The 48,116-nt window shown below is 73.1% G+C and carries 46 protein-coding genes (1 of these 46 only partly in view); 28 read left to right on the plus strand and 18 right to left on the minus strand.

The features are described 5' to 3' along the window. A protein-coding gene (locus DTL70_RS11245; RefSeq protein WP_245979268.1) for a hypothetical protein crosses the window boundary here: on the plus strand, positions 1-678 show its 3' portion. Its footprint begins 30 nt before the window's first position; 678 of the gene's 708 nt are visible here — the last part of the coding sequence; the start codon falls outside the window, past its left edge; its stop codon occupies positions 676-678. Between the two features lie 471 nt (positions 679-1,149). Here the strand turns inward: DTL70_RS11245 and DTL70_RS11250 are convergent, their stop codons facing one another. Genes DTL70_RS11250 through DTL70_RS11265 form a run of 4 tightly spaced genes read right to left on the minus strand, consistent with a single transcriptional unit; the run spans position 1,150 to position 5,634 of the window. Beyond that, the gene (locus DTL70_RS11250) at positions 1,150-2,217 is read right to left on the minus strand and encodes a tocopherol cyclase family protein (protein ID WP_114021734.1); all 1,068 of its coding nucleotides are present in this window, start codon (positions 2,215-2,217) and stop codon (positions 1,150-1,152) included. Then, the gene (locus DTL70_RS11255; protein WP_114021735.1) at positions 2,214-3,284 is read right to left on the minus strand and encodes a polyprenyl synthetase family protein; all 1,071 of its coding nucleotides are present in this window, start codon (positions 3,282-3,284) and stop codon (positions 2,214-2,216) included. The genes DTL70_RS11250 and DTL70_RS11255 overlap by 4 nt, the downstream gene beginning before the upstream one ends. Further along, positions 3,281-4,480, minus strand: a complete 1,200-nt coding sequence (locus DTL70_RS11260; protein WP_114021736.1) for a prenyltransferase — start codon at positions 4,478-4,480, stop codon at positions 3,281-3,283. Before DTL70_RS11260 ends, DTL70_RS11255 begins: the two co-directional genes overlap by 4 nt. Continuing rightward, positions 4,477-5,634, minus strand: a complete 1,158-nt coding sequence (locus tag DTL70_RS11265) for a methyltransferase (RefSeq protein WP_281278670.1) — start codon at positions 5,632-5,634, stop codon at positions 4,477-4,479. The genes DTL70_RS11260 and DTL70_RS11265 overlap by 4 nt, the downstream gene beginning before the upstream one ends. Before the next feature lie 162 nt (positions 5,635-5,796). On the opposite strand from DTL70_RS11265, the gene hppD reads away from it, so the two are divergent. From hppD to DTL70_RS11280, 3 genes are read left to right on the plus strand one after another with little or no spacing between them, the layout of a single operon-like run. After that, positions 5,797-6,966, plus strand: a complete 1,170-nt coding sequence (gene hppD, locus DTL70_RS11270) for a 4-hydroxyphenylpyruvate dioxygenase (protein ID WP_114021737.1) — start codon at positions 5,797-5,799, stop codon at positions 6,964-6,966. Between the two features lie 36 nt (positions 6,967-7,002). Next, entirely contained in the window at positions 7,003-7,737 is a 735-nt protein-coding gene (locus tag DTL70_RS11275; RefSeq protein ID WP_114021738.1) for a demethylmenaquinone methyltransferase, read from the plus strand. Then, positions 7,734-9,065 carry a geranylgeranyl reductase family protein gene (locus DTL70_RS11280; protein ID WP_114021739.1) on the plus strand — a complete coding sequence of 444 codons (1,332 nt, stop codon included), beginning with the start codon at positions 7,734-7,736 and terminating at the stop codon, positions 9,063-9,065. The genes DTL70_RS11275 and DTL70_RS11280 overlap by 4 nt, the downstream gene beginning before the upstream one ends. Positions 9,066-9,081: 16 nt before the next feature. Here DTL70_RS11280 and DTL70_RS11285 read toward each other — a convergent pair whose 3' ends face one another. Both DTL70_RS11285 and DTL70_RS11290 read right to left on the minus strand, forming a co-directional pair. Further along, a complete protein-coding gene (locus tag DTL70_RS11285; protein ID WP_114021740.1) occupies positions 9,082-9,906 on the minus strand; it encodes an NAD-dependent epimerase/dehydratase family protein in 825 nt (274 codons plus the stop codon). A gap of 96 nt (positions 9,907-10,002) precedes the next feature. Then, on the minus strand, positions 10,003-10,827 hold the full coding sequence (locus DTL70_RS11290; protein WP_114021741.1) for an IclR family transcriptional regulator: 825 nt from the start codon (positions 10,825-10,827) through the stop codon (positions 10,003-10,005). Positions 10,828-11,019: 192 nt separating this feature from the next. On the opposite strand from DTL70_RS11290, the gene DTL70_RS11295 reads away from it, so the two are divergent. The 4 genes from DTL70_RS11295 to DTL70_RS11310 all read left to right on the plus strand — a co-directional run bounded on the left by DTL70_RS11295 (position 11,020) and on the right by DTL70_RS11310 (position 16,199). Next, positions 11,020-12,534 carry a sodium:solute symporter family protein gene (locus DTL70_RS11295; protein ID WP_114021742.1) on the plus strand — a complete coding sequence of 505 codons (1,515 nt, stop codon included), beginning with the start codon at positions 11,020-11,022 and terminating at the stop codon, positions 12,532-12,534. Positions 12,535-12,653: 119 nt separating this feature from the next. Continuing rightward, entirely contained in the window at positions 12,654-13,586 is a 933-nt protein-coding gene (locus DTL70_RS11300) for a 5-dehydro-4-deoxyglucarate dehydratase (protein ID WP_114021743.1), read from the plus strand. A gap of 5 nt (positions 13,587-13,591) precedes the next feature. Next, the gene (locus DTL70_RS11305) at positions 13,592-14,860 is read left to right on the plus strand and encodes an enolase C-terminal domain-like protein (RefSeq protein WP_114021806.1); all 1,269 of its coding nucleotides are present in this window, start codon (positions 13,592-13,594) and stop codon (positions 14,858-14,860) included. Positions 14,861-14,936: 76 nt separating this feature from the next. After that, positions 14,937-16,199: a hypothetical protein gene (locus DTL70_RS11310; RefSeq protein ID WP_220183604.1), complete on the plus strand. Its 1,263-nt coding sequence runs from the start codon at positions 14,937-14,939 to the stop codon at positions 16,197-16,199. On the opposite strand, the gene DTL70_RS11315 is transcribed toward DTL70_RS11310, so the two are convergent. The 3 genes from DTL70_RS11315 to DTL70_RS11325 form a co-directional block, all read right to left on the minus strand. Then, positions 16,143-16,676 (minus strand): nitroreductase family protein, encoded by a 534-nt coding sequence (locus tag DTL70_RS11315; protein WP_245979270.1) that lies wholly within the window; start codon positions 16,674-16,676, stop codon positions 16,143-16,145. The genes DTL70_RS11310 and DTL70_RS11315 overlap by 57 nt on opposite strands. A 207-nt stretch (positions 16,677-16,883) precedes the next feature. Next, positions 16,884-17,567 (minus strand): ABC transporter ATP-binding protein, encoded by a 684-nt coding sequence (locus DTL70_RS11320; protein ID WP_114021744.1) that lies wholly within the window; start codon positions 17,565-17,567, stop codon positions 16,884-16,886. After that, complete coding sequence (locus DTL70_RS11325; RefSeq protein ID WP_114021745.1) at positions 17,564-18,655, minus strand: ABC transporter permease; 1,092 nt, start codon at positions 18,653-18,655, stop codon at positions 17,564-17,566. The genes DTL70_RS11320 and DTL70_RS11325 overlap by 4 nt, the downstream gene beginning before the upstream one ends. Before the next feature lie 170 nt (positions 18,656-18,825). Here DTL70_RS11325 and DTL70_RS11330 point away from each other — a divergent pair, with 170 nt between their 5' ends. Both DTL70_RS11330 and DTL70_RS11335 read left to right on the plus strand, forming a co-directional pair. After that, a complete protein-coding gene (locus DTL70_RS11330) occupies positions 18,826-20,034 on the plus strand; it encodes a sensor histidine kinase (RefSeq protein ID WP_114021746.1) in 1,209 nt (402 codons plus the stop codon). Further along, a complete protein-coding gene (locus tag DTL70_RS11335; protein ID WP_114021747.1) occupies positions 20,031-20,666 on the plus strand; it encodes a response regulator in 636 nt (211 codons plus the stop codon). Before DTL70_RS11330 ends, DTL70_RS11335 begins: the two co-directional genes overlap by 4 nt. 59 nt (positions 20,667-20,725) lie before the next feature. On the opposite strand, the gene DTL70_RS11340 is transcribed toward DTL70_RS11335, so the two are convergent. After that, the gene (locus DTL70_RS11340) at positions 20,726-21,235 is read right to left on the minus strand and encodes a hypothetical protein (protein ID WP_114021808.1); all 510 of its coding nucleotides are present in this window, start codon (positions 21,233-21,235) and stop codon (positions 20,726-20,728) included. Positions 21,236-21,433: 198 nt separating this feature from the next. On the opposite strand from DTL70_RS11340, the gene DTL70_RS11345 reads away from it, so the two are divergent. The 8 genes from DTL70_RS11345 (at position 21,434) to ureG (ending at position 28,445) form a co-directional block, all read left to right on the plus strand. Further along, the gene (locus tag DTL70_RS11345) at positions 21,434-22,852 is read left to right on the plus strand and encodes a serine hydrolase domain-containing protein (protein WP_114021748.1); all 1,419 of its coding nucleotides are present in this window, start codon (positions 21,434-21,436) and stop codon (positions 22,850-22,852) included. Positions 22,853-22,987: 135 nt separating this feature from the next. Further along, complete coding sequence (locus DTL70_RS11350; RefSeq protein ID WP_147266764.1) at positions 22,988-23,587, plus strand: hypothetical protein; 600 nt, start codon at positions 22,988-22,990, stop codon at positions 23,585-23,587. A 180-nt stretch (positions 23,588-23,767) separates the two neighbouring features. Next, the gene (locus DTL70_RS11355; protein WP_114021750.1) at positions 23,768-24,070 is read left to right on the plus strand and encodes an urease subunit gamma; all 303 of its coding nucleotides are present in this window, start codon (positions 23,768-23,770) and stop codon (positions 24,068-24,070) included. After that, entirely contained in the window at positions 24,067-24,492 is a 426-nt protein-coding gene (locus DTL70_RS11360) for an urease subunit beta (RefSeq protein WP_342776481.1), read from the plus strand. Before DTL70_RS11355 ends, DTL70_RS11360 begins: the two co-directional genes overlap by 4 nt. After that, positions 24,485-26,194 carry an urease subunit alpha gene (locus DTL70_RS11365; protein WP_114021751.1) on the plus strand — a complete coding sequence of 570 codons (1,710 nt, stop codon included), beginning with the start codon at positions 24,485-24,487 and terminating at the stop codon, positions 26,192-26,194. Before DTL70_RS11360 ends, DTL70_RS11365 begins: the two co-directional genes overlap by 8 nt. Before the next feature lie 13 nt (positions 26,195-26,207). Then, complete coding sequence (locus DTL70_RS11370; protein WP_114021752.1) at positions 26,208-26,882, plus strand: urease accessory protein UreF; 675 nt, start codon at positions 26,208-26,210, stop codon at positions 26,880-26,882. Positions 26,883-27,004: 122 nt separating this feature from the next. Continuing rightward, positions 27,005-27,730 carry an urease accessory protein UreD gene (locus DTL70_RS11375; protein ID WP_181860878.1) on the plus strand — a complete coding sequence of 242 codons (726 nt, stop codon included), beginning with the start codon at positions 27,005-27,007 and terminating at the stop codon, positions 27,728-27,730. A 10-nt stretch (positions 27,731-27,740) separates the two neighbouring features. Continuing rightward, entirely contained in the window at positions 27,741-28,445 is a 705-nt protein-coding gene (gene ureG / locus DTL70_RS11380; protein ID WP_114021754.1) for an urease accessory protein UreG, read from the plus strand. Between the two features lie 19 nt (positions 28,446-28,464). Here the strand turns inward: ureG and DTL70_RS11385 are convergent, their stop codons facing one another. Together DTL70_RS11385 and DTL70_RS11390 are read right to left on the minus strand one after the other, a co-directional pair. Next, positions 28,465-29,481 (minus strand): PHP domain-containing protein, encoded by a 1,017-nt coding sequence (locus DTL70_RS11385; RefSeq protein WP_114021755.1) that lies wholly within the window; start codon positions 29,479-29,481, stop codon positions 28,465-28,467. A gap of 120 nt (positions 29,482-29,601) precedes the next feature. Continuing rightward, positions 29,602-30,855 (minus strand): acyl-CoA dehydrogenase family protein, encoded by a 1,254-nt coding sequence (locus DTL70_RS11390; protein ID WP_114021756.1) that lies wholly within the window; start codon positions 30,853-30,855, stop codon positions 29,602-29,604. Positions 30,856-30,943: 88 nt separating this feature from the next. Between DTL70_RS11390 and DTL70_RS11395 the strand changes: the two genes are divergently transcribed. Together DTL70_RS11395 and DTL70_RS11400 are read left to right on the plus strand one after the other, a co-directional pair. Further along, complete coding sequence (locus DTL70_RS11395) at positions 30,944-32,056, plus strand: acyl-CoA dehydrogenase family protein (protein WP_114021757.1); 1,113 nt, start codon at positions 30,944-30,946, stop codon at positions 32,054-32,056. A gap of 101 nt (positions 32,057-32,157) precedes the next feature. Then, positions 32,158-32,604, plus strand: a complete 447-nt coding sequence (locus DTL70_RS11400; protein WP_114021758.1) for a DUF7144 family membrane protein — start codon at positions 32,158-32,160, stop codon at positions 32,602-32,604. A gap of 18 nt (positions 32,605-32,622) precedes the next feature. On the opposite strand, the gene DTL70_RS11405 is transcribed toward DTL70_RS11400, so the two are convergent. Then, a complete protein-coding gene (locus tag DTL70_RS11405; protein ID WP_114021759.1) occupies positions 32,623-33,489 on the minus strand; it encodes an IclR family transcriptional regulator in 867 nt (288 codons plus the stop codon). Positions 33,490-33,753: 264 nt separating this feature from the next. Between DTL70_RS11405 and DTL70_RS11410 the strand changes: the two genes are divergently transcribed. Genes DTL70_RS11410 through DTL70_RS11425 form a run of 4 tightly spaced genes read left to right on the plus strand, consistent with a single transcriptional unit; the run spans position 33,754 to position 38,615 of the window. Beyond that, positions 33,754-34,329, plus strand: coding sequence for a thioesterase family protein (locus tag DTL70_RS11410; RefSeq protein ID WP_114021760.1), 576 nt, complete (start codon positions 33,754-33,756; stop codon positions 34,327-34,329). A gap of 13 nt (positions 34,330-34,342) precedes the next feature. Next, positions 34,343-35,503, plus strand: coding sequence for an acyl-CoA dehydrogenase family protein (locus tag DTL70_RS11415; RefSeq protein WP_114021761.1), 1,161 nt, complete (start codon positions 34,343-34,345; stop codon positions 35,501-35,503). Then, complete coding sequence (locus tag DTL70_RS11420; protein WP_114021762.1) at positions 35,503-37,782, plus strand: acetate--CoA ligase family protein; 2,280 nt, start codon at positions 35,503-35,505, stop codon at positions 37,780-37,782. The genes DTL70_RS11415 and DTL70_RS11420 overlap by 1 nt, the downstream gene beginning before the upstream one ends. Further along, positions 37,779-38,615: an enoyl-CoA hydratase-related protein gene (locus tag DTL70_RS11425; RefSeq protein WP_342776482.1), complete on the plus strand. Its 837-nt coding sequence runs from the start codon at positions 37,779-37,781 to the stop codon at positions 38,613-38,615. Before DTL70_RS11420 ends, DTL70_RS11425 begins: the two co-directional genes overlap by 4 nt. Before the next feature lie 3 nt (positions 38,616-38,618). Here DTL70_RS11425 and DTL70_RS11430 read toward each other — a convergent pair whose 3' ends face one another. Beyond that, a complete protein-coding gene (locus DTL70_RS11430; RefSeq protein ID WP_114021763.1) occupies positions 38,619-39,215 on the minus strand; it encodes a TetR/AcrR family transcriptional regulator in 597 nt (198 codons plus the stop codon). A gap of 251 nt (positions 39,216-39,466) precedes the next feature. Here DTL70_RS11430 and DTL70_RS11435 point away from each other — a divergent pair, with 251 nt between their 5' ends. Genes DTL70_RS11435 through DTL70_RS11445 form a run of 3 tightly spaced genes read left to right on the plus strand, consistent with a single transcriptional unit; the run spans position 39,467 to position 43,154 of the window. Then, complete coding sequence (locus tag DTL70_RS11435; protein ID WP_114021764.1) at positions 39,467-40,048, plus strand: (2Fe-2S)-binding protein; 582 nt, start codon at positions 39,467-39,469, stop codon at positions 40,046-40,048. Further along, on the plus strand, positions 40,045-41,037 hold the full coding sequence (locus DTL70_RS11440) for an FAD binding domain-containing protein (RefSeq protein ID WP_114021765.1): 993 nt from the start codon (positions 40,045-40,047) through the stop codon (positions 41,035-41,037). Before DTL70_RS11435 ends, DTL70_RS11440 begins: the two co-directional genes overlap by 4 nt. Next, entirely contained in the window at positions 41,034-43,154 is a 2,121-nt protein-coding gene (locus tag DTL70_RS11445) for a xanthine dehydrogenase family protein molybdopterin-binding subunit (RefSeq protein ID WP_114021766.1), read from the plus strand. The genes DTL70_RS11440 and DTL70_RS11445 overlap by 4 nt, the downstream gene beginning before the upstream one ends. 108 nt (positions 43,155-43,262) lie before the next feature. On the opposite strand, the gene DTL70_RS11450 is transcribed toward DTL70_RS11445, so the two are convergent. Beyond that, on the minus strand, positions 43,263-43,862 hold the full coding sequence (locus tag DTL70_RS11450) for an MBL fold metallo-hydrolase (protein WP_114021767.1): 600 nt from the start codon (positions 43,860-43,862) through the stop codon (positions 43,263-43,265). A 99-nt stretch (positions 43,863-43,961) separates the two neighbouring features. Continuing rightward, positions 43,962-44,387, minus strand: coding sequence for a CBS domain-containing protein (locus tag DTL70_RS11455; RefSeq protein ID WP_114021768.1), 426 nt, complete (start codon positions 44,385-44,387; stop codon positions 43,962-43,964). A gap of 150 nt (positions 44,388-44,537) precedes the next feature. On the opposite strand from DTL70_RS11455, the gene DTL70_RS11460 reads away from it, so the two are divergent. After that, positions 44,538-45,476, plus strand: a complete 939-nt coding sequence (locus DTL70_RS11460; protein WP_114021769.1) for a phosphotransferase — start codon at positions 44,538-44,540, stop codon at positions 45,474-45,476. Here the strand turns inward: DTL70_RS11460 and DTL70_RS11465 are convergent. Together DTL70_RS11465 and DTL70_RS34755 are read right to left on the minus strand one after the other, a co-directional pair. Continuing rightward, complete coding sequence (locus DTL70_RS11465) at positions 45,461-46,915, minus strand: dihydrolipoyl dehydrogenase family protein (RefSeq protein ID WP_114021770.1); 1,455 nt, start codon at positions 46,913-46,915, stop codon at positions 45,461-45,463. The genes DTL70_RS11460 and DTL70_RS11465 overlap by 16 nt on opposite strands. Positions 46,916-47,091: 176 nt before the next feature. Next, positions 47,092-47,646 (minus strand): peptidoglycan-binding domain-containing protein, encoded by a 555-nt coding sequence (locus DTL70_RS34755; RefSeq protein WP_114021771.1) that lies wholly within the window; start codon positions 47,644-47,646, stop codon positions 47,092-47,094. Positions 47,647-48,116 lie beyond the last annotated feature (470 nt).

Raw genomic sequence — 48,116 nt, forward strand, 5'->3', positions numbered from 1 at the left:
GCGGACGTCGGAGGCGGCAACGTGTCGGTCGGCTGGTCGATCGACGACACGCCGTCCTCGGGGATGAGCAACATCACCTTCCCGCTCACCGTCAATCCGGCCACGGCCCACAAGGAAGGGATCTACTTCGCCCAGCAGTACAGCTTCGCGGACGGCATGGGCTACACCGGTCTGCAACCGCGCGAGAACAACGGCTCGAACGAACGGCTGTCCGCCCGCTTCTCCACCTTCACGGAAGGGGCGACCACCTCCGACCCGCTCTGCCACCAAGGAGCCGACGGCGGCCCCGGCGTCACCTGCGCGGTGGACTTCGACGCCGTGTACGGGCACCGCTACGACATCACGGTCGAGCGGACCGGCACCGACACCTGGAGCGGCACGGCGACGGACACGGTCACCGGCAAGGCCACCCACCTGGGGACGTACACGCTGCCGGCCGGGAGCGGCGATCTCCAGGGTTCCCAGGGAGGCTTCGTGGAGTACTACCTCGGGATCCCCAGCTGCGCCCAGATGCCCAGATCGGATGTGGTCTTCGGCCCACCGACGTCCACGGACGCCGGTGGGCTGAGCGGTACCTCCAGGGCGAACTACGAGTACAGCGACTGCGTCGGCGAGTCCGGCTACCGTGCCGAGAACGACGGCGCCGGTACGCATGTGACGCGCGGCTTCGTCTCCTGAGCCGCGGGCTGTCCACCGAGCCGCCCGCCGCGCCTTGGGCGGGCGGCTTCGCGGTTGCGGCGGCGGGTTCGGCCCGGTTCCGGTCCCGCTCCCGGCCGCCCTGCGCCGGCGTACATGGCCATGCGGGGCTTTTGCCCCCTCCGCCTGGTCGGCACGGAGCCGGCGACCACCGCGGTCAGCCCGTCCCTGGTGTGCGCGACGTGGAGGCCGACCGCGGGTGTCCGTCCGGTGCTGGCCGCCGACCGGTGGCGGGGCGGGGACGCGGTTGTTCAGACCGCGTCCCAGTTCGCCAGCAGCGCCGCTACGAGGGCGCAGACCGCGACGCCCAGGAGGAGGTACCGGGCCCAACCCACCCAGCGAGGAACCGTTTCTTCGTACCACTCGACTTCTCTCACGCCGCGTCCAACGACGCGCCGGACTCGCGGCAACGCGCGGCGCTGTCGCCGTTATGCGATTGTCATCCGATCCGCGTCACACGCCGCCTGTTTCCAGCCCGGCGAGGCGGGAGGTTCCGGCGTAGAGCAGGCGTCCGTCGCGGCGAACACGTACGCGCAGTCGCCCTGAGAGGTGCTGGAGGGAGTGGCTGTAGCGGTACGGGTCGAGCAGCGGCACAGGCAGCCTGAGCGGCCGCTCGCCCTCGGCCGTGCCGGTCATCTCGACCTGGTAGCGCGGCGAGTGGCCGCGTACGTGCCAGCTGCCGTCCCCGACCGTGGCGCGCACCCACGCTCCGGGCGGGACCAGGCTCACCGTCCGGCCGCCGATGGCGACGACGAGGCCGCCCACGGGCACGGTCAGCCTGCCGCGGCCCAACAGGCCGCCCGCGAAGGCGACACACAGGTCCTGGCGGTCGAAGCCGTGGGCCTGGCCCCACCACCAGGCGCGGGGAAAACCCCTCCCCCAGGACTTCTCCGCGTAGACCTGGCAGCCGGTCAGGTCCCAGGTGTGGTCGCGCAGCCGCACCGTCCCCTCCACCGCGGCACCGAACAGGTGGGGGTGCCAGTAGTGGTCGAGCCCCGGGAAGAGGGAGAAGACACCGCTGCCGTGCAGGAAGCGGCGCGGTGGCCAGGTGTGGAACGGGCGCAGCGCGCACCGGAGGTCCACCTCGTCACCGACGCGGGCCCGCAACCGGTCGTGGGTCAGCTCGAGCGCGGGGTGCGCCGCGATGCGGTAGGCGCTGGTGTCGGCCCCGGTTCCCTCGACGCTGGTCGAGCGCACCAAACTGCCGGGGTGTGCCGCGGCGACGACCGTGGTCCAGGGGCGCCGCGGGTGGTGGTTGACGCCGCAGGCCAGGAGCAGGACGCGGCCGTTGACCGGGTCCGTGAAGCGCCACAGGTACCCCTCCATGGGGGCCGGGTGCGCGGGCAGGGGATCGCCACGGGGCAGGTCGGCACCTGTGGCCCGCCAGCGGCGGCGCAGGCCCGCCCGCCGGCCGTGGCGGGGCCGCAGCTCGTCCTCCGGGACGTCGAGCCCGGGGGTGCCGAGCGGGGCGGGGAGCCCGGCCGCGCGGGGCGAGGCAGAGCGGCGGCGGGGCGCCCTCATGTCCGCCGTGCCGTCACGTAGTGCGCGGTGGCGAGCAACTCCGTGCGGACGCGGGCGGGCATCGGCAGACCGGCGACCACGTCGACGGCCGCCCGCTGCCGGCGGCGTGCCTCCGCTTCGGTCGCGGCCCGGCCGCCCGCGGCCTCGATCAGCTCCAGAGCGGTGTGCAGCTCCTCGGTGGACAGCCGTCCACCGGAGCAGCCCCGCAGGAGGGCGTGCAGCCGGTCACCTGCCGTGGTGCCGGAGTTGAGCGCCGCGACGAGGGGCAGGGTTCTGCGGCCTTCGCGCAGGTCGGTGCCGACCGGCTTGCCGGTTGTGGACGGCTCGCCCCACAGGCCGAGGACGTCGTCGGCGCATTGGAAGGCCAGGCCGAGCCCGCGGCCGAACAGGGCGAACCGTGCCACCTCCCGCGGCCCGCCACCGGCCAGCAGCGCCCCGATAGCGGTGGCCGCGGCCAGCAGCGCGCCCGTCTTGGCGGACGCCGCACGGCGGTAGTCCGCGACGGTCACGGCACCGGGGCCGCTCCAGGGGGCCCGGGCGAAGTCGTGGTCGTACGCCTGTCCGTGCAGCGTGGCGAGCATGGAACGGGTCAGCAGGGTGAGGGCCCAGCAGGACCGCTGGGTACGCGGCGCGGCCAGCGTGTCGGCGGCGAGCGCGAAAAGGCCGTCGCCGGCCAGCAGCGCCGCCCCCGTGCCGTACTGCTGCCACAGTGCGGGCCGGCCCCGGCGGGTGGGGTCGCCGTCCATGATGTCGTCGTGGACGAGGGCGAAGTTGTGGACGAGTTCCACGGCGGCGGCCCCTGGGGTGGCCTGCTCGGCGGGCGCGCCCAGCGCCTCCGCCGCGAGGTAGGCCAGCGCCGGGCGGACGGCCTTGCCCGGCATGGCGAGGTCGGTCTCCTCCCCGTCGGGTCCCCACCACCCGAAGTGGTAGCCGCTCATCCGGGACAGCTGCCGCGGCAGTGTGCGCACGGCCGTGCGCAGCGTGGGCTCCAGCCGTGCGTGCGCCCGTCGGCAGACCGACACGGCGATCTCGTGAGCCCTCGCCGGGGGACTCACCGCTGTGCTCATCGCGCCTCGCGCCCCTCCCGTACGGGCTCCGCCGGCCAGGGGCTCGGTTTCGTGGACGCGTGAGTCTCCGGCGGCGCGGTCGCCGTGCCGCCCGTGTCCTCGTGGTGGGCGGGCCGCCGGGCCGCGGCAACGGCCCGGTAGAGCCACACGGTGAACAGCAGTGCGGTTCCGCCTGCGACGGCGTTCCACAGCGCGGGAGCCGGCTTTCCCGCCAGCAGCAGGTCGGCGAGGAGGGCGAGCATGGTCGCGCAGGTGGTGAGCGGCAGTTGCATGGACGCCCAGAAGGTGACGTCGCCCGAGCGGCCTGTGTCGGACATCGCGTCGGTGCGCAGACCGCGCACCACCAAGGCCGCGACCGGAGCGACCAGCAGCTGGGCGGCGGCCACCACCGCGGGCAGCACCTGGGTGAGGGCCAGGACGAGCACGCCCGCGTAGAGGACGGCCTGGCCCGCCGTGTAGACGTGGGTGACCCGGCGGGCACCGAGCAGGCCGGCCAGGGTGGCCTTGCCCACGAGGGCGTCACCCTCGATGTCCGCGAGGTTCATCACCAGGCAGCGCAGCACCTGGAGCGCCGCGACCAGCCCGGTGCACCACCCGAGCAGCGCGCCGGCTCCGCCGGGCTGCAGGACGGCGGCGAGAAGGGGCCCCATTCCGTACAGGACGGCCGCGCAGCTCGCCTCGCCCAGTGCGTGGTAGTTCAGCCGCAGGGGCGGCGCCGTGTAGAACCAGGCGAGCGCGGTCAGCGCGCCCGCGAGCAGCCGGGCGGGCAGGGTGGGCATCGCCAGGACGAGTGCCAGCGAGGTGAACAGCAGGACGAACGCGGCGCCGATGCTGGTGGCGGGGGTGAGCAGCCCGTCGACGAGGACGCGGCTGCCGCCCGTCCAGGCGGTCGGCCGCGGGTTGGCCCGGTCGGCCTCCAGGTCGAAGTACTCGTTGCAGAAGTGGGTCATCAGGTGCGTCGACCAGGCGAACGCCAGTGTCAACAGGTACCAGGCCAGTGAGAAGGCGCCGGTCGCGTGCACGGCGAGGGTCACGCCGAAGCCGGTCACCATCATCGACTGGAAGAGGAACTTGACCCTGGCGAGCCTGAGGAAGGCGGCGAACGACCCGGGGGCCGGCGAGGGGAGTGCCGGTGAGGCGGTTGCCTGTGAGGGGGTTGCCGGCAGCGGGCCGCTGCTGCCCGGCGCGTCGCTCATGCGCCCTGCTCGGCGACGGGCTCGGACTCGGACTCGGCCTCGGACCGGGTGACGGGCTCGGTCCCGGGCTTGGTGGCGACGATGATGCCGTGGGGCGTCCACCCTGGTACCTCGACGCGTTCGATCGCGGTGAAGCCGGCCGCGCGCAGGCACTCCTCGTGCAGCCGCCACGGGTAGATCATGCCTCCCTCGGCCGGCAGGGAGGCGAAGTAGACGCTGTCCAGGGCCGCCACCACGGGGCCGTCGCCCTCGTCGTTCGACATCGAGTTGAAGAGGACGACGCGCCCGCCGGGGGCGAGGGCGTCGTGGGCCTTGCGCAGCAGCGCGGTGTTCTCCTCGGGCGTCCAGATGACCAGCTGGTGGGCGAACAGGACACAGTCCATCCCGCCGGGAAAGGCGTCGGCGAACATGTCGCACGGCTGTACCGAGACGCGCTCGCCCAGCCCCGCCTCGGAGATCTTCTTCTCCGTCATCGGGGCCGAGGAGGGGATCTCCAGGATGGTCACCTCGAGGTCGGGGTGGTGCGCGGCCAGGGCGAGCGCGTTGACGGCGTCGCCTCCGCCGCAGTCGAGGAGCCGGGTGGCGCCGCGGAGGTCGAGCGCTGCGACGAGGTGTGCGTTGGCCAGCTGGGACCAGGAGCGCATGTACCGGTAGAAGACCGTCTCCAGGCGGGGGTGGAGGCTGAAGCGGTGGTACAGGTCGGGGTGGTCCCCCGGGATGCGCCGCAGCCCGACGTTGGAGTTCTCGCGCAGGGAGGCGACGAAGTCCTCCTGTCCCGGGTAGACGATGTGCGCTTCGAAGGCGACGGTGTCCCGCAGCTTGCTCCAGTTGCCTTCCTCGGCCAGTGACTCGATCAGCGCCGCCGCCCGGTACCGTCCGTCCTCCTTGCGGGTGAGCCCCAGCGAGGTGCAGCCCAGCAGCAGGATGTCGGCGGCCCGCTCGGCCAGCCCCAGTTCGGTCCTGATCGCGGTGGCCTCCAGCGGCCCCCGCTCCATGAGCAGGTCCAGCAGCTTCAGCTCGCAGGCGGCGTTGAGGTACTGGAACGCCGCGTGCCCGAAGAGCAGGAGGGACAGCCGGTCCATGTCCAGCTCGGCGGGGCGCGCGGGGGCGGGGGCATCCGGCGTGTCCGACGGGACGGTCATCGCGGTGGTCATGGTTCCCCTCTTGGCGTTCGTGGCTCGTCGACCGGAGCGAACGGTGTCGAAAGCGCGTTCGTGAGCGATCGGTGAAACGGCGTGAAAAGGTCAATAGGCACTATACGCACCTCTTAGGTACATATAGTGATACCTCACATAGTCAACGCAGGGGACGCCACCATGAAGCCGACGGCACTCGACACGACGGAAGCCGCAGCGGACGCCCCGGCCGCAGGTGCCCAGGGCGAGGCCCGCCCGTGGGACGTCGCCGGAATCGACCACATCAGGCTGTGCGTGGGCAACGCCCGCCAGGCCGCCCACTTCTACGTCTCGGCCCTCGGCATGGAGATCACCGCGTGCCGGCGCCCCGAGAACTCACCCCAGGGACACGCCGAGTACGTGCTCACCTCGGGCGGCGTCCGCTTCGTGGTGACAGGCGGCGGGGAACCCGACAGCCCCGCCACCCGGTGGGCGGCGCTGCACGGCGACGGGGTCAGCGACATCGCTCTCCAGGTCGCCAACCTGGACGAGGGGCTCGCCTACGCCACGCGCGCCGGCGCGCGGGTGCTCCAGGAACCGGCGACGGCCCAGGACGAGTACGGTGCGGTGCGCACGGCGGCCATCGCCACCTACGGCGAGCTGCGGCACACCCTGGTCGAGCGCCGTTCCTACCGCGGCCCCTTCCTGCCCGGCTTCGAGGCCCCCTCCCCCGGCTGCCCCCGCCCCTCGGGCCCGCGCCTCTTCCACCGCGTCGACCACCTCGTCGGCTGTGTCGAACTCGGCCTGCTGGAGGAGTGGGTCGACTTCTACCGCCGCACCATGGACTTCTCCACCATGGCCGAGTTCGTCGAGGACGACATCGCCACCGCGTACTCGGCCCTGATGAGCAAGGTCGTCACCGACGGCTCGCAGAAGGTCAAGCTCCCGCTCAACGAACCGGCACCCGGCCGGCGCCGCTCCCAGATCGACGAGTACCTCACCTACCACCGGGGGCCTGGCACCCAGCACATCGCCCTGGAGACCGAGGACATCCTCGCCGCGACGGACGCGCTGCGCGCCGCCGGCGTCGACTTCCTGCCCACTCCCCGCGCCTACTACGACGATCCCGTGCTGCGCTCACGGATCGGCTCCGTACGCGTCGACATCGACGAGCTGCGCTCCCGCGGCATCCTGGTGGACCGGGACGAGGACGGCTACCTGCTGCAGATCTTCACCCGCCCTCTGGTGGACCGTCCGACCTTCTTCATCGAGCTGATCGAACGCCACGGCAGCCAGGGCTTCGGCAAGGGCAACTTCAAGGCGCTCTTCGAGGCCGTCGAGCGGGAGCAGCAGCTCCGCGGAAACCTCTGACACCCCACTTCGCACACCGTTTCCCCAGGAGCAGCGATGCCGAGGGCGACTCTCGCCAAGCAACCCGACGCCGTGTCCGCGATGTTCGACCAGGCGGCGCGGCGCTACGACCTGACCAACACCCTGCTGTCCGCCGGCGCGGACAGGACATGGCGGGCCCGTACCCGCGAGGCGCTGGGCCTGCGGCCCGGGGAGCGCTGCCTGGACGTCGCCTGCGGCACGGGCGTCTCCACCGAAACCCTCGCCCGCTCGGGTGCCGCCGTCGTCGGGATCGACCGCTCGCCCGGGATGGTCGGCCGCGGCGCCCACCGGCCCGTCACGCTCCGCGTGGGGGACGCGCTCTCCCTCCCCTTCGAGGACGCCGCGTTCGACGCGGCGACCATCATGTTCGGGCTGCGCAACGTCGTGGACCCCACAACCGCCCTCCGCGAGATGGCCCGGGTGGTGCGGCCCGGCGGGCGGCTCGTGGTCTGCGAGTTCAGCCATCCGGTCCGGGAGCCGTTCCGCACCGTGTACCTGCGGTACCTGATGGGGGGTCTGCCGCGGATCGCCCGCCGGGTCTCCAGCAACCCGGACGCCTACACCTACCTCGCCGACACCATCCGCGCCTGGTACGACCAGCCCGCTCTCGCGGCGGTGATCGCCGGCAGCGGCTGGTCCCGCGTCTCGTGGCGCAACCTCACCGGCGGCATCGTCGCCCTGCACCGCGCGGTCCGCCTCGCCTGCGCCGCACCCGGCACCGCGCCGCTGCCCCAGGTGGCCCGCGCGTGAGCCGGCCGGCGGCGGAGCAGGCGCAGGTGATCGTCGTGGGCGCGGGCCCGGGCGGCTCCACCGCCGCCTGGCACCTGGCCCGCCAGGGGCTGTCCGTGGCCCTCGTGGAGAAGTCCGAGTTCCCCCGCGAGAAGGTGTGCGGCGACGGCCTGACGCCCCGGGCCGTACGCCAACTGGTGCGGATGGGCATCGACACCTCGGCGCCCGGCTGGATGCGCAACCGGGGCCTGCGGTTCGTCTCCCGGGGCCGGATCCTGGAACTCGACTGGCCCGAGAGCAGCGCCTTTCCCGCGTACGGGCTCACCCGCACGCGCGAGGACTTCGACCAGCTTCTCGCCCGGCACGCCGAAGCCGCGGGCGCCCGCCTGCACACCCGCACGAAGGTGACCGCGCCGCTGCTGGACCGCGCCGGGCGCGTCGTGGGCGTCTCGACGACCGGACCCGAAGGGCGGGAGCGCGACTTCACCGCTCCGCTGGTGGTCGCGGCGGACGGCGTCGCGGGGCGCCTCGCCGTTTCCATGGGTATCGAGCGGCTCAAGAAACGCCCTGTCGGCACGGCGGTGCGACGCTACTTCCGCAGCCAGGCCAGACACCTGGACCCGTATCTGGAGTCCTGGCTCGACCTGCGCCGCGAGGACGGCCGGATCCTTCCCGGATACAGCTGGATCTTCCCCCTGGGTGACGGGAGGGTCAACGTGGGCCTCGGCGTCCTCAACGACTCCCGCACCGGCTCCATGCAAACGCGCCGGCTGCTGGAGACGTGGCTGGCCCGCACCCCGGCCGCGTGGGGGCTGCGCGAGGACGGCAACGCGGATGGCCCCCTGCGCGGCGCGGCCCTGCCCATGGGGTTCAACCGCCTCCCCCACTACCGCGACGGGCTCCTGCTGATCGGCGACGCGGGCGGCATGGTCAATCCGTGCAACGGCGAGGGCATCACCTACGCCATGGAGTCGGCCGAACTGGCCGCCGACGTGGCGGGCCAGGCGCTGGCCCGCCCGGCGGGCCCCGCCCGGGAGCGGGCGCTGGAGCACTATCCGGCCCAGATGGCGCACCGGCTGGGCCGGTACTACCGCCTCGGGCGCGGCTTCTCGGCACTGATGGCGCGGCCCGCTTTCACGTCGCTGGTCACGCAGAACGCCGTGCGGTCCCCCGCCGCCATGCGTTTCATGGTGCGGCTGCTCTCCAACCTCACCGACAGGCCGGGCACCGACGCGATGGACCACCTCGTCAACGCGCTGATCCGGGTGACGCCCTCGCCCGCCGACCACGCCGGCCGGTTCGCGGGTGCGCCGTCGCTCCGGCGGAGCCGGTCCCGGGTGCCGGGCTGAGTGAACGGCCCCGCCGTCACAGCGGGTTGTGGTGCCCCAGTGGTGCCGTGCAGAACGAGCCGCCGACCAGGTCCGCGGGGGTGCCGTCGGGCGCGGGCGGTGCCGCCAGGCGCGGTGCGTAGACCTCGGCGTCGTCCTGCGAGGTGTAGCCGAGAGCCTCGGCCTCGGCCAGCGAGAAGGTGCGGCGCGCGTTGTCCGAGACGCCCCAGATCAGGCGGTATCCCGGAGAGGTCGTGGCCAGGCACACTTCGAGGAGGCGGGCGCAGTCGTCGGGGGACAGCCAGGTCGACAGGCCGCGTGCGCCCAGCGGAAGCGGCGTCTCGAAGCACGAGCCGATCCGGATGGCGGTGACGTCCATCCCGAAGCGGGAGTGGTAGAGACTGCCCAGGGCCTCGATGGCGGCCTTGCTGACGCCGTAGTAGGTGTCGGGGCGCGGTGAGGAGTCGGCCGGCAGCCCGGCGGCACCGCCCTCGTCCGTGGTGCGGAAGCCGACGGCGTGGTTGCTGGAGGCCAGGACGACCCGGGGCACCTGGGCCTCACGAGCGGCGTCGAGCACGGTGTGTGTGCCGCCGATGTTGACGTCGCAAGTCGCCTCCCAGGTGTTTTCCCGGCTGAGGCCGCCCAGGTGGATCAGGGCGTCGACGTCCTGGCAGGCGCTCTTCATCGCCTCGGCGTCGGTCACCGAGCCGGTCAGCAGTTCCACCGCCTCGTCCGGTTCCGCCGGGGTCTGCGGGGCGAGGTCCAGGAGGCGCAGCACGCGCCCCGGGCGGCGCAGCCGGGGGCGCATCAGGGTGCCGACCGTGCCGGCCGCTCCGGTGATCAGCACGCGCTGGTCGTTCATCTCGGTCTCCTCTGGCGCGTCTCGGTCTGTGAGGCGTCTCGTTCGGTCAGGCGTCTCGGCATGTGCGCGGAGTGCTGCGGGAGGGGACGGGGCGTGTCAGCGGATGCCTTCGCGACGCAGGCGGCCGGCGAGCTGTGCGGTGGCTTCGGCCAGCAGTTCGCCAACCCGCCGGGTCTCCGCGTCGTCGGTCCGGTCCACGGGCATGGAGCAGCTGATCGCGTCGGTGCCCGGGATGCGGTACGGGATCACGGCGGCGACGCAGCGGATGCCCGGCGTGCCCTCCTCGTTCTCCGAGGCGTATCCGAGCTCTCTGGAGCGGGCGCACGCGGAGTGCAGCGCCTCTCGCGAGGTGAGGGTCCGGGGCGTGAGGGCGGGCAGCGTCGCGGGCAGGAGGGCTTCGACCTCGTCGTGGGTCAGCTCGGCGAGGAGGGCCTTGCCCAGCGCGGTGGCGTGGACGGGCAGGGAGCGGCCCACGCGCGAGACCAGGTGGGTGGAGCGCTGGGCCTCGCGGGTCTCCAGGTAGACGATCTCGTCGCCGTTGCGCCGGGCGAAGTGGGCGGTGTAGCCGGTCCGTTCGCGGACCTGTTCCAGTACCTCGGTGGCGAACGGGACGACGGCGTCCCGGTCCAGGTAGGCGGTTCCGCACTTCAGGGCGCGGATGCCGAGCCGGTAGCGGGCGGTGCCGCCGTCCTGTTCGAGCCAGCCTGCGTCGAGCAGCGTGCGCAGCAGCCCGTGCAGGCTGGAGCGGGGGAAGCCGGTGCTGGCGTGCAGGTCCGACAGGGAGAGCCAGACGTCTCCCGCGGCGAACGCCTCCAGGAGTTCCACCGTCCGCCAGGCGGACTTGACTCCGGACGGTTCGGTGGGCGTTGCGCCCGCCGGTGCCGCGCCGCCCGCCGCTGACGCGTCGTCATGCCGCAGCATTCGTGCCCCTCCTCGTCCCGTTGGCGCCGGTACGGCCGACTCCGCGGTGGTGCGTCGGGACCGTTGACGCGCTGGAGCGACCATATTACGTTCCCCGAACAAATTCATAGCACTGAACCACGTCGGCACGTGAGATGGCATTCATGTACGTGAAACACATCGTAATGATGGACACGGAGGGGAGCCAGAGAGGTGCACTCGTTTGACTGGACAGTGATGTGTGCGTACTTCGGGCTGATGGTCCTCATCGGCTGGTGGTCGCACAAAAGAGTCGGGAACGTGAAGGACTTCTTCACCGCGGGCGGACGCATGCCGTGGTGGCTGGCCGGCATCTCGCACCACATGTCCGGCTACAGCGCGGTGCTGTTCGTCGCCTACGCCTCGGTCGCCTACACCACAGGTGTCACGGTCTACTTCTGGGGCTTCGCCAGCATCGGGGTGGGCGTCGGCATCGGCAGCTGGCTGTTCGCGGCGCGCTGGAACCGGCTGCGCTCGAAACTGGGTGTGGCCTCCCCGCTCGAGTACCTGGCCATGCGGTACAACGTGACCACCCAGCAGGCACTGGCCTGGAGCGGCAGCCTGCTGAAGATCTTCGACATCGCCGCGAAGTGGTTCGCGGTCGCCACCCTGCTGCACGTCTTCGCCGGGATCGACTACAACGTCGGCATCCTCGTCACCGGCGTGATCACGCTCTTCTACTGCACGGTCGGCGGGCTGTGGGCCGACGCCCTGACCGAACTGGGCCAGTTCATCATCCAGGCGGTCGCCGCGATCGTGATGCTCGTCGTCGTGCTCGGCAAGCTCGGCGGTGTCTCGGCGCTGTGGACGATGTGGGACAAGCTTCCCGCAGGACACGTCGACCCGACGACGCCGAAGTACACGGGCCTCTTCCTGATGGTCTACGTCCTGGTGAAGACCCTGGAATACAACGGAGGCATGTGGAACCTGGCGCAGCGCTACATGGCAGCGCCCGACACCCACGCGGCCCGGCGGAGCGCCCGGCTCTCCGCCGGGCTCTACCTGCTGTGGCCCCTGGTGCTGATGTTCCCGATGTTCGCCGCTCCGCTGCTCGTCCCCGACGTCGACAACCCCGACAACTCCTACGCGATCATGACGACCACGTTCCTGCCGCCCGGGCTCATCGGCCTCGTACTGGCCGGCATCTTCTCGCACACCATGGCGATGGTCTCCTCCGACGCCAACGCGATCTCCGCCGTCATCACCCGCGACATGATCCCGGTGATGTCCCGCAAGGCACGGGCGTGGACCCCGCCGCAAGGCCTCCTCGCGGCGCGCGTGACGACGGTCTCCTTCGTCGTGCTGACCATGGCCGTCGCCACGCAGGCCCAGAACCTCGGCGGCGTGCTCCAACTCGTCGTCAACTGGGTGGCGGCACTGATGGGTCCGATCTCCATCCCGCTGCTGCTCGGCATGCTCCCCTGGTTCCGCCGCTGCGGCCCGCGCGCGGCACTCACCTCCTGGGCGGGCGGACTCCTCGGCTACGGGCTCGTCTACTACGTCATCGACACCTCGCAGACCTGGCTGGTGGCCACGCCGGTGCTGGTGTCCCTCGTGCTGTACACGGGTCTCGGCGCCCTCGCTCCCGAGCGCAGCGAAGCCGCCGAAGAGCTCATGGAGGTCCTGGGAGACGACGACACCCCCGGCACAGCGGAGCCGGGCCCCGAGGAGACCCGCCTTCCGGCCTGACCCGCTCCGCGCGACAACACGGCCCACGACGCGGCCCGACACGTCCCGCGCTGCCCGGCAGGCCCCGTACGGCGCCCCGGCTCGCGGCACCTCCTCGTCCACGAAAGGAGCAGGAACCGATGGCACAGCCCCCGGCCCCGCTCGAAGGGCTCCTGGCATTCCCCCTCACTCCCTTCTCCGACACCCTCTCCCTCGACCTGGACGCCTTCGCCCAGAACGTGGAACGACACGTCGAGGCGGGAGCCGGCGCGTTGTTCGTGGCCTGCGGGACGGGCGAGTTCAGCTCGCTCTCGCCCGCCGAGCACGCCGCGGTACTGGCACGGGCGCGCGAGGTGGTGCGCGGGCGCGTGCCCGTATGGGTGGGGGCGGGAGGCGGAGCGGCCACTGCCCGCGCGGCGGTCGCCGCCGCGGCCGACGGCGGGGCCGACGGCGTGCTGCTCCTGCCGCCTTACCTGGTCTCGGGGCCGCCCGAGGGCCTGGTGGACTTCGTCAGGTACGCCGTGGCGGACACGTCGACCCCCGTGATCGTCTACCACCGCTCCACCGGGATCTTCACCGAGTCGGCCGCGGTGTCCCTGCTCGGCGTCCCCTCGGTGGTCGGCCTCAAGGACGGCTTCGGCGACGTCGAGCTCATGCACCGCGTCATCACGGCCGTACGGTCGGTCGGCACCCGGCGGGCCGAGCGCTTCTGCTTCTTCAACGGGCTGCCGACCGCCGAGGTGTCCGCGCACGCGTACAGCGCCATCGGCGTCACCCGCTACTCCTCGGCGGTGCACTGCTTCGCCCCGGAGATCGCCCACCGCTTCCACCGCGCGCTGGCCGAGGGCGACAGCGCCGTCACCCAGGCCCTGCTGCGGGGGTTCTACCTTCCTTTCGTGGCCCTGCGGGACGAAGCGCCCGGTTTCGCCGTCTCCCTGGTCAAGGCGGCGGCGCGGTTGCGGGGCGATGGGACGGGCCCGGTACGGCCGCCGCTGGTCGACCCGACCGAGGAGCAGATCGAGCGACTGCGGCACCTCGTCGAGAACGGGTACCGCGTCTTGAAGGGACTGTGACCGCCGTGAAGATCCTCGAAGCGGTACTGACACCGGTCGCGTTCGCCGACCCCCCGCTGCTCAACGTGATGGGGGTGCACGAGCCGTTCGCCCTGCGCAGCGTCGTCCAACTGCGCTGCGAGGACGGCGTGACCGGGCTCGGCGAGTCCTACGGCGACGCCGCGTTCCTCGGCGAGGTGCGCAAGGTGCTCCCGCTGCTCGCCGGACACGACGTGTTCGACCTGCCGGGGCTGCACAGGACAGTGGCCCGCGCCCTCGCCGGCACCGTGCTCACCGACGAGCACGGCCTGATCGGCGGGTTCTCCCTGCGCAAGACCCTCTCCAGCGTCTTCTCCCTCTTCGAGGTGGCCTGCTTGGACGCCCAGGGGCACTGTCTGGGCCGCCCGGTCACCGACCTGCTCGGCGGTGCGGCCCGCACGAGCGTCGAGTTCTCCGCCTACCTCTTCTACAAGTACGGCGCGCACCGCGACGCCGGCCGGACGACGGGCGCCGATCACTGGGGTGAGATCCGTACACATGAGCAACTGGTCGCCTCGGCGCGCCACATGGCCGACGAGTACGGCTTCGGTTCGCTCAAGCTCAAGGGCGGCGTCTTTCCGCCCGAGCAGGAGAGCGAGGCGGTCCAGGCGCTGGCCGACGCCTTCCCCGGCGCGCCCGTCCGCCTCGACCCCAACGCGGCGTGGACATCCGCGACGGCCATCGAGGTGGCGAGGGAACTCGACGGCGTCCTGGAGTACCTGGAGGACCCCACGCCGGGTATCGAGGGCATGGCGCGGGTCGCCGACGCGGCACCCATGCCCCTGGCCACCAACATGTGCCTGGTCGGCGTCGACGACATCGAACCGGCCTTCCGGGCCCGGGCGGTCGGTGTCCTGCTGACCGACCACCACTTCTGGGGCGGGCTGCGCGCCGCCCAGGCGCTGTCCACCACGTGTGAGAGCTTCGGCGTCGGCCTGTCCATGCACTCCAACAGCCACCTGGGCATCAGCCTCGCCGCGATGGTGCACGTCGCCGCCGCCACCCCGCACCTGACGTACGCCTGTGACACCCACTGGCCGTGGAAGACGGCGGACGTCATCGCGCCCGGCGCGCTGGAGTTCCGCGACGGTGCCGTGCGGGTGCCGCAGACCCCGGGGCTCGGCGTCCGGATCGACCCCGACGCGCTGGCGAGAGCCCACGAGAACTACGTGCGGTGCGGGCTCACCAAGCGCGACGACACCACCTACATGCGGCGGTACGTCCCCGGCTTCGAACCGAACATCGCCCGGTGGTGAACCGGACCCCGCGCCCACCATGGACCGTACGGGTGCCGGGCCTCCCGCCCGGCCGCGCAGAAAGGGCCGCCACGTGATGAAAGTGACGGGATACGCCTACCCCTGGGACGTCCTCGGCGATCCGGACTTCACCGCCCGGGCGAGCACGCTGGGACTGGACGAGGTCGCGGTGGCGCTGGCGTACCACAGCACGCGTGCGGCGACACCCTGGTCGCCGCACGGCACCTCTGTCGTGGCCCGGCACGCGGCCCTGTACCGTCCGCTGCGCCCGCACGTCTGGCAGGGGGCCGAGCTGACGCCGGCGGCCCCGGCCTGGCCGCAGTGGGCGCGAACCGGGAGCGGCGCGGACAGCGGCGGCGAGGCCGTCCGCGCGCTGGGCGAGGCCGGGATCGCGGCGGCCGGATGGATCGTGCTCACCCACAGCTCCCGGCTCGGCGAGGCCCACCCCTCCGCCGCCGTGCACAACTGCTTCGGCGAGATCTATCCGTGGGCGCTGTGCCCTTCGCGGCCCGCTGTGCGGACCTACGCCGCCACGGTGACCGCAGAAGCGGTCCGCGGCCTCCACCTGTCCTCGGTGATTTTGGAGGCGTGCGGGCCGCTCGGCGCGGTCCACCAGCACCAGCACGAGAAGACCGACGGCGTGTGGGCTCCGGCCGTCGCACGGCTGCTGTCGGTCTGCTGCTGCGCGGACTGCGCGGCGGGCTGGACGGAGCGCGGCTTCGAGCCCGCCGCCGTCCGCGCCCGCCTGCGCGCGGGCGTGCGTGAGCTGATCAGCGCGGGAGACCTCACCCTCACCGACGACGGGCTGCCCGCCGGCATGCGGGGGGCGCTCCTGGCCACCCGGCAGGCGTCGAGCGACGCGCTGCGCCGGGCGGTGCTGGAGCGCGTCCCGCCGGGTGTCCGTACCGTCCTGCACGGATCCATGGACCCGTGGGCCACCGGCGCGCTGCCCGGTCTCACACCGGCGGCGCCCGCCGAGACCGACGCCGTCGTCCTCCAGAACTGGGCGCCCACCCACGCGAGTACACGGGCCGTGGCCGCGGCCCGCGCCGCACTCCCCGAGCGGGTCGCCGTCGGCAGCTACGTCACCGCGGTGGCGGCAGATCCCGTGCCGGACATCGGCTCCTACGTCTTGGCGCTGGCCGAGGCCGGCGCCGCCGAACTGCACCTCTACCACCTGGGACTGGCCGGTCCCGCCCGCTTCGGCGCTCTGCGGGCCGCATGCGACGCGGCAGGCGGGCGCACCCCGGCCCCCGGCGCCGCGACACGGCCGCGGGCCGGCTCAGGTGACCCACCTGACGAGCTCGCTCAGCGGCAGCCGTCCGGTGGGGATCGCTGAGGTGCCGGGGGGCTTGGGCGCGGGGTGCCCGAGGGAGAGGGCGGTGCGGATGCGCCAGGGGTGCGCGACCTCGCACAGGGCGCCGGCCTCGTCGGCGTGCGCGGCGGGGAAGAAGGACGCGGGGCAGCTCCCCAGGCCCTGGAGGTGGGCGGCGAGCATCATGTTCTGCGCGGCGCGGCCCGCGTCGAACTGGGCGTCCTCGCCTCCCGCCACCTCGTCGACGGCCAGCGCGATCACCAGGGGGGCTGCCGCCAGGTGGCCCGCGTAGGAGCCGAGTTCGGCGAGCCTTCGCCGAACGGGGCGGTTGCGCACGATGACGAACCGCCACGGCTGCCGATTGCGCGCGGACCCGGTCCACCGGCCCGCCTCCAGTACCTGGCGCAGCTCCTCGTCGGTGACAGGCGCGCCGGTGAACCAGCGGCTCGCCCGCATCGTCGTCAGCGCCGGGACGGCGGAGGGCGAAGGCGTGTCCCTCACTGTTCCCTCCGTGCGTGTGCCTGGGCCGGTGGGCGACCGCCGGCCGGCGCAGGGGCCGAGCCGGCGGTGTCCGTCTTCGCGTAGATGCTCTCAGAGCACCTCCGCGGATGGCCGCGGGACCCCGGCCGTACCGGGCAGCCGAAGCGGCGGCCGGCAGGGGCGCGCCGCGCGGCGGTCGGTCGGCCGAGGAGGGGCGTCGCGCGGCGGTCAGTCGGCCGGGGCGGGTGTGCCGAGGCGTCCGTCGTGCACCTCGGCGATCCGGTCCACGGCGCCGAGGTGGGCCCGGTCGTGGGTGACCAGCACGGTGGCGGTCGCCTGCCGGTGGGTGAGCCGGGTGATCAGGTCGATGACCGCGGCGCCGCGCTCGTGGTCGAGGGCGCTGGTCGGCTCGTCGACCAGGAGCACGGTCGGCTCGTTGACCAGGGCGCGCGCGATGTTGACGCGCTGGCGCTGGCCGCCGGACAGCTGGTGGGGGCGGCGGTCCGCCTGGTCGGCCAGGCCGACGGCGTCGAGCAGTTCCCTCGCCCTGGGGCGGGCCTTGCCAGGGGAGCGGCCGTCCAGCTGCGCCATCACCTGGAGCTGTTCTGCGGCGGTGAGGGACGGCAGCAGGTTGGGCTGCTGGAAGACGATGCCGATCTTGTGCCGGCGCAGCTCGGTCAGTGCGCCCCGGCTCATCCCCGCGGTGGTGGTGCCGTCGACGGTGACCGTCCCCGAGTCGGGCGTGATGAGGGTGGCGGCGACGGCGAGCAGGCTGGACTTGCCGGAGCCCGAGGGGCCGACGACCGCGGTCAGGCTGCCCTCCGGCACGTGCATGCTGACGCGGTCCAGTGCGGTCAGGCGGCCGTCCCCGTCGGGGTAGGTGAGGGTGACGTCGTTCAGGTGCAGACTCATCGGGCGCTCCCCAGGGCGGTCAGCGGGTCGACGGAGGTGATGCGGCGGATGGACAGGCCGGCCCCCAGCGCGCCGAGCGCGATCATCACGGCCGCGGGGACGAGCACGGTGGCGGGTGTGAGGGCGAACGGCACGGCTGAGCCGGAGACGGCGGCGCCGACAGCGGCCGCGAAGGTGGTGCCGATCAGCGTGCCGCCGGTCAGCAGGACGACGGCTTGGCCGAGCGCGTCGCGCAGGAGGTTGCCCGTGGAGGCGCCGAGGGCCTTCAAGACGGCGACGTCGCCGCTGCGCTGGATGGTCCACACGGTGAAGAAGGCACCGATGACCAGCGCCGAGATGGCGAAGAGGAATCCGCGCATCAGTTGCAGCGAACCGTTCTCGGAGGTGTAGGAGCCGATCGCGGACAGCGAGTCGTCCCGCGAGACCGTCCTGGTACCGGCCTGCTGGTCGACGGCCTGGACATCCGCACCGGAGTCGGTGTGCAGGGCGACGACGGTGGCCGTGGGGGTGTCGGTCTTCTCCGCGGTGGGCGGAGCGATCCGCTGCCAGGTCCGCAGGCTGGTGTAGACGACCGGGGTGTGGCTGAAGGAGGCCTCACCCCGCACGGCGGAGACGGTCAGCTCGTGCCCGGCGACGGAGAAGGTGTCGCCCTTCTTCGTGCCGAGTTCCTCGGCGGCGGTGGTGGACAGCACGGCCGAGTGGTCGTCGATCCTGGTGCTGTCGGGGGCCAGCGAGGAGCCGGGCTGGACGCCGAAGGCGGAGACCCCAGCGCTCGCCTTGCCCGCGGTGGCCTTGGTGGTGGTGATGCCCAGCGGCTCCGCGCTGGTGACACCGGGCGCGTCGGCCCACCTGCGCCACTGGTCGCGGGTGACGGTGGAGTGGGAGTAGGACAGGTCCTTGCCGTCACCGGGCTCGTCGAACGCGATCCTGTCGGCGGACAGGCCGGTGATCGCGGAGATGTTCTGCTGTCCCAGCCCGGCGGTCAGTCCCGACAGCAGCCCGACCAGCAGAGTGATGAGCACGATCACGGTACCCATCAGGGCGAACCGCCCCTTGGCGAACCGGAGGTCCCTCCAGGCGACAAACACGTCTTCAGCTGCCCTTCGTACGGTGGAATCGAGGAGGTCTCCACCGTCGCCGCTCCCCCACCCGTGGGGCATCGCGCGCAGGACCCCACTTCGCGAGGCGAAAGGTGGCGGCCCGGTTCCCTCTTTCGACAGAGGCCGCCGGCGGGCGATGTTCGTAGGCTGGAGTGATCGTGAATGAGCTGACCCCCACCACCCGGGCCCTGACCTGGTGCCTGCACCTGCTCGTCCTCGGCCTTCTCGCGCTGACCGCCGTCCGTGCCGTGGCCGACGGCGCGCCGGACGCGGTGGCCGTCATCGCCGTGGCCGCCGTGCTCGGTCTTGTGTACGCGGCGGGACCGCTCCTGCCGGTGTTCAGCCGGTCCCGCTGGGCGGCCGCCGGTTGGCTGGCCGTCGTGGGCGCCGTGTGGCTGGTGCTGCTGGTGCTGGCCGCCGACGCGGTCTATCTGGCCTTCCCGCTGTTCTTCCTCCAGCTCCACCTGCTGTCCCGGCGCGCCGGGCTGCTCGCGGTCGTCGTCACCACCGCGGCCGCGGTCGGTGCCTTCGCGGGGCACCGGGGAGGTCTCACAGCGGCGGTCGCGATCGGCCCCGCCCTGGGAGCGGCGGTGGCGGTGGCCGTGGTGTGGGGATACCAGGCCCTGTACCGCGAGAGCGAACGGCGCCGACAGCTGATCGAGGAGCTGACCGCCACCCGGGCCGACCTGGCCGCCGCCCAGCACACGGCGGGCGTCCTGGAAGAGCGCGAACGTCTCGCCAGGGAGATCCACGACACCCTCGCGCAGGGGCTCTCCAGCATCCAGTTGCTCCTGCGCGCGGCCGAGCGGGCACTGCCGGGTCAGGCGGAGGCCGCCGTCGGCTATGTCGGTCAGGCCCGTCAGGCCGCCGTGGACAATCTCGCCGAGGCCCGCCGCTTCGTCGCCGCGCTGGCCCCGCCCGCGCTGGAGGGCGGCACGCTGGCCGGGGCGCTCGAACGGCTGTGTGCCACCACCTCGACCCGCCACCCGCTGACGGTCCGCTTCCACCTCACGGGCCGGCCCGTGCCCCTGTCCACCCCGCACGAGGTCGCGCTGCTGCGGATCGCCCAGTCGGCACTGTCGAACACGACCCGCCACGCCCGGGCCGGCCGCGCCGAGGTCACCCTCAGCTACCTCGGGGACCGCGTCGCCGTGGACGTCGTCGACGACGGGATCGGCTTCGACCCGCTGGAAGCACCCGCCTCCGGCGCCGACGCGGGCGGCTACGGGCTGCCTGCCATGCGCGCACGCCTGCACGCGCTCGGCGGCACCCTCATCGTCGAGTCCACCCCCGGGCACGGCACCGCCCTGGCCGCCCAGCTCCCCACCGACACCGCATCCCCCCGCGACGACGAGGCGCACCGATGACCGACAGCCCCATCCGCCTGCTGCTCGCCGACGACCACCCCGTGGTGCGGGCCGGCCTGCGCGCCGTCCTGGAGACCGAACCGGACTTCGTCGTCGCCGCCGAGGCCGCCACCGCCGAGGACGCGGTCGCCCGCGCCGCCGAGGGCGGGATCGACGTCGTCCTGATGGATCTGCAGTTCGGCTCGGGGATGACGGGCGCCGCGGCCACCGCGGCGATCACGGCCCGACCCGGCGCACCCAGGGTCCTCGTCGTCACCACGTACGGCACTGACGCCGACACCCTGCCCGCCATCGAGGCGGGCGCCACCGGCTACCTCCTCAAGGACGCCCCGCCCGAGGATCTCGCCGACGCGGTACGGACGGCTGCCGCGGGCCGCACCGCGCTCGCCCCGGCCGTCGCCGAACGGATCATGCAACGGATGCGCACCCCCGGCAGCTCTCTCACCCAGCGCGAGACCGAGGTCCTCAGCCTGGTCGCCGAAGGGCTGTCCAACCAGCACATCGGCAGGCGGCTCCACCTCACCGAGGGGACCGTCAAGTCCCATCTGGCGCGCATCTACGCCAAGCTGGACGTCGACTCCCGCACCGCCGCCGTGGCCGCCGCGGCCAACCTCGGCCTCATCCGCCGCTGAAGCGCACCGCCCGGCGGGACACATCGCGCCTGCTCAGGCTCTGCTTCCGGTGGCGGCCCTCAGTCCTCGGGCAGCGGCTCGCCGCACCGGTAGCAAAACCGCGCGTCGCGCTCCGTGGCGAGCCGCCCGCACGCGTCGCAGACCCGGTTGAGCAGGCAGGCGGCCTCGCCTGCCTCTCCTGCCCCGCCGCCGGGCCGCCCGATGGCGAGGCCCGGACGGCGGCGATGGACGCTGAGGTACATCAGCCCCCGCTCGCCGGCCGACAGGGCCCGGCGGCTGCCGTGGCTCAGCCACACGACCGAACCGGCCCGCAGGGTTTCCGTGCCGCTGTCGGTCTCCAGCCGGCCGCTTCCGTCCGTGACGTACAACAGCACGTCCAGATCGGGTTCGACAAAGGCGCCGACCTCGGCGCCCGGCGCCAGACGCACCAGGTTGGCGTCCAGTTGGCGGCCCGGGCGGTCGAGTCGCCACAGCGTCCCTCCCCCGTCAGCGGGCAGCTGAGGCAGCAGTTCCGTCAGCTGTGCCAGTACGCCCGACGCCGGGGTGTGTGCCGCGCCGTTGTCCACCATGACCTCCGATGTGCGGGCCGGCCCCGCGCCGTTTCCCATCGCGCCGCCCGCGGGCGCGTCGTCCTCATGTTCTCAAGTCCGCATTTCCTCAAGTCCGCGAGCGGGACGGACCTCGACGTCACGCCGCTCCCCGGCGCCGCTCCCCCGCACGCCCGGGGCGGGTACGGGCTCGGGTCGCGCATGGGATGAACTGGGGACATGACCGAACCGCGTGAGACCACTGACGTCCCCTCCCGCCACCCGTACGAAGAGCTGCTCCCCCTCACCCGGCGGGCGCTGTCCCACCGCCTGGCCACGGCGCAGGCACAGGGGCGGGCGCCCTCGCTGGCAGCGGCCGTGGCCCGGGGCGGGGAGCTCGTGTGGACGGGAGCCAGGAGCGGCGTCGGTGAGGACGGGCCCGACGAGAACACCCAGTACCGCATCGGGTCGATCACCAAGACGTTCACCGCTGTCCTGGTCATGCGGCTGCGCGACGAAGGCGTGCTCGCTCTCTCCGACCCGCTGGAGCGGCATCTGCCGGGCACCGGCGTCGGCCACGTGACGCTCGCCCAGTTGCTCTCGCACACCGGTGGCCTCGCCGCCGAGACGCCGGGGCCCTGGTGGGAGCGGAGCCCGGCGACGCTGCGCCCCGAGTTGTCCGACGTGCTGGGCGACCAGCCGCTCAAGCATCCGACGGGGCACCGCCATCACTACTCCAACCCCGGGTACACCCTGCTCGGCTCGCTCGTCGAAGCCGTCCGCCGCGCGCCCTGGCACGAGGTGCTGCGACGGGAGGTACTCACCCCACTGGGGCTGCACAGGACGGGGCCGCGGCCCGAGGAAACGTACGCCAGGGGCTGGGCAGTGCACCCTTGGGCGGACGTGCTCCAGGCGGAGCCCGCCCAGGACCTGGGCCTGATGGCGGCCGCGGGCCAGCTGTGGTCCACCACCGCCGATCTCGCCCGGTTCGCGGGCTTCCTGCTGCGCGGCGACGAGCGCGTCCTGTGCGTCGAGTCCCTCCGGGAGATGCGGGTGCCCCACGCGCCGGCCGCGGCCGGGGACTGGGGCCGTACCTACGGGTTGGGCCTGGCCCTCACGCGGCAGCACGGCCGCTCCCTGTCCGGACACTCGGGTTCGCTACCGGGCTATCTCGCGGCGCTGTGGACGTGTGAGGAGGAGGACCTGGCGGCGGTGGTCCTCGCCAACTGCACCTCGGGGCCCGCCGTCGAGACGGTGGCCGCCGATCTGGTCCGGACGGTGGCGGACGCGGAGCCCCTCTTCCCCGAGCCGTGGCGCCCCCTGCCCGAGGTCGATCCCGTGCTGCTGGAGGTGGCAGGGCCCTGGTACTGGGGGACCCAGGTGATCGGGGTGCGCCTGCGGGCGGGTGGCGCACTCGAACTGGGGCCGCTGTCGGGCACCGGTCGGCGCTCCTTGTTCAGGCCCGAGGACGACGGCACCTGGACGGGTCTTGAGGGGTACTACGCCGGAGAGCGCCTGGAGGCGGTACGGCGTCCCGACGGTTCGGTCAGCCACCTGGACCTGGGCTCGTTCGTCTTCACCCGCGCCCCCTACGACCCGCAGGCACCGGTGCCCGGCGGGGTGGACCCGCACGGCTGGCGTGGCCTCTCCCAGCTGTGACCACGTCACGCAATGCCGCCACCACCCCCGGGCGCGCCGAGGCGACCGGGGGTGTGCCCGGGGGCGGCGGCGGAGGTGCCGAATCCGTGTTCCGCCTTCCGTGCCGGCGCGGCCGTCCCAGGTCCGGAGCGTCAGTTGCGTGACGTGGAGGTGACGGACGAGGACGAGGCCCAGCGGTGGCGTCGGCGTGCCGCCGACGCCACCGCGCTGGTCAGCCAGACCCGGGCGGCTCTGCGCGCCACCGTCGAGGGGCGCTACTACAACCCGCGCAGGTTCCTCCCGCACAACCGCCGCCACAAGACCTTCGACGGCTATCGGGAGGTGATCGACGCGCTCGAACGCGTCGCCCACCAGACCGCCTCCCTCACCCGCACGCTCTACCAGTGGCCGCAGGACGAGACGGGCACCGACCGCGACGGCTTCCTGCGCGACTACGCCGACCTGCTGGAGGCCCTCGCCGACATCACCGACCGGTTCAGCGCGATCGACGAGGAGCACCTGACCGACCAGGCCGAGGAGCTGTGCGAGGCGGCCAAGACCGCCCAGGACAAGCGCGCCCGGCTCGTCGAGCGCACCGAGGACACTTCGCTGCCGCTGGGCGATCCCTCGCGGCCCTACGGCATCCTCCTCGCCGAGGCGACACGGCTGACCGAGGAGGCCCAGCACTCCTGCGACAGCCTGCGGCACGCCACCGCCAGTTCCTCCACAGCGAGCGGCGGCGGCAGCGACAGCTGAGGACCGGCCCCGCACGCGTCGCCCGCGTGCGCGTCCACACAGGGCTCACGGGGGGAATCTCCGCGCAAGGTGCCCTGTGTCTGTTCGGAGACCACCCCGGGCGCCAGTACGGTTTGCCCCGCTAAGCGGGTTCTCGTCGTCCATGGCGGAGTGACGGCCGGTTCGGAGGGTCTTTCGACGATGTTGTTGACGGTCAAGGAGCAGGAGGGCCTCCTGATCCACACCGCTGCCGAGGTGGCACGGCAGCGCCGGGCCCGTGGGCTGCGGCTCAACCTGCCGGAGGCCACAGCGGTGATCTCGCAGTTCCTCCTGGAGGGCGCACGGGACGGCCGGATGAAGGCCGATCTGCAAAGCGCCGCCCGCGCGGTGCTGAGCCGGGACGACGTCATGGAGGGCGTTCCCGAGATGCTGCACCAGGTGCACGTCGAGGCGACCTTCCCCGACGGCACCAAGCTGCTGACGGTCCCGGAGCCGATCCAGTGAGCCCCGACTCGCGCAAACGTCCAGGGTCCGGCGAACAGGTCCCGCTGGGGTCGGGAAAGGGCGCCCCGGTCGGCGCCACCCAGCCGGGCGCCAACACCGCCGCCTCTCCCGGAGTCCCGGGGGAGATCCGCTACGGAGAGGGCCCTGTGGTGCTCAACGCCGGCCGGGAGGTGACCACGGTGCGCGTGGTCAACACCGCCGACCGGCCGATCACCGTGGGGTCCCACTACCACTTCGCCGAGGCCAACCCGGCGCTGGAGTTCGATCGCGAAGCCGCCTGGGGCAAGCACCTGAACCTCCTGGCCGGAGGGATGACGCGCTTCGACCCCGGCACTACGGCGGACGTGGCCCTCGTCCCGTTCGCCGGGCGGCGGATCGCGGCGGGCTTCCGAGGCGAGTGCGAGGGGAACCTGGATGACTGAGATCACGCGCGAGGAGTACGTCGCCTCGCTCGGCCCGACCACGGGCGACCGCCTCCGGCTCGCGGACACGGACCTGTTCATCGAGATCGAGGAGGACAGGTGCGTCGGCGGCGACGAAGTCGTCTTCGGCGGCGGCAAGTCCGGCCGTGAGTCGCAGGGCCAGTCGCACACTCCGCGCTCCCAGGGGACGCCGGACCTCGTCATCGTCGGCGTGGTGGTGCTCGACCACCAGGGCGTCGTCAAGGCCGATGTCGGCATCCGGGACGGCCGCTTCGTCGCCGTCGGCAAGTCGGGAAACCCCGACACCATGGACGGCGTGCACCCGGATCTGGTCATCGGCCCCTCGACGGAGCTGATGAACGGCGTCGGCCTGATCATGACGGCCGGAGCCATCGACACCCATGTCCACTTCGTGTCGCCCGCGATGTGCCCCGTCGCCCTGGAGGCCGGGGTGACCACCCTGGTCGGGGGCGGCAGCGGGCCGACGGACGGCTCGAAGGCCACTTTGGCCACACCGGGCGCCTGGTGGCTTGAGCGCATGTTCGAGGCCTTCGACCCCTGGCCCGTCAACGTGGCCTTCCTCGGCCGCGGTACCACCGTGAACGAGGAAGCGCTGTGGGAACAGCTGCGCGCGGGCGCGGCAGGCCTCAAGGTCCACGAGGACTGGGGCGCCACCCCGGCCGTGGTGGACGCCGCCCTGACGGTGGCCGACGCCTCCGGCGTCCAGGTCGCCATCCACAGCGACACCCTCAACGAGGCCGGCTTCGTGGACGACCTGCTGCGCACGGTGGCGGGCCGTACCTTCCACAGCTTCCACACCGAGGGCGCGGGCGGGGGCCACGCCCCGGACATCATCCGGATCGCCGGGGAACGCAACGTGCTGCCCTCCTCGACGACCCCGACCCGCCCCTTCACCGTCAACACCGCCGACGAACAGCTCGACATGGTGCTCGTCGCACACCACCTCAACCCGCGGATCCCCGCCGAGCTCGGTTTCGCCGAGTCCCGGGTACGCGCGTCGACGATCGCGGCCGAGGACATCCTGCAGGACATCGGAGCCATCTCCACGATGTCCTCGGACGCGCAGGCCATGGGCCGGCTGGGCGAGACGGTGCTGCGCACCTGGCAGACGGCCCACGCTATGAAGAACCTCCGCGGCCCGCTGCCCGGTGACGGCCGGGCCGACAACGAGCGGGCCAAGCGGTACGTCGCGAAGTACACCATCTGCCCTGCCGTCACCCACGGTCTCGACCACGAGGTGGGTTCGATCGCGCCGGGCAAGCTGGCCGACTTCGTGCTGTGGGAACCGCCGCTGTTCGGGATCAAACCGACGTCGGTGTTCAAAGGCGGTATGGCCGCCGTCGCGCTGCTGGGCGATCCGAACGCCTCGGTGCCCACCCCGCAGCCCGTCCTGCCCCGCCTGGGCTACAACTCCCACACGAGAGCGGCCCAGGCCACCAGCGTCGCCTTCGTCTCGTCGGCCGCCGTCGAGGACGGCCTCGCGGACCGGCTCGCGGTGCACAGGCCGCTCGTCGCGGTCCGGGACGTCAGGGGCCGCACCAAGGCGGATCTGCCCCGCAACGACGCGCTGCCGCGAATCGACGTGGACCCCGACACCTTCTCCGTCCACATCGACGGCGAACTCGTCGACCACGAACCGCTCACCGAACTCCCCATGAGCCAGCGTTACTTCCTCTACTGAGCGGCCCTCACCGATGACCGCCCGAGCCGCCCTCCTGCTGTTCGCCGACGGCCGCCTCCCCGCCGGCGGCTACGCCCACTCGGGCGGCCTCGAGGAGTCCGTCAGGACGGGGCGGGTCCGCGACGCCCAGAGCCTGGAGTCCTTCCTCGAAGGCCGGGCCCGCACCGTCGGCCTGGTCTTGGCCGCCTTCGCCGCCAGATCCTGCCGGGCTGCGCGCGACCCCGATCCGCTGCCGGAACTGGAGGTCCTGGACGCCGAGCTGGATGCCAGGACGCCTTCTCCCGCACAGCGGGAGACCTCTCGGCAGCTCGGCCGCCAGCTGCACCGCCTGCTGACGGGCATGGCACACCACCCCCTTCTGGAACGGCTTCCGCGCGCCCCGCATCAGCCGCTCGTTCTCGGTGCGGCCTGCGGTCTGTACGGCCTGCGGCCACTCGACGCGGCCCTCGCGGCCCTCCACGAGTCGGTGACCGGCCCGGCGGTCGCCGCCGTCCGCCTCATGAGCATCGACCCGTTCCGCACCCACGCCGCGCTCGCCCGCATCGCCCCGTCGCTGGACCGGCTCGCCGAGCGCGCCCTCGAGCACTGCGACGGATCTCCGCACGACATGCCGGCCGCCGCGGCCCCGCTGCTGGACGTCGTCGCGGAAGTGCACGCCACCCGCAGCGAACGGCTGTTCGCCTCGTGAGCACCGCCGTGGCAGTCGGGACCAGTATGCGCGCGTGCGCGCGTGTCGCCACCGAGTCGGCCCCCGGGCCCGGGGGCCGGCCGCGCACGCGGATCAGTGGGCTGCGCTCCCAGGCGCCGCTCATGCTGTTCACGACCAGGGCCAAGGAAGGGGAACCGTCTGTCGCGCACCGGGGCGTCCCCGCGCGGGTGAGCGTGGCGGCCGGCGCCGCGGGACCGATCGGCGGAGACGAACTGCGGCTGGAGGTCGAGGTCGGTCCCGGCAGCGTCCTCGTGCTCAGCGAGGTCTCGCCCTCGCTGCTCCTCCCCGGCAGGGAAGGCCGTGTGTCCACGACGCGCGTGCGGATCAGCGTCGCCACGGGCGGGACGCTGGTCTGGCTTCCCGAGCCGCTGGTCGCCGCCCGTGGCTGCGACCACCTCAACGAGGTGCGGGTGGACCTGGCCGACGACGCCGCGCTGCTGATGCGGGAGGAGGTGGTGCTCGGCCGCCACGGCGAGACCGGCGGGCGCGTGCGGCTGAGCACCCGGGTGCGGCGCTCCGGTCGTGCGCTGCTGTGCCAGGACCTCGAACTGGGCACCGGGGCAGGTCGTACGCCCGTGGTCGCCCACGGCCACCGGGCGGTGGGGTCCGTCCTCGTCGCCGACCCGCTGTGGTGCGCTCAGGAGGCACGGTCACGCCCGCGGACGCGGTTGCTGTCCGGCGACGCCGTGGTGACCCCTCTCCCCCAGGGCGCGGCCCTGATCAGTGCGCTCTGCCAGGACAACGCGTCCCTCCGCGACACGCTCCGCTCAGGCCTGGCGGCACTCGGCCCGCCCTGGACCCCCCGCCCCGTACCCCCTCCCCCGTAAGGACACAGTGATGGCAGCCCCCGTTGGAGACCACATGCCGCGCAGAGCCCTGCGCCTCGGAGTTGCCGGGCCCGTGGGCACCGGCAAGAGCTCCCTCATCGCGACCGTGTGCCGGAACATGGCCGCGGAACTGGAGATCGGTGTCGTGACGAACGACATCTACACCGACGAGGACGCCCGCTTCCTGCGCGCCAGCGGGGTCCTGTCCGCGGCCAGGATCCGCGCGGTGGAGACCGGCGCCTGCCCGCACACGGCCATCAGGGACGACATCACGATGAACCTCATCGCTGTCGAGGACATGGAGCGCGACGTCGGACCGCTCGACCTGGTGCTGGTGGAGAGCGGAGGCGACAACCTCACGGCGACGTTCTCCCCCGGCCTCGTCGACGCCCAGGTGTTCGTCCTCGACGTGGCCGGGGGCGGGGACGTGGTGCGCAAGGGTGGGCCAGGCATCGCCCGCGCCGACCTGCTGGCCGTCAACAAGGTCGACCTGGCTCCGTACGTGGACGTCGACGTGGACCGGATGGTCGCGGAAGGGGCTGCCGCGCGAGGCGGTGCCCCCGTCCTCGCGCTGTCCCGGCACCGCCCAGAGACGGTCGACGAGCTGTGCGCCTGGATCAGACGCCTGGCCGGTGACCACGCGGCGGGCCGCCACACACCCACCGATCCCGGAGCACCGGCCCACCACCACCATGCGCACGTCAGGGCCACGTGAGGCGGCTTCGAAGGGGCGGTCAGCTCCCGGCCGTCCAGTGCAGCAGTTCCCCGGCCTGCAGCGTGTTGACGACCCGTTCCGGCGGCACCCCGCACTCGACGGCACGCAGGCAGCCGCCCGCCTGCCAGTCGAGCTGACCGGGTGCGTGCGCGTCGGTGTCGAGGGCGAACCACGCTCCCGCGTCGAGCGCCTGCCGCAGCAGGCGGCGCGGTGGGTCGCTGCGCTCCGGACGGCAGTTGATCTCCACAGCCGTCCGTGACTCCGCGCACGCGGCGAAGACCTCCTCCGCGTCGAACTCCGATTCGGGCCGCCCCCTGCCCGACAGCAGCCGGCCCGTGCAGTGGCCCAGCACGTCCACCAGTGGATCGCGGACCGCCCGCAGCAGGCGCGGCGTCATCAGGTCCCCGGACATCCGCAGCTTCGAGTGCACCGACGCGACCACCACGTCGAGCCGGGCCAGCAACTCCTCGTCCTGGTCGAGCGTCCCGTCCTCCAGGATGTCGCACTCGATACCGGTGAGCAGCCGGAACGGAGCCAGCCGCTCGTTCACCTCCGCGACCACGTCCAGTTGCCTGCGCAGCCGCTCCGCCGACAGGCCGCCCGCGATCGTCAGCCGCGGGGAGTGGTCGGTGAGGACCGCCCACTCGTGGCCGAGCGCCTTGGCCGTCGCCGCCATCTCCGCCAGGGAGCTGCCGCCGTCCGACCAGTCGGAGTGCAGATGGCAGTCGCCGCGCAGCGCCGCCCGCAGAGCGCGCGCCGCCGTGGGCAGCGGCGCCTCGTCGGCCACCTCGGCCTCCAGCTTCGCCAGGTATCCCGGCACGCCGCCGGCCAGCGCCTCCCGTACGACCTGGGCGGTCTTGGGCCCCACGCCCCGCAGCGACTCCAGCGTGCCGCCGGCGGCCCGCTGCTCGGTCTCCCCCGCGGGAAGCGCGGCCAGTACCTGGGCAGCCGTGCGGAAGGCCCGCACCCGGTACGTCGGTGCCTGTGCGCGCTCCAGCAGAAAGGCGATCCGCTCCAGCGCCGCCCGCGGCTCCACCTGTGCCCCTTCCGCAGCCGTCGGTGCCAGGCTACGACCGGGCGGCCCGGCACGCCTGGCGAAGCAGAGGGCACCGGCGTGACCAGCCCTTGCGCGCCGCGGAGTCGCTCAGTGGCCCGCTCAGTTGCCCGAAGCGGCAGGGCGGGCCTCCCTGGGCAGGCCGAGCACCCGTTCGGCGATGATGTTGCGCTGGATCTCGTTCGAGCCCGCGTAGAGGGTGTCGGCCCGTGAGAAGAGGAAGAGCCGCTGCCAGTCGTCGAGGTCGTACGGTGCGTCGGCGAGCATCCCGCCGGCGCCGAGGACATCCATCGCGAGTTCGCCGAGCTGCCGGTGCCAGGTCGCCCAGAAGATCTTGCCGATCGACGCCTCGGGACCCGGTGCGCCGGCCGCGACCGCGTCGAGCATCCGCAGGGCGTTGAACCGTATGGTCTCCAGACCGATCCAGGCCTGGGCGATCCGGTCGCGGATCAGCGGGTCGTCGGCCGCTCCGTTGCGGCGGGCCAGATCGATGAGGGCTTCCAGCTCCCGGCGGAACCCGACCTGCTGCCCCAGCGTGGAGACCCCTCGCTCGAAGCCGAGCGTGGCCATGGCCACCTTCCAGCCGTCGCCGAGGGCTCCGACGAGGTGTGCCGCGTCGGTGCGCGCACCGTCGAAGAAGACCTCGTTGAACTCGGAGGTGCCGGTCAGCTGGGTGATGGGGCGGATCTCCACTCCCGGCTGGTCGAGCGGCACCAGGAGGTACGACAGGCCGCGGTGGCGCGCCGAGCCGGCTTCCGTGCGGGCGAGCACGAAGCACCAGTCGGACTCGTGGGCGAGCGAGGTCCAGATCTTCTGCCCCGTGACGACCCACTGGCCCGCACCGCTGCCTGGCTCGCCCCTGCCGCTGCCATCCGTGCCGCTGCCGGGCTCGCCCGCAGCGGAGCCTGGCGCCCCGTCCCACTCGGCCCGGGTGCGGATGTTGGCCAGGTCGGAGCCGGCGTCCGGCTCGCTGTACCCCTGGCACCACAGCTCGTCGACGGCGACGATCCGGGGCAGGAAGCGGGCGCGCTGTTCCGGGGTGCCGAAGGCGATCAGGGTGGGGCCGAGCAGTTGTTCACCGATGTGTCCCACCCGGGCGGGCGCGTCGGCGAGGGCGTACTCCTCGTGGAAGGCGACCTGTTGTTCCAGGGTGGCTCCCCGGCCGCCGTACTCCGCCGGCCATCCGACGCAGGTCCAGCCCGCCGTGGCCATGTGCCGTTCCCAGGCGAGGCGTTCGGCGAAGGCCTCGTGCTCCCGGCCTGGTCCGCCACGGCCGCGCAGGCCGGCGAACGCGCCGGTGAGGTTCGCCCGCAACCAGCCGCGTATCTCCGCTCGGAACTCCTCGACGCTGCTCATGGACGTACGCTAATCTACCAAACACTTGTTAGGGAAGCCGGTCGGGCCCGCCCGCGCCGCTCGGCCCGCGCGGAAGGGAGCCAGGCGAGTGAGGCTGACACAGGAACAGGAAGCGCTGCGATCCGCCGTACGGGCACTGCTCGCGCGGCACCAAGGCGCGGCCGCCTGGCGCCCGCTGACCGAACAGATCGGCGTCGCGGGACTCCTGGTCCCCGAGGAGTACGGAGGGGCGGGCTGCGGGGCGCGGGAGTCCGCCGTGGTGCTGGAGGAGCTGGGCAGGACACTGAGCCCCGCCCCCTGCCTCGGTTCCGCCGTGGTGGCGGTGCGCGCGCTGCTCGCCTCCGGCGACGCCGCCGCGTGCGCCCGCCTGCTGCCCGGCATCGCCGACGGCACGACGGTGGCCACACTCGCCTGGGCCGAGGACGGCTCCTGGGACCCGGCGGCGCTGCGCGGCGAAGCCACACAGCACGCCGAAGGGTACTGGCGGATCACCGCGGCCAAGGAACACGTCCTCGACGGCTCGGATGCCGACGTGGTGCTCGTCGCCGCCCGCACCCGCTCGGGCGTCTCACTCTTCGAGGTGGCGGCGCGGGACGGCGGGCTGAGCCGCGAGGCACTGGTCACCATGGACCAGACCCGCTCGCTGGCGCGCCTCGCGTTCGACGGGGCCGAGGGCCGGCTCATCGGGACGGACGGCGACGGGGCCCGGGTCCTCGCCCACGTCCTGGACCATGCGTGCACCGCCCTGGCCGCTGAGCAGGTGGGCGCGGCCGAGCACTGCCTCGAACGCACGGTCGCCTACGCCGGTCAGCGCGTCCAGTTCGGCCGCCCGATCGGCTCCTTCCAGGCCGTCAAGCACCGGCTGGCGGACGCCTACGTGCTGGTCGAGTCGGCCCGCTCGGCCGCACTGGGCGCGGCCGTCGCGGCGGCCGCCGACGCACCGGACCTCACGCGCCACGCGGCCGCCGCCAAGTCGGCCTGCTCCGAGGCGCTCGCGGCGGTCGCGGGCGAGATGATCCAGCTGCACGGCGGCATCGGCATCACCTGGGAAGCCGACGCCCACCGCTACTTCAAACGCGCCCACGGGGCTGCGCAGCTCTTCGGTCCACCCGCCTGGCACCGGCAACGGCTCCTGGCCGAACTGGGCCTGGCGGCGCCCCGGACGGGCCTGTCAGCGGCGGAAGGCACCTCGCGGGCATGACGCCCTTCGCACCAGCCCCCGCTCACCCCTTCGGCCGTATCCGGATGGCCACGGCGGCGCGTGAGCAGCAGCGTGGAGGCACCCGACCCAGGGAGCATCCGATGGCTCAGCCGACAGCACCGGGGCCCGCCCCTCAGGGGTCTTCCGGCGACAGCTCACACACCCGCGCCTGGGCGGTCGGAGGCACCGTCTTCGCCGGGGTCGTGCTCGTCGTGAACGGTCTGCTGGACATCCTCAAGGGCATCACCGCGGTCGCCTCCGACCAGATCTACACCGGGATCGACGACTACGTGTTCCGGTTCAACCTCACCGCGTGGGGCTGGGCCCTGCTGGCGGTCGGCGTGGTCGCCCTGGCCGCCGGCCTCGGCCTGCTCGCCGACGCGCTGTGGGCCCGGATCGTGGGCGTCACGATGGCCTCGCTCAGCCTGCTCGCGAACTTTCTGTGGCTCCCCTACCAGCCGCTGTGGGCCGTCGTCTCGATCGGCCTCGGCGCCTGGGTGATCTGGGCGCTGACGGCGAACCGCTCGGTGGGCTCCTCCTCCCTGTGACCCTTCGGGCCTGGGCTCTCATGCCGTCCTGCCGCCACCCCTGACCCCGGCGGCTCCGGGCGCGGGGGCCGTCGCGGCCGCGGGGGCGATCAGGTCCCGGATGTCCTCGGCCGCCCGCCGCGCCCGCGTGCCCAGTTCGGCGAACCGCGACTCGGGAACGCGGTCCTTCGGGCCCCACACGCTCACGACGGCCACGGGCCGCTGCCAGGCGTCGAGCACGGGAGCGGCGACACCGTTCAGCTGCGGCTCCAGCTCGCCGAGGCTGACGCTGTATCCCTGCGTGCGGATGCCGGCGAGCTCGTCGTGCAGGGTCCCCCTGTCGGTGCGGGTGGTCTCGGTGAACTCGGCGAGGGGTCCGGAGAGCATCGCCTCCACCTCCTCGGCCGGCAGCCAGGCCAGCAGCGCCTTGCCCGCCGAGGAGGCGTGGATCGGTACCTGGCGCCCCAGCCAGCGTGCCGTCAGCACGACGGGCGGGGTCACCTCGTCGACATAGGTCAGTCCGAGGCGCTGGGCGACGGCCAGGTTAGCGGTCTCGCCCGACTGGTGGCACAGCCGCTCCAGCACGGGGTGCGCGCGCCGGATCAGGCCCTCGATGCCCGCGGTCGCCGCCATCGTCGTCACGGCCGAACCGATGGTGTAGCGGTTGGTCAGCGGATCCCGTTCGACCATCGCGTGGTGTTCGAGGGTCGCCAGCAGCCGCCAGGCGGTCGCGCGGTTGAGCCCGCACTCAACCGCCAGCTCCGCCACGGGCCTCCCTTTCGGCGCGCTCGCCGCCACGGCGTTGAGCAGCGCGATGGCGCGCTCCAACGACTGCACCCGGCCGCCCGCCGGGGGGCCGCCGGCCGGGGGTGCCTGTTCCTGTTCGGGGGCGTGTGCCGCCGCCATCCGGTGCCTCCTGCCACGTCTTCTCTCCTCCCGGCAGCGTAATGGGCCCGCATGACTCGCCTCTCCCCTGAGCGGGGCGAGCGACGCGTCCCGCTCCGCGCCGCCGCTCGTGCCGACGGGTGGCCTGTCCACGGGTGGCCTGCCGACGCTCCGCGCTTGACGAGGCGGCCGCATGCTCCGTACGTTCACATTATGAGCGGCCGCCGCATAATGCGAACAGCACGTGTGCGGCGGCCCGCGTACCGCACACCGCGAGGAGGTTGGATGAGCAGCGCCACGTCAGAGCCCGGCCGTCCCGACAGGGTGGTGACCCCGTACGAGGGCACAGGGCACAGGGACTGGGACGACGCGAGGGAGATCCCCACTCCGCTGCGGCTGCACGAGACCCCTGTCAGCCCCCGGTGGGTCGACTACAACGGACACATGAGCGAGTCGTGCTACTTGCTCGTCTTCGGTGACAACTCCGACGCCTTCTTCCGCTACATCGGGATCGGCGAGGACTACCGCGCGGCGGGACGCTCCCTCTACACGGTCGAGTCACACCTGCACAACAAGCGCGAAGTGACCGAGGGCGAACCGCTCCGGCTCAGCCTGCGGCTCCTCGACTTCGACGCCAAGCGCGTCCACCTCTTCCACGAGATGCGGCACGGCGCCGACGGCACGCTGCTGGCCACGGCCGAGCAGATGCTCGTGCACGTGGACGCCGGCCAGGGGCGTTCCTGCCCGCTGCCCGCCGAGCTGCAACAGCGTCTGGGCGCCGTCCACCGCGCCCACTCCGCGGCCCCGCTGCCCGAAGTGGTCGGCAAACCGATGGGCATCCGACGAGACCGGAACACGTGAGGGAGCACAGCACATGCAGTTCGCGCTGACGGACGAACAGCGGATGATCGTGGAGACGGTGCGGAAGTTCGTCACCACGGAACTCGACCCGCACGCCGACGAGGTGGAGCGGACGGACGAGGTGTCGCCACAGCTGGCCCGGCGGATCAGGAAGAAGGCGCTCGACGCCGGGCTCTACGCGGCGAACATGCCGGCGGAGCTGGGCGGCGCCGGGCTCGACGCGGTGAGCATGACCCTGGTCGAACGGGAACTGGGGCGTACCGGATACGCGTTGCAGATGCTCGTCGCGCGCCCCAGCAACATCCTGGAGGCCTGCCGGGGCGAGCAGCGGGAACGGTACCTGCTGCCGACGATCAGGGGTGAGCGGCACGACTGTCTGGCCATGACGGAGCCGGGCGCCGGGTCGGACGTGCGGAGCATGAGGACGCGCGCCGAGCGGGACGGCGGCAGCTACGTCCTCAACGGCACCAAGCACTTCATCAGCCACGCCGACGCCGCCGACTTCGCCGTCCTGTTCGCCGCCACCGGCACCGAGGAGACGGCACGCGGCACCAAGAGCCTGATCACCGCGTTCCTCGTGGACCTCGACACCCCAGGCGTCGAGGTCCGGCGCGGTTCGGCATGTGTCTCGCACCGCGGCTACCACCAGTGCGAACTCTCCTTCACCGACGTCCGCGTCGCCACAGCGCAGCGGCTCGGCGAGGAGGGCAAGGGCTTCGAGCTGATGGGCGAGTGGCTGGGCGCCAGCCGGCTGTCCGTCGCCGCGACCAGTGTGGGCCGCGCGCGCCGGGTGCTGGAGATGACGACGCAGTGGGCGGCCGAGAGGGAGCAGTTCGGCCGGCCCATCGGACGCTTCCAGGGAGTCGGCTTCCCGCTCGCCGACATGGCGACCGAACTGGAGGCCGCCGAACTGCTGACCCTGCGGGCCGCGTGGAAGCAGGACCAGGGGCTCATGACCGACCAGGACGTGGCCATGGCCAAGCTCTACGCCACCGAGGCACTGGCCCGGATCACCGACCGTGCGGTGCAGATCTTCGGCGGCATGGGGCTCATGGAGGAACTTCCCGTCGAACGGTACTGGCGCGACGCGCGTGTCGAACGGATCTGGGACGGCACCAGCGAGATACAGCGCCACATCATCTCCCGCTCCATGCTGCGTCCGCTGGGCTCCTGATGACCGGGCGCAGCGACGAGACACGCACGCGGCGCGGCCCGGCGGTGGAGCCGCAGCGGGCCGCGGAACCCTCCCCCGGCACGGAGACCGCGGAGTCCTCCCCCGGCACCGAGGGGAGGAGCGGCCGTTCGCAGCGGCTGCGGCGGTTGCTCGCTCCCCGGCACATCGCCGTGGTCGGCGGGGCGAGCGCGGCCGAGGCGGTACGGCAGTGCCGCGCCATCGGTTTCACGGGCAGCATCTGGCCCGTGCACCCCCGCAGGGAGCACATCGAGGGGCTGCCCTGCCACCGCACTGTGGCCGAACTGCCCGAGGCACCCGACGCGGCGCTGGTCGCCGTACCGAACACGGCGGCCGTCCCCGTGCTCGCCGCTCTGTCCGCGCGCGGCGCGGGCGGCGCGGTGTGCTACGCGGCGGGCTTCGCCGAGGACGGCGCGGACGGCGCCCGGCTCCAGGAGGAGCTGCGCGAGGCGGCAGCCGGCATGCCGGTCATCGGGCCGAACTGCATCGGCGTGCTCAACTACCTCGACGGCAGCGCACTGTGGGCCGACCAGCACGGTGGGGCCAGGGTCACCAGCGGGGTGGCGGTCATCACCCAGAGCGGCAACATCGCCCAGAACCTCACCATGCAGCGCCGATCGGTGCCACTCGCCTACGTCGTCACGGCAGGCAACGGCGCGGTGACCGGCGTACCGGAACTGATCGAGAGCATGCTCGACGACCCGCGGGTGAGCGCGATCGGACTGCACCTGGAGGGCATCGACGATGTGGCGGGCTTCTCGCGGGCCGCCCTCAGAGCCCTCGACGCTGGCGTACCCGTGGTGGCTCTCAAGACGGGCAGCTCCGCGCTGGGCGCACGCGCCAACCTGAGCCACACCAGTTCCCTCGCGGGTTCGGACGTGCTGTGCGACGCGCTCTTCCGCCGGCTCGGCGTCGCGCGCGTGCACGAGGTCGGCACCTTCCTGGAGACGCTGAAACTCCTGCATGTGCACGGACCGCTCACCGGGACCCGCGTCACCTCGGCGAGCTGCTCGGGCGGTGAGGCCGCGCTGATCGCCGACGCCGCGCAGCAGCACGGCGCGCACCTGCCCGAACTGCCCGCCGCCGTGGCCGCCCGGCTGCGCCAGGTGCTGGGCGACCACGTCCACGTGGCCAACCCGCTCGACTACCACACCTACATCTGGGGCGACGCCGAAGCGCAGCGCGCCTGTTTCACCGCGTTGCAGGGCTCGGGGTTCGACGTCAACCTGCTGCTGCTCGACCTCCCGCGCGACGACCGCTGCGCGCCGGGGTTGTGGACGACCACCATGGACGCCTACACGGCGGCGGCACAGCAGACCGGCGCACCGGCCTGTGTGGTCAGCTCGCTGCCCGAGGGGCTGCCGGAGGACGTCAGCGACCGGCTGCTGGCACGCGGCGTCGCGCCGATGCACGGCATGGCCGACTGCGTGCGGGCGATCGCCGGGGCCGGAGAGATCGGCCGGGCGCGCCGGCGGCACCTGCGGGAGGGCACCGTGCGACCGGCCGGGGCGGCCGCACCCGACCCCGCACCGGCATCCGCCAAGCCGGCGGCGCGGCTGGATGAGTACGCCGCCAAGCAGGCGCTGTCCGCACACGGCGTACGCGTGCCCCGAGGACGCGTCACACGGCAGTCGGCCGCCCGGGCGCCGGACGAGGCCGCGGACCTGGCCGCGGAGCTGGGCTTCCCCGTGGTGGTCAAGGCGCTCTCGCCGGCTCTCGCGCACAAGAGCGAGGCCGGCGGGGTACGGGTCGGGCTCACCGGCCGCGAGGCGGTGCGCGAGGCGGTCCGCGCGATGGCCTCACTCGCCGAGTGCTTCCTCGTCGAGGAGATGGTGCCGGAGCCGGTGGCCGAGTTGCTCGTCGGCGTCCACCGCGATCCCCAGTTCGGCCACGCCCTCACCGTCGGGGCCGGCGGCGTGCTGGTCGAACTCGTACGGGACACGGCGACGCTGCTGCTGCCCGCAGGGCGCGAGCAGATCGAGGACGCCCTCGCGTCGCTGCGGATCTGGCCCGTGCTGCGGGGGTTCAGGGGAGGGCCTGAGGGCGACCTGGCGGCGGCCGTCGACGCGGTGCACACCGTCGCCCGGTACGCGCGCCACGCCGCGGTCGCCGAGATCGACGTCAACCCGCTGCTCGTCCTGCCCGCGGGGCAGGGCGCGGTGGCCGTCGACGCGCTGATCAGACACGAGGCGTACGGAAGTGGGACATCGGACGCGAAAAAGCCGGACACGAGGCACGAAGAAGGAGGACGAAGCACGTGAGTGCGGGAGAGGACAGGGCCGTGGACGAGCACGGAGGCGAGCAGGCGGAACCGGTGACGACGCGGGTGTGCGACGGCGTCCTGGTGGTCACGCTCGACCGGCCGAAGGCCAACGCGATCGATGTGCCCACCAGCCGCAAGCTGTACGCGGCCTTCGACCGGCTGCGGCAGGACGAGGGGCTGCGCGCCGCGGTGCTCACCGGCGGCGGCCGGCGGTTCTTCTCCGCCGGATGGGACCTCAAGGCGGCGGCAGCCGGCGGAGAGGGCATCGAAGCCGACCACGGACCCGGCGGCTTCGCCGGTCTGACGGAGTTCTTCGCTCTGGACAAGCCGGTGATCGCGGCGGTCAACGGGCTCGCGGTGGGCGGCGGTTTCGAACTCGTGCTGGCCGCCGACCTGGTCGTCGCCGAGGAGCACGCCGAGTTCGGCCTTCCCGAGGTCGGCATCGGCATGATCCCCGACTCGGGCGGCGTGCTGCGCCTGCCCAGGCGGCTGCCGCGCGCCGTCGCGAGCGAGATGCTGCTCACCGGGCGGCGGATGGGCGCCGCCGAGGCCGCCCGCTGGGGACTCGTGAACCAGGTCTCAGGCGGCCCGGGGACGGCGGTCGACACCGCGCTGGCGCTCGGCCGGCGGGTCGCGCAGGGCGCGCCGCTGGCGCTCTGTGCCGTCAAGGAGGTGCTGCGCGAGACGGAGGCGCTCGACATCGAGTCGGCCTACGCGCACATGCGCGGCGGTGAACTGCCCCGCTACCGCGCCATGCTCGACTCCGAGGACGCCCAGGAGGGCCCACGCGCCTTCGCGGAGAAGCACTCCCCTCAGTGGCGGGGCCGGTAGCGGTCAGGACCCCCGGTGACCGGGCCCGGGGGCGCCCGCGCGCAGGCCGTCCATCACCAGGTCCATCAGGCGCCTCGCACGGGACTGCCAGTCGGTGCGCGGGTCGATCTGCCACAGGCCGGCGATGGCGAGGAGGAAGTCCTCGGGGGTCACGCCGGGGCGGATCGTCCCGGCCCGCTCGTTGGCCTCGATGAGCGCGCCGATCGCTCCGGCCAGCGAACCGTGGCCCAAGCCCGCCAGCGTGCCGCGCGCGCTGGTGGCCTTGCGCAGCGCGTCGGCCAGTCCCGCCTTGGCCATCGCGTACTGGGCGAGCCGGTCCATCCACTCGCGGAACGCGCGGTCCGGCGGCCGGGTCCTCAGCAGTTGGTCGGCCGTGTCGGCCACCTGCTGGACCTCGTAGCGGTAGACCTCCAAGACCAGCGCCTCTCTGCTGGGGAAGTTGCGGTAGAAGGTGCCCTGGCCGACACCTGCCTTCTTCGCGATGGCGCTCAGCGGCGCATCCGCCGCGCGGGTCAGCTCCGCCAGGGCCACTTGAAGGATGCGCTCGCGGTTGCGCTGCGCGTCCGAGCGCAGCGGGGCCTTCGGCTTGGGGTCCGGCACTCGTGCTCCTCTCCGTCGTCCCGCCGCCCAGCACCCCGCGCGGCACGGCCGTCGCCGCGGGTGGCTCTTGCGAAAGCGGACAACTGTCCTCTACGTTCGGGACGACCGCACATGGACAATTGTCCGCTTCCCCTCTTCTCACCATAGCGGCGGACCGCGGCACAGTGGCCCAGGCCGCCTGCCGCACCCTCCGCGCACACCGCACGCGCCGACCGACTCGTCCGGCACCGCACTCCCGAAAGAAGCCGCCCATGGCTCCTGCCACTGCCAGCGCGATCACGTTGACCGTCAACGGAGAGAAACACACCCTGACCGTCGATCACCGCACCACCCTCCTCGACGCGCTGCGCGAGCGCCTTCAGCTGACCGGCACCAAGAAGGGCTGCGACCAGGGTCAGTGCGGCGCCTGCACGGTACTGGTCGGCGGCCGCCGCGTCGTCTCCTGCCTCCAACTCGCGGTCGCGGTGGGAGACGAGGACGTCACCACGATCGAAGGCGTGGCCGACGGCGAGCACCTGCACCCCGTGCAGCAGGCCTTCCTCGACCTCGACGGGTTCCAGTGCGGCTACTGCACGCCGGGCCAGATCTGTTCCGCGCTCGCCGTGCTGGAGGAGCACGCGGCGGGCTGGCCGAGCGCCGCGACCGAGGACGTACGGCCCGAGGCGGGACCGCCCGCCCTGACCCCGCAGGAGATACGGGAGCGGATGAGCGGCAACCTGTGCCGCTGCGGCGCCTACGTGTCGATCGTCCAGGCGGTCGCGCAGGCCGCCGAACAGACGGGCGGACGGACCGCCGAAGAGCCCCAGAAGGAGACGAAGGAGCCCGCCGCGTGAAGGAGTTCACCTACGAGCGGGCCCAGGATGTCGGCGGCGCCGTCGCCCTGCTCGACGCCGACCCGCAGGCTCGCTACCTGGCCGGCGGCACCAACCTCGTCGACCTGATGAAGGCCGGGGTGGAGCGTCCGGGGCAACTCGTCGACGTGCGCGCGCTGCCGCTGGACCGTATCGAGACCACCGACGACGGCGGGCTGCGCATCGGCGCCACGGTCACCAACAGCGACCTCGCCGCCCATCCTCACATCCGGCGCCACTACCCCGCCCTGGCGCAGGCGGTCCTGGAGGGGGCCTCAGGACAGCTGCGCAACATGGCGACCGTGGGGGGCAACCTTCTGCAGCGCACCCGCTGCGCCTACTTCACCGACACCGCGTTCCCCTGCAACAAGCGCACGCCCGGATCCGGCTGCCCGGCCCGTACCGGCGAGCACCACAACCACGCGATCCTCGGCGCCTCGGAGCACTGCGTGGCCGTCCACCCCTCGGACATGGGGGTGGCACTGGCCGCGTTCGACGCCGCCGTCACCTACGAGACGGCCGAGGGGGCCGGGGAGCTGCCGCTCGCCGACTTCTACCTGCCGGTGGGCGAGACCCCGCACGTGGAAACGGCGCTGCCCCCGGGCGCGTTGATCACCTCGGTCACGCTGCCGCCCGCCCCAGTGGCGGCGCTCTCGCGCTACCGCAAGGTCCGCGAGCGCGCCTCGTACGCCTTCGCCATCGGCTCGGCGGCCGCCGCGCTCGACGTCTCGGACGGCGTGGTGCGCGAGGTGCGGCTGGCCTTCGGCGCCGTCGCCTCGCGCCCTTGGCGGGCCCGTACCGCCGAACGCGTACTGACCGGGCAGCCGGCCTCGGGCGACGCGTTCACCGAGGCCGTCGACGCCGAACTGGCCGCCGCCGAGGCCCTTCCGCTCAACGCCTACAAGGTGCCCCTGATGCGCAATCTCGTGCTCGCCCTGCTCACCGAACTGGCCGAGGAGGCCGCCCGATGACCACCACGGCGAAACCCCCGGCCGTCGGGGTCGCCCACTCCCGCGTCGAGGGCCGCGACAAGGTCACAGGCGCCGCCCGGTACGCGAGCGAACACCACTTCGAACAGCTGGCGCACGGCTGGTTCGTGCTCTCCACCGTCGCACGCGGACGCGTCCGCGCCGTCGACGACGAGGCGGTACGTGCCATGCCGGGGGTGGTGGCCGTACTCCACCACGGCAACGCGCCGCACGTGGCCACCGACTACGTGTCCTTCCTCGGCCCGCCCGACCCCACCTGCGCGATCTTCCAGCACGACCGGGTGCCGCACGCGGGATGGCCGGTGGCGCTCGTGGTCGCCGAGACCCCCGAGCAGGCCAGAGAGGCCGCCGAGGCACTCGTGGTCGAGTACGACGAGGAGGCGCACGACACCGGCTTCCGCGCCGACAGGGCCGACGCCTACGTCCCCGAGGACGGCCAGCCAGTGGCGACCAAGGGCGATCTGGACGCCGAACTGGCCGCCTCCGCCGTGGTGCTCGACGCCACCTACAGCACGCCCGAGCAGCACCACAGCGCCATGGAACCGCACGCCGCCACCGCCAGGTGGGACGGCGGACGGCTGGAGGTCTTCGACTCCAACCAGGGCAGCATGTGGGTGGCGGACGAGATCGCCAAGATGTTCTCCCTCGACCCGGCCTCCGTGCGGGTGCGCTCCGAGCACATCGGTGGCGCCTTCGGCTCCAAGGGCATGCGGCCGCACCAGACCGCCGCGGTGATGGCGGCGACCACCTTGCATCGCCCCGTACGCGTCGCGCTGACCCGGCGGCAGACGTTCGCGTTCACCGGGTACCGCAGCCCGACCACACAGCGCATGCGGCTCGGGGCAGACCCGGACGGGCGGCTGCGCGCCTTCGGACACGAGGTGCTCAACCTCACCTCCACGCTGCGCCCCTTCGTCGAGACCAGCGCCGTCCTCGGCCGCGTCCTCTACGACGCCGAGGCACACCACACGGCACACCGGATCGTCGAGCTGGACGTGCCGACGCCGACCTGGATGCGCGCGCCCGGAGAGGCGCCGGGCTCCTTCGCGGTGGAGACCGCGCTGGACGAGCTCGCCGAACGCCTGGGCATGGACCCGATCGCGCTGCGGGCCCGCAACGAACCTGCCGTCGGCCCGCTGTCCGGGCTGCCCTTCAGCAGCCGCGACCTGCTGGGCTGCTTCACCGAGGGAGCACGCCGGTTCGGCTGGGCCGACCGCGATCCGCGGCCCCGCACGCGCCGCGAGGGCCGCTGGCTGCTCGGCACCGGCACGGCGGCCGCGACCTACTCCTCGGGGGTCGCGCCGTCCACCGCTTCGGTGACGGCGGAGCCCGACGGTGGTTTCACCGTACGGATCTCGGCCGCGGACGTGGGCACGGGTGCCCGCACGGCGCTGACTCTCGTCGCCTCCGAGGTCCTCGGCGTCGACCCCGCACGCGTCACCGTGCGCATCGGTGACAGCGACTTCGGCCCCGCCTGGGTGGCGGGCGGCTCCATGGGCACCCGCTCCTGGGCCTGGGCCGTCACCTCGGCGGCGGAGGAGCTGCGCGACCAGTTGGCGCTGAGGGGGCAGGACGTCCCGCCGGAGGGTCTCACGGCCCGCGTGGACACGGCCCGGCTGCTGGCGGAACTCGCGAAGAAGGAACGGCACTCCTTCGGGGCCCAGTTCGCCGAGGTGGCCGTCGACGTGGCCACCGGTGAGGTCCGGGTGCGCCGCATGCTGGGCATCTTCGCGGCGGGACGCATCGTCAACCCGCTCACCGCCCGCAGCCAGCTCGTCGGCGGTATGACGTGGGGCATCTCCATGGCCCTGCACGAGGAGGCCGTCCGCGACCCCGCCTCGGGCAGGCAGCTCGGCGCGGACCTGGCGGGCTACCACGTCGCCGCCAACGCGGACGTCCCCCTGGTCGAGGCGGACTGGATCGACGATCCGATTCCCGCCGACCCCCTCGGCATCAAGGGCGTCGGCGAGCTGGGCATCGTCGGTGCCGCCGCCGCGATCGTCAACGCCGTCTGGCACGCGACCGGTGTGCGCCACCGGGACCTGCCGCTGCGCCCGGACCGCGTACTGCGCGCCGAGGAGGCCGGTCAGGGCGCGTGACGACGCGCCCCGCCGTCAGCCGTGGCGCGCCGCGGGGTGCCCCCGGTATCGACCGGAGGGCACCCCGGCTGCGCCGGGCCGGCGTGCGACGGCAGGAGACGCCGGGCCTCACACCGAGGAGCCGGGCGGGAGCCAGCGGTAGCAGCCGCCGCCCCGCTCGCTCAGCCAGCCGTTCACACTGCTGAGCCCCCGCTCGTTCAACTGCCCCTCGTGGATGCCGTACGCGCGTCGGGGCCTGACAGCGCGCACGAAGTCGATCGCCTGGTCCGTGCGCATCCAGGACGCCTGCAGGGGAACCAGCAGGGTCTCGACCGGCGAGCCGGGCAGGTCCAGGGCGTCGCCCGGGTGGTAGAGACTGTCCTCCACGAGATAGCCGAGGTTCGGGCAGTCCGGCAGGTCGCCGTGGACCCGGGCGTGCCGTCCGCCGTGGGCGCGCACCCGGATACCGGCCGCGGTGAACTCCTCGCCCGGCTCGACGCCGGTGAAGTCGAGGCCGGGCAGCCGCGCCCCCGCGGGGGCGTGGACGGGCACGCCAAGGGCCTTCAGCCGCAGCCCGTCGACGTGATCGGCGTGCTCGTGGGTCACCAGGACCGCGTCCGCGCCGGCGAGGGCCCGCGGCTCACTCCAGATACCGGGGTCGATGACCAGCGCAGCGCCTCGGGCGCTCTCCAGCCGGACACACGCATGGGTGTACTTGGTCAGCCGCACGCGCGTGAGCGTACGCCTCGGGGGCGCCGCGGTGCACGGCGGTGACCCAGCGGCGCCGTTTCGCCGGGTCACCGGTGCCGTGCACGTGCGGCGGGCGTGTCAGGCGTACACGCGCTCCACGAACTCGGCGAGCTGGTCGTCGCTCAGGTGGTGGGCCAGGTCGGCTTCGCTGATCACGCCGACCAGCCGCTTGTTCTGGTCGATGACCGGCAGGCGCCGGATCTGGTTGCCCTCCATCTCGCGGAGGACCTCCTGAAGGTCCGCTTCCGTGCTGACCCAGCGCGGGGTGCCCCGGCACAGGTCTCCCGCCGTGACCCGCGCGGGGTCGTGTCCCGCCGCGACGCAGTCGACCACGATGTCGCGGTCGGTGAGGATGCCGCACATCCGCTCGTCGGCGTCGGTGGGGTCGCTCACGGGCAGGGCTCCCACGTCGAGCTCGCGCATGAGCTGCGCGGCGCGGTCGAGGGTTTCGGTGGCGGGCACCCACTGGGCGCCGGGGTGCATGATGTCGGCTGCGGTGGTCATGGAGTCCCTCCTGTCGACGCGGTTCAGCCGTTCGCTCCGACCCCCCTCGTCCATCGTCCCCGCCCTCACCGGAATGCGCCATTCGGGTGTTTCGCGCCGCCGGCGGTAAACGCGTTGCCCGGCGCCTGCGGCCCCCCTAGGGTCCCCAGCGTGCGCTGTCCACCCGCCTCGGTGACCGAGGAGACGATCCGCCGGACGATCGCCGCGTCCTATTCCTCGCCGGTACGCCACCTGGGCCACCTGCCCTGGGGATTCGGCGCCCACCACTGGCGCGCGGCCCTGGACGACGGCCGGGAGCTGTTCGTCACGCTCGACGCCCTGGCGCCCCGGCACACGCGCGCTTCGCTGGAAGCCGCCTACGCCGGCGCGGCCGCGCTGGCCGCGGCCGGTCTCGCCCCGGTGTGCGCGCCGCTGCCCTCGCGCTCGGGGCGCTACACCGTGGAGCTGGCCGACGGCGCGCTGAGCGCCACCCCGTGGCTGGCGGGCCGGTCGCCGACCGAGGCGGAGGCACAGGCGCCCAGGCACGTGGAGCGGGTGGTCGCGGCGGTGCGGGACCTGCACCGCGCAGCGCCTCCCCCGGGGCTGCCCGAGTGGGCGCCGCGCGTTCCCCGCGACTTCTCCCACCGTCTGCGGGCCCGCACGGCCGGCTCCTGGGACGTCGGGCCACAGGCCGAGCAGGCGCGCGCGGCGATCGCCGCGCGGCTCGGCCGGATCGCGGAGTGGACCGAGCGCTACCACCGGCTGGCGGCCTGCGCCCGTGCTCAGCGCGGCGCCTGGGTACCGACCCACGGCGAGCCGCACCACGCCAACCAGGTCGTGACCGGCCAGGGCCTGCGGCTCGTCGACTGGGAGTCGCTTGCCCTGGCTCCGCCCGAGCGTGACTTCGCCGACCTGCTCGCCGCCGGCGCGGGAGACAGGGTGCGGGCGCGTCCCGCGATGGTCGACCTGTTCGCGCTCGACTGGTGCCTGTCCGAAATCGCCGAGTACGCCGACTGGTTCGCCGCCCCGCACACCGGCACCGAGGACGATCTGATGGCGTTGGAGGGGCTGCGCGAGGAACTGGCGGGCCCGCCTCAGCTGTCCCGGTAGGTCTCCAGCAGCCGCAGCCATACCTCGCTGAGGGTCGGGTACGAGGGCACCGCGTGCCAGAGCCTGCTCAACGGGACCTCACCGACGACGGCGATCGTCGCCGAGTGCAGCAGCTCCGCGAGTCCGGCGCCGACGAACGTGGCGCCGACGACGACTTCACGCTCGACGTCGACGACGAGACGCGCACGCCCCGCGTAGTCGTCGCGGGTCAGGCCCGCGGCCGCGACATGGGCCATGTCGTAGTCGACCGCCCGGACACGCCGCCCCGCACGCGCGGCCTCGTCAGCCGTGAGCCCCACAGCGGTGACCTCGGGGTCGGTGAACACCACCTGGGGGACGGCGTGATGGTCGGCGGTGGCGCTGTGCGCGCCCCACGCGTCGGCCGTCACCGCGCCCTGCGCGCGGGCTGCGATGGCCGCCCCCGCGATGCGCGCCTGGTACTTGCTCTGGTGCGTGAGCAGGGCCCTGTGGTTGACGTCCCCGACGGCGTAGAGCCACCCGTCCGCCACGTCGGTGACGCGCAGGGTGTCGTCCACCGTGAGCCAGGACCCCGGCTCAAGGCCCACGGTCTCCAGGCCCAGGTCCTCGGTGCGCGGTGCACGGCCGGTCGCGAACAGCACCTCGTCCGCCTCCACCTCCTGCCCCGCGTCGGTGCGGACGGTCACAGGACCGTCAGGGCGCGCGCGTGCGACCTCGGTGACGGACACGCCCACGCGCACGTCCGCGCCCGCCGCGCGGAGGGCGTCGGCGACGAGTTCCCCGGCGAAGGGCTCCATACGCGGCAACAGGCCGCTCCCCCGGGCCAGGACCGTGACCCGGGAGCCGAGTCCCGCCCACGCCGTGGCCATCTCCACGCCCACGACTCCGCCGCCCACCACCACGAGGCGGTCCGGCACCCGGGAGGCGCTGGTCGCCTCCCTGCTGGTCCAGGGCCTGGCGTCCGCGACCCCCGGCAGGTCGGGGAGCACGGCGCGGCTGCCGGTCACCACCACGACGGCCTGACGGGCCGAGAGCCGGCGCGCTGTTCCGTCCTCCTGTGTCACCGTCACCTGGCGGGGCCCGGACAGCCGGCCGTGGCCGCGTACGAGGTCGATCCCCGCGCTCGCCAGCCACTCGGCCTGACCCTCGTCCTGCCAGTGGGACGCCTCCTCGTCGCGGTGGGCGAAGACGTCCTCGACATCCAGCGGGAGGGAAGGGCCGCCCCGCAGGCCCCACGTGTGGCCCGCGTCGGCCCGTGCGGCGACCGGCCGCAGCAGCGCCTTGCTGGGCATGCAGGCCCAGTAGGAGCACTCGCCCCCGGCCAGTTCGCTCTCCACCACGGCCGCGCTGAGTCCCGCCGCCCTGGCCCTGTCGGCGATGTTCTCGCCGCCGGGGCCGGCGCCGAGCACCAGCACGTCGTAGAGGGAACCGCTCTCGTCGTCGGCGCCGTTCGCAGCCATTCCGCTCTCCTGCACGCTCGTCGAAGGTCGCCGCCGCCTCGTCGAGGGTTCCGCGCCCCGGCGGCGGCGCCGGCCCACGGGCTGTCGGTGCGCAGCGGGTGGGCCGACCGTCCTACAGTGCCATGCCGGGCCCGTCACCGCGCGTCATCGGACGGGGCGGACCGCACGGGCGCACCTCAGACGACGCCGGTCCGCAGGGCGTGCCAGGTCTTGGGGCCGACGATGCCGTCCGCCGCAAGCCCCTTCTTCTTCTGGAACCAGACGATCGCCTTCCTGGTGTCGGGCCCGTAGATTCCGTCCTTGGCGAGGCTGCCCGGGTACTTCCACACCTCGTCCACCAGCCACTGGGCCTCCTTGACGGCCGCGCCTTGGTTACCCACACCGATGATCGCCCGCTCGCCGTAGTAGAACCCGCAGAATTCCCCCATGTTCCGGATCCACAGGCACTGCTCCTGTGCGGCGGCCGAACCGGTCGCCGAGGCGCTGCGGGCGGCCGGTGCCGTCAACGGCGCGGGCACCGTGGCGGGGGAGGCGCTGGCCTCCCGCGCCAGGGTGCCCGCTTGGGCCGAGGTGGCGGCCACGGTGGTCTGAGCGGGTCGCGCGGTGGTCGCCGCCGGCGCCTGATCATGGGCCGGAGCGGCCGCCGCGTGCGCTGCCGCGGCCCCGCTGCCGAGCACCGCGCACAGCGCGGCACCCGCCGCGACGGCCGCACGCCTGCAGGTATGCGTCATGTCGTCCCCCTCTGTGAAGTCCCCCCGCACACCGACGGCGTGCGACGGGGGCGACGCTACGGAGGCGGAGGCCCCGGCCGCATCCGGCGCCGGGTTGAACCGGGCACAGCGGGTAAACCGCCGCCGTAGTCCCAAGGTTCCATGCGCCGGGGCGCGTACCGCTGCCGGGCCGCACCACGGCCACACCGTCTTCCCGCCGGTCAGGAGCGGTGCGCCGGCTGTCCAAGTCTTTCCCTTCGACCTCTTGACGGTGTCGCTTGGCGAAAACTACGTTCTGGCTACCGGAAACGCGCTTCCATTTCGTGGAAACCTCCCAACGTTCCCCTCTCTTCCCCCCTCCACTCTCCCTCCCCATTACCGTTTTCGTGGCCCCGCAACGGGGCTACCGGCTTTCGGAGTTGGCATGACTACCTCCCCTTGTCGAGCACATGGCCTGGGGGGTGGTGTCACCAGCTCCGGAGGCACTGACA

The sequence above is a fragment of the Streptomyces diacarni genome (genome assembly GCF_003323715.1).
Lineage (GTDB): Bacteria > Actinomycetota > Actinomycetes > Streptomycetales > Streptomycetaceae > Streptomyces > Streptomyces diacarni.

What these genes read in the sequence shown, in the direction of transcription:
- DTL70_RS11250 (WP_114021734.1), bottom strand. Translation starts at nt 2,217, where the DNA reads ATGAGGGCGCCCCGCCGCCGCTCTGCCTCGCCCCGCGCGGCCGGGCTC.
- DTL70_RS11255 (WP_114021735.1), bottom strand. Translation starts at nt 3,284, where the DNA reads ATGAGCACAGCGGTGAGTCCCCCGGCGAGGGCTCACGAGATCGCCGTG.
- DTL70_RS11260 (WP_114021736.1), bottom strand. Translation starts at nt 4,480, where the DNA reads ATGAGCGACGCGCCGGGCAGCAGCGGCCCGCTGCCGGCAACCCCCTCA.
- DTL70_RS11265 (WP_281278670.1), bottom strand. Translation starts at nt 5,634, where the DNA reads ATGACCACCGCGATGACCGTCCCGTCGGACACGCCGGATGCCCCCGCC.
- hppD (WP_114021737.1), top strand. Translation starts at nt 5,797, where the DNA reads ATGAAGCCGACGGCACTCGACACGACGGAAGCCGCAGCGGACGCCCCG.
- DTL70_RS11275 (WP_114021738.1), top strand. Translation starts at nt 7,003, where the DNA reads ATGCCGAGGGCGACTCTCGCCAAGCAACCCGACGCCGTGTCCGCGATG.
- DTL70_RS11285 (WP_114021740.1), bottom strand. Translation starts at nt 9,906, where the DNA reads ATGAACGACCAGCGCGTGCTGATCACCGGAGCGGCCGGCACGGTCGGC.
- DTL70_RS11290 (WP_114021741.1), bottom strand. Translation starts at nt 10,827, where the DNA reads ATGCTGCGGCATGACGACGCGTCAGCGGCGGGCGGCGCGGCACCGGCG.
- DTL70_RS11300 (WP_114021743.1), top strand. Translation starts at nt 12,654, where the DNA reads ATGGCACAGCCCCCGGCCCCGCTCGAAGGGCTCCTGGCATTCCCCCTC.
- DTL70_RS11310 (WP_220183604.1), top strand. Translation starts at nt 14,937, where the DNA reads ATGAAAGTGACGGGATACGCCTACCCCTGGGACGTCCTCGGCGATCCG.
- DTL70_RS11320 (WP_114021744.1), bottom strand. Translation starts at nt 17,567, where the DNA reads ATGAGTCTGCACCTGAACGACGTCACCCTCACCTACCCCGACGGGGAC.
- DTL70_RS11335 (WP_114021747.1), top strand. Translation starts at nt 20,031, where the DNA reads ATGACCGACAGCCCCATCCGCCTGCTGCTCGCCGACGACCACCCCGTG.
- DTL70_RS11340 (WP_114021808.1), bottom strand. Translation starts at nt 21,235, where the DNA reads ATGGTGGACAACGGCGCGGCACACACCCCGGCGTCGGGCGTACTGGCA.
- DTL70_RS11345 (WP_114021748.1), top strand. Translation starts at nt 21,434, where the DNA reads ATGACCGAACCGCGTGAGACCACTGACGTCCCCTCCCGCCACCCGTAC.
- DTL70_RS11355 (WP_114021750.1), top strand. Translation starts at nt 23,768, where the DNA reads ATGTTGTTGACGGTCAAGGAGCAGGAGGGCCTCCTGATCCACACCGCT.
- DTL70_RS11365 (WP_114021751.1), top strand. Translation starts at nt 24,485, where the DNA reads ATGACTGAGATCACGCGCGAGGAGTACGTCGCCTCGCTCGGCCCGACC.
- DTL70_RS11370 (WP_114021752.1), top strand. Translation starts at nt 26,208, where the DNA reads ATGACCGCCCGAGCCGCCCTCCTGCTGTTCGCCGACGGCCGCCTCCCC.
- DTL70_RS11375 (WP_181860878.1), top strand. Translation starts at nt 27,005, where the DNA reads ATGCTGTTCACGACCAGGGCCAAGGAAGGGGAACCGTCTGTCGCGCAC.
- ureG (WP_114021754.1), top strand. Translation starts at nt 27,741, where the DNA reads ATGGCAGCCCCCGTTGGAGACCACATGCCGCGCAGAGCCCTGCGCCTC.
- DTL70_RS11390 (WP_114021756.1), bottom strand. Translation starts at nt 30,855, where the DNA reads ATGAGCAGCGTCGAGGAGTTCCGAGCGGAGATACGCGGCTGGTTGCGG.
- DTL70_RS11400 (WP_114021758.1), top strand. Translation starts at nt 32,158, where the DNA reads ATGGCTCAGCCGACAGCACCGGGGCCCGCCCCTCAGGGGTCTTCCGGC.
- DTL70_RS11405 (WP_114021759.1), bottom strand. Translation starts at nt 33,489, where the DNA reads ATGGCGGCGGCACACGCCCCCGAACAGGAACAGGCACCCCCGGCCGGC.
- DTL70_RS11410 (WP_114021760.1), top strand. Translation starts at nt 33,754, where the DNA reads ATGAGCAGCGCCACGTCAGAGCCCGGCCGTCCCGACAGGGTGGTGACC.
- DTL70_RS11415 (WP_114021761.1), top strand. Translation starts at nt 34,343, where the DNA reads ATGCAGTTCGCGCTGACGGACGAACAGCGGATGATCGTGGAGACGGTG.
- DTL70_RS11420 (WP_114021762.1), top strand. Translation starts at nt 35,503, where the DNA reads ATGACCGGGCGCAGCGACGAGACACGCACGCGGCGCGGCCCGGCGGTG.
- DTL70_RS11435 (WP_114021764.1), top strand. Translation starts at nt 39,467, where the DNA reads ATGGCTCCTGCCACTGCCAGCGCGATCACGTTGACCGTCAACGGAGAG.
- DTL70_RS11445 (WP_114021766.1), top strand. Translation starts at nt 41,034, where the DNA reads ATGACCACCACGGCGAAACCCCCGGCCGTCGGGGTCGCCCACTCCCGC.
- DTL70_RS11455 (WP_114021768.1), bottom strand. Translation starts at nt 44,387, where the DNA reads ATGACCACCGCAGCCGACATCATGCACCCCGGCGCCCAGTGGGTGCCC.
- DTL70_RS11465 (WP_114021770.1), bottom strand. Translation starts at nt 46,915, where the DNA reads ATGGCTGCGAACGGCGCCGACGACGAGAGCGGTTCCCTCTACGACGTG.
- DTL70_RS34755 (WP_114021771.1), bottom strand. Translation starts at nt 47,646, where the DNA reads ATGACGCATACCTGCAGGCGTGCGGCCGTCGCGGCGGGTGCCGCGCTG.